The 57,671-nt window shown below is 43.8% G+C and carries 37 protein-coding genes and 1 tRNA gene (1 of these 38 running past the window's edge); 8 read left to right on the top strand and 30 right to left on the bottom strand.

Annotation, left to right across the window (positions count from 1 at the left end; all coding sequences use genetic code 11):
• Window positions 1-98: the 5' portion of an ABC transporter ATP-binding protein gene (locus tag KUA50_RS00190; protein ID WP_153084946.1), read on the bottom strand. It extends 70 nt beyond the left edge of the window; only the first 98 of its 168 coding nucleotides appear in the window; the start codon lies at window positions 96-98; its stop codon lies off the left edge, out of view.
• Window positions 99-719: 621 nt separating this feature from the next.
• A complete protein-coding gene (locus KUA50_RS00185) occupies window positions 720-1,622 on the bottom strand; it encodes a virulence RhuM family protein (protein ID WP_218457084.1) in 903 nt (300 codons plus the stop codon).
• A gap of 1,251 nt (window positions 1,623-2,873) precedes the next feature.
• Here KUA50_RS00185 and KUA50_RS00180 point away from each other — a divergent pair.
• Window positions 2,874-3,035: a hypothetical protein gene (locus tag KUA50_RS00180; RefSeq protein ID WP_218457085.1), complete on the top strand. Its 162-nt coding sequence runs from the start codon at window positions 2,874-2,876 to the stop codon at window positions 3,033-3,035.
• Window positions 3,036-3,039: 4 nt separating this feature from the next.
• Here the strand turns inward: KUA50_RS00180 and KUA50_RS00175 are convergent, their stop codons facing one another.
• From KUA50_RS00175 to KUA50_RS00160, 4 genes are all read right to left on the bottom strand, one after another.
• A complete protein-coding gene (locus KUA50_RS00175; RefSeq protein ID WP_218457086.1) occupies window positions 3,040-5,028 on the bottom strand; it encodes a hypothetical protein in 1,989 nt (662 codons plus the stop codon).
• A gap of 740 nt (window positions 5,029-5,768) precedes the next feature.
• Window positions 5,769-6,281, bottom strand: coding sequence for an Lrp/AsnC family transcriptional regulator (locus KUA50_RS00170; RefSeq protein ID WP_022110073.1), 513 nt, complete (start codon window positions 6,279-6,281; stop codon window positions 5,769-5,771).
• A gap of 81 nt (window positions 6,282-6,362) precedes the next feature.
• The gene (locus KUA50_RS00165; RefSeq protein ID WP_022110074.1) at window positions 6,363-6,830 is read right to left on the bottom strand and encodes an ExbD/TolR family protein; all 468 of its coding nucleotides are present in this window, start codon (window positions 6,828-6,830) and stop codon (window positions 6,363-6,365) included.
• Window positions 6,827-7,417, bottom strand: a complete 591-nt coding sequence (locus KUA50_RS00160; RefSeq protein ID WP_218457087.1) for an ExbD/TolR family protein — start codon at window positions 7,415-7,417, stop codon at window positions 6,827-6,829. The genes KUA50_RS00165 and KUA50_RS00160 overlap by 4 nt, the downstream gene beginning before the upstream one ends.
• A gap of 84 nt (window positions 7,418-7,501) precedes the next feature.
• Between KUA50_RS00160 and KUA50_RS00155 the strand changes: the two genes are divergently transcribed.
• Entirely contained in the window at window positions 7,502-7,885 is a 384-nt protein-coding gene (locus KUA50_RS00155; protein WP_302971738.1) for a hypothetical protein, read from the top strand.
• 45 nt (window positions 7,886-7,930) lie between these two features.
• Here KUA50_RS00155 and KUA50_RS00150 read toward each other — a convergent pair whose 3' ends face one another.
• The 6 genes from KUA50_RS00150 to KUA50_RS00125 form a co-directional block, all read right to left on the bottom strand.
• On the bottom strand, window positions 7,931-8,608 hold the full coding sequence (locus KUA50_RS00150) for a MotA/TolQ/ExbB proton channel family protein (RefSeq protein ID WP_413777471.1): 678 nt from the start codon (window positions 8,606-8,608) through the stop codon (window positions 7,931-7,933).
• 67 nt (window positions 8,609-8,675) lie between these two features.
• A tRNA-Ser gene (locus KUA50_RS00145) sits at window positions 8,676-8,763 on the bottom strand.
• 133 nt (window positions 8,764-8,896) lie between these two features.
• Window positions 8,897-9,730, bottom strand: a complete 834-nt coding sequence (locus tag KUA50_RS00140) for a TatD family hydrolase (protein WP_218457090.1) — start codon at window positions 9,728-9,730, stop codon at window positions 8,897-8,899.
• A 24-nt stretch (window positions 9,731-9,754) separates the two neighbouring features.
• Window positions 9,755-10,453 (bottom strand): hypothetical protein, encoded by a 699-nt coding sequence (locus tag KUA50_RS00135; RefSeq protein WP_218457091.1) that lies wholly within the window; start codon window positions 10,451-10,453, stop codon window positions 9,755-9,757.
• Window positions 10,454-10,516: 63 nt separating this feature from the next.
• Window positions 10,517-11,491, bottom strand: coding sequence for a polyprenyl synthetase family protein (locus KUA50_RS00130; RefSeq protein ID WP_218457092.1), 975 nt, complete (start codon window positions 11,489-11,491; stop codon window positions 10,517-10,519).
• Between the two features lie 52 nt (window positions 11,492-11,543).
• Window positions 11,544-12,278 carry an energy transducer TonB gene (locus tag KUA50_RS00125; protein WP_022110081.1) on the bottom strand — a complete coding sequence of 245 codons (735 nt, stop codon included), beginning with the start codon at window positions 12,276-12,278 and terminating at the stop codon, window positions 11,544-11,546.
• Window positions 12,279-12,412: 134 nt separating this feature from the next.
• Between KUA50_RS00125 and porQ the strand changes: the two genes are divergently transcribed.
• Together porQ and cmk are read left to right on the top strand one after the other, a co-directional pair.
• The gene (gene porQ, locus KUA50_RS00120) at window positions 12,413-13,363 is read left to right on the top strand and encodes a type IX secretion system protein PorQ (RefSeq protein WP_218457093.1); all 951 of its coding nucleotides are present in this window, start codon (window positions 12,413-12,415) and stop codon (window positions 13,361-13,363) included.
• Between the two features lie 38 nt (window positions 13,364-13,401).
• Window positions 13,402-14,097 carry a (d)CMP kinase gene (gene cmk / locus KUA50_RS00115; protein WP_118118368.1) on the top strand — a complete coding sequence of 232 codons (696 nt, stop codon included), beginning with the start codon at window positions 13,402-13,404 and terminating at the stop codon, window positions 14,095-14,097.
• A 217-nt stretch (window positions 14,098-14,314) separates the two neighbouring features.
• Here cmk and KUA50_RS00110 read toward each other — a convergent pair whose 3' ends face one another.
• From KUA50_RS00110 to KUA50_RS00100, 3 genes are read right to left on the bottom strand one after another with little or no spacing between them, the layout of a single operon-like run.
• Window positions 14,315-15,199, bottom strand: coding sequence for a 4-hydroxy-3-methylbut-2-enyl diphosphate reductase (locus tag KUA50_RS00110; RefSeq protein ID WP_218457094.1), 885 nt, complete (start codon window positions 15,197-15,199; stop codon window positions 14,315-14,317).
• A 12-nt stretch (window positions 15,200-15,211) separates the two neighbouring features.
• Window positions 15,212-16,297 (bottom strand): DUF1573 domain-containing protein, encoded by a 1,086-nt coding sequence (locus KUA50_RS00105; protein ID WP_218457095.1) that lies wholly within the window; start codon window positions 16,295-16,297, stop codon window positions 15,212-15,214.
• A gap of 47 nt (window positions 16,298-16,344) precedes the next feature.
• Entirely contained in the window at window positions 16,345-21,870 is a 5,526-nt protein-coding gene (locus KUA50_RS00100) for an alpha-2-macroglobulin family protein (RefSeq protein WP_218457096.1), read from the bottom strand.
• Between the two features lie 234 nt (window positions 21,871-22,104).
• Between KUA50_RS00100 and KUA50_RS00095 the strand changes: the two genes are divergently transcribed.
• A complete protein-coding gene (locus KUA50_RS00095; protein ID WP_218457097.1) occupies window positions 22,105-24,600 on the top strand; it encodes a GH36-type glycosyl hydrolase domain-containing protein in 2,496 nt (831 codons plus the stop codon).
• Window positions 24,601-24,710: 110 nt separating this feature from the next.
• A complete protein-coding gene (locus tag KUA50_RS00090) occupies window positions 24,711-25,130 on the top strand; it encodes a hypothetical protein (protein WP_218457098.1) in 420 nt (139 codons plus the stop codon).
• Here KUA50_RS00090 and KUA50_RS00085 read toward each other — a convergent pair.
• The 4 genes from KUA50_RS00085 to KUA50_RS00070 form a co-directional block, all read right to left on the bottom strand.
• Window positions 25,114-26,544, bottom strand: coding sequence for an AAA family ATPase (locus KUA50_RS00085; protein ID WP_218457099.1), 1,431 nt, complete (start codon window positions 26,542-26,544; stop codon window positions 25,114-25,116). The two genes, KUA50_RS00090 and KUA50_RS00085, sit on opposite strands and share 17 nt — an antisense overlap.
• Window positions 26,545-26,818: 274 nt before the next feature.
• Window positions 26,819-28,090 (bottom strand): mannonate dehydratase, encoded by a 1,272-nt coding sequence (uxuA, locus tag KUA50_RS00080; protein WP_218457100.1) that lies wholly within the window; start codon window positions 28,088-28,090, stop codon window positions 26,819-26,821.
• 31 nt (window positions 28,091-28,121) lie between these two features.
• Entirely contained in the window at window positions 28,122-29,711 is a 1,590-nt protein-coding gene (locus KUA50_RS00075; RefSeq protein WP_218457101.1) for a mannitol dehydrogenase family protein, read from the bottom strand.
• A gap of 317 nt (window positions 29,712-30,028) precedes the next feature.
• The gene (locus KUA50_RS00070; RefSeq protein WP_218457102.1) at window positions 30,029-31,375 is read right to left on the bottom strand and encodes a DNA recombination protein RmuC; all 1,347 of its coding nucleotides are present in this window, start codon (window positions 31,373-31,375) and stop codon (window positions 30,029-30,031) included.
• A gap of 298 nt (window positions 31,376-31,673) precedes the next feature.
• Here KUA50_RS00070 and KUA50_RS00065 point away from each other — a divergent pair, with 298 nt between their 5' ends.
• Window positions 31,674-33,170 carry a C69 family dipeptidase gene (locus KUA50_RS00065; protein ID WP_218457103.1) on the top strand — a complete coding sequence of 499 codons (1,497 nt, stop codon included), beginning with the start codon at window positions 31,674-31,676 and terminating at the stop codon, window positions 33,168-33,170.
• A gap of 162 nt (window positions 33,171-33,332) precedes the next feature.
• Here KUA50_RS00065 and KUA50_RS00060 read toward each other — a convergent pair whose 3' ends face one another.
• The 8 genes from KUA50_RS00060 to KUA50_RS00025 form a co-directional block, all read right to left on the bottom strand.
• Window positions 33,333-35,651 carry a hypothetical protein gene (locus tag KUA50_RS00060; RefSeq protein ID WP_218457104.1) on the bottom strand — a complete coding sequence of 773 codons (2,319 nt, stop codon included), beginning with the start codon at window positions 35,649-35,651 and terminating at the stop codon, window positions 33,333-33,335.
• Window positions 35,652-35,679: 28 nt separating this feature from the next.
• Window positions 35,680-35,880, bottom strand: a complete 201-nt coding sequence (locus KUA50_RS00055) for a hypothetical protein (protein ID WP_218457105.1) — start codon at window positions 35,878-35,880, stop codon at window positions 35,680-35,682.
• Window positions 35,881-35,998: 118 nt separating this feature from the next.
• Window positions 35,999-38,332 (bottom strand): glycoside hydrolase family 3 N-terminal domain-containing protein, encoded by a 2,334-nt coding sequence (locus KUA50_RS00050; RefSeq protein WP_218457106.1) that lies wholly within the window; start codon window positions 38,330-38,332, stop codon window positions 35,999-36,001.
• A gap of 52 nt (window positions 38,333-38,384) precedes the next feature.
• Window positions 38,385-39,371 carry a hypothetical protein gene (locus KUA50_RS00045; RefSeq protein WP_256624277.1) on the bottom strand — a complete coding sequence of 329 codons (987 nt, stop codon included), beginning with the start codon at window positions 39,369-39,371 and terminating at the stop codon, window positions 38,385-38,387.
• 72 nt (window positions 39,372-39,443) lie between these two features.
• The gene (locus KUA50_RS00040; RefSeq protein ID WP_218457108.1) at window positions 39,444-41,219 is read right to left on the bottom strand and encodes a SusD/RagB family nutrient-binding outer membrane lipoprotein; all 1,776 of its coding nucleotides are present in this window, start codon (window positions 41,217-41,219) and stop codon (window positions 39,444-39,446) included.
• A gap of 51 nt (window positions 41,220-41,270) precedes the next feature.
• On the bottom strand, window positions 41,271-44,447 hold the full coding sequence (locus tag KUA50_RS00035) for a SusC/RagA family TonB-linked outer membrane protein (RefSeq protein WP_218457109.1): 3,177 nt from the start codon (window positions 44,445-44,447) through the stop codon (window positions 41,271-41,273).
• A 27-nt stretch (window positions 44,448-44,474) separates the two neighbouring features.
• A complete protein-coding gene (locus tag KUA50_RS00030; protein WP_218457110.1) occupies window positions 44,475-45,701 on the bottom strand; it encodes a glycoside hydrolase family 5 protein in 1,227 nt (408 codons plus the stop codon).
• A gap of 180 nt (window positions 45,702-45,881) precedes the next feature.
• Window positions 45,882-49,970 carry a two-component regulator propeller domain-containing protein gene (locus tag KUA50_RS00025; protein ID WP_218457111.1) on the bottom strand — a complete coding sequence of 1,363 codons (4,089 nt, stop codon included), beginning with the start codon at window positions 49,968-49,970 and terminating at the stop codon, window positions 45,882-45,884.
• A gap of 207 nt (window positions 49,971-50,177) precedes the next feature.
• Here KUA50_RS00025 and KUA50_RS00020 point away from each other — a divergent pair, with 207 nt between their 5' ends.
• Window positions 50,178-51,488 carry a M18 family aminopeptidase gene (locus KUA50_RS00020; protein ID WP_118117087.1) on the top strand — a complete coding sequence of 437 codons (1,311 nt, stop codon included), beginning with the start codon at window positions 50,178-50,180 and terminating at the stop codon, window positions 51,486-51,488.
• Window positions 51,489-51,538: 50 nt separating this feature from the next.
• Here KUA50_RS00020 and KUA50_RS00015 read toward each other — a convergent pair whose 3' ends face one another.
• The 3 genes from KUA50_RS00015 to dnaA form a co-directional block, all read right to left on the bottom strand.
• Window positions 51,539-53,269, bottom strand: coding sequence for a RagB/SusD family nutrient uptake outer membrane protein (locus tag KUA50_RS00015; RefSeq protein ID WP_218457112.1), 1,731 nt, complete (start codon window positions 53,267-53,269; stop codon window positions 51,539-51,541).
• Between the two features lie 12 nt (window positions 53,270-53,281).
• On the bottom strand, window positions 53,282-55,978 hold the full coding sequence (locus tag KUA50_RS00010; RefSeq protein ID WP_218457113.1) for a SusC/RagA family TonB-linked outer membrane protein: 2,697 nt from the start codon (window positions 55,976-55,978) through the stop codon (window positions 53,282-53,284).
• A 274-nt stretch (window positions 55,979-56,252) separates the two neighbouring features.
• Window positions 56,253-57,671 (bottom strand): chromosomal replication initiator protein DnaA, encoded by a 1,419-nt coding sequence (gene dnaA, locus KUA50_RS00005; protein ID WP_022111633.1) that lies wholly within the window; start codon window positions 57,669-57,671, stop codon window positions 56,253-56,255.

The following is a 57,671-nucleotide window of genomic DNA, read 5'->3' as shown; positions in this document are numbered from 1 at the left end:
AACTCTGCCATACGCTTTCTTTTTCTTTCTTTTGATGCCATGAATCTTTTCATCGCAGCATCACGTTTCTCCCAAAATTCTTTATTCAATATTTCCATAAAACCTCCTATTTTTTTAATTCAGTGCAAATATAAGGGTATTCTGTGAAACTACCAAATTTTTAGAGGAGTTTTTACTTCATATGTAAGCGGTCACTTGTAACCATCTATATGTATATCACTAATACTGCGTCCAAACTATTTATCAATGGGTTAGGTATATAAGTATTTTTTCATTCAAGCTTGCTTTTGTATCTACTGTTACGACCGTATCAAATGATCCGGTCAGTAATGGTGGTTCTATCCTTGTTGTTATCATAAATTTTTCGACTCCCCTGTCCCCCTCTTGCGAAGAGGGGGTCCTTAACCCACTCCCAAGCCCTCGCCCTTTCCAAAAGGGCAAGGGATGTAACCGCTCCTCCTGTCGCTCTTAACCGCTACGCTTTAAGGTTGGCGGGGCATCAGAGCCCTCGCCAGTTTTTTGTGCGGGATGGGACCGCAGGGGGAAGACTTGCTAAAACAATTGGTTGTGCGGGATGGGACCGCATTGCTGAAAGTTTTGCTGAAAGCGGGGGCATCAGAGCCCTCGCCAGAATTGTTTTAGCGGGGATGAACCCGCAGGGGTGAAGACTTGCTAAAACAATTGGTTATGCGGGATGGGACCGCAGGGAGACTTAGTTGCTATTCGACTTTTGACAGGATTACATCTGGAGTTGTTCCCATCAGGGTTATAGCGGATATCTTGTGACCGCCATTGGCATTTAAGGAATGTCCACAGTGATAGAGGCTATCATCTATGATAAGCCAGCGGTCATGAGATTCGTTACGCCATTTTCTAATATCTATATGATTATCGGGGAATAGATGATCATGTTCTTCCATCAAGCGTTGCATTCCTTGTCCTACACCTACTGTGTAAATTGTGGCTGCTACATTTGGCTTACGAACATCAAGTACACTTAGGGTTAACGATGAAACATAGCCATCTATGATGATTACTCGACGATTGGCTGTACGAATCAAGTTCTCTAACGCAACACGTGCGGTATAAAAGTCTCCTTCAAAGAAGACCATCTCTGCTGGAGGGGTTGAGGTTCGAATGAAGAAGTCGAGCTGCTGTTGCTGCTTAGCTTGGACATCTTCAATATGGGTCATACGTTTATCCATATTCTCCTGTAAGGCTATCAAGTGACGATTTACGGAATAACCTTGGAGAAGGTATTGCTTTATAACAGCATTCGCCCACTGACGGAAACGGGTTCCTATTGGACTCTTTACTCTATAGCCTACAGAGATTATAACATCCAAATTATAAATTTTAGTACGATATCTTTTGCCGTCTGCGGCAGTATGTAAGGATTCCTTACATACTGATTTTTCGTCTAACTCTTTCTCCTTAAAGATGTTACGAATATGCATAGTTATATTGTTACGAGTTGTACGAAACAACTCTGTCATCTGTGCTTGGGTAAGCCAAACCGTATCTTGATCCAGTTTCACCTCCAACCTAATGCTATCATCTGGTTGATAAAGTACTATCTGTGAATCATCTGCCACAGGCTGTATATTATTGTCGTTTGCCATGATCATACATTTTTATTGCTAATATAGCGACAAAAGTACGATTATATTTCGTAATTACCAAGGAATTATGAGAAATTCTTTCGACTCCCCTGTCCCCCTCTTGCGAAGAGGGGGTCCTTAACCCACTCCCAAGCCCTCGCCCTTTCCAAAAGGGCAAGGGATGTAACCGCTCCTCCCCGTCGCTCTTAACCGCTGCGCTTTAAGGTTGGCGGGGCATCAGAGCCCTCGCCAGTTTTTTGGGCGGGATGGGAGCGCAGGGGAGCTATAGCTGATTTTCAAGTTCATCCACTACATCGGCTCTCAGGGTTTGAGGGACGGTGGCTGCACTCACCATGATGCGTAACAAGGAGTCTTTTAAGAGTTGCTCCTCTTCCTTTAGCTCGGTGCCCACAAATTTCAAATTCCGTAATAGTACGAGCCTCGTGTATATATTCGCAATGCTCTCCAAAGTTAATGTGCCATCGTGATGGGGTAACTTCGAAAGAGTACGGGGATTCATCTGTAGAAATTTGGAAAACTGACGGATGGAAGTGAAACCCCATCTCTTCTCTATCTGGCGAATTTCTTCGGCAGCGGTGGATATCCACCTATTCGCCCCTCCATTCGCCTGCTTTTCCATCTTCCATACCGTGAATTATCGAACATCGCGTCCTGACTAAAACAGAGGGTATGATTTTCCGATGGTTTTTGTTAAAAGCTTTTAAAAGCAGTAAGCAGAAGTTAAGAATGATGCACTCATAGGTGCATCACGTGATTTTCGAAGAAGTATATCTTTGCAGCATAATCAGTTGACTGATAAACATGTTTTACTATATAATATAATAAGGTATATGAAGCTAAAAGCAACTTATACTCGCCGTATCTTGGCGATAATGTATTTCCCCGACTGCGAACCAGCATGCTCTATTGAAGATGTGCTTTAATGAACTCTCATGATGCGCATCGTTAGGTGCTAATGATGCGCTTTTATAAGTGCTAATGATGCGCATCATTAAGGTGTATAAAAGCGCATCGTTAGGTTGCACTAAAGAGCGACATTCAACGACGCACTTCGACAGATGCCCCTGAGCTGATGTTGTATCTTTGCACCAGCTAAACGAAGAATGAAGAGTGAAGAGTGAAGAATTCGACATCTGGGTGCACTCAACTGTCCTTGTTCGGAATGAAGCAAATATATTTAGTATTAATTTTTTAAACAACTTCAAACTATGAGTAAATCTTACAAAGTGTTTCCTCGCACCTTTACCATGGGTGAGAAAAAGGGTCAAACTGTTTATTCTGTTCGTCCTGTCTGAACCTAAGAAGGCGAATGCCAACTTGGTGAAGAGCATCAGTCTCGTGAAGTACAGCGAAGATAACGACCCGAATGGCGACAACAACCCTACTGACAAACTTCGTGTCGGGTGCGATTAGTTGGTTATTTCACCGCCTTAGCAATCATCCTCGTTTGTTTGAGAAATGAGGGGAACTTGAAGTATGTCCAAGATTCCTGTTCCTGCAACTCAACCATTCCTTTGCACAGATGGCTTACCAACGAGGGACAGCTCTTCTTGCTGAGGTGATTAATGATTTCATCAAACAGCTCGGTGAAAGTGTAGTCAGGATTGAATGTTTCTGTGATATAATTATATAACTCGTCTTGAGCAAAATGGGAAGAAAAGACCAAGGAGGCGGAAAGGAACTTGAAAACGGCATCTGCCAGTTCTCCATTTTCTAAATACTCCTCGATGTTTTTTCTTGCCTTTGCCAAAGCTTCTGAAATATTGTTTATGTCGAGTTTGCCGTCAGCCTTTACAAAAGCCTCTTCCGTTTTTGAATCATGAGTGATTACGGATGGGAGGTCAATGACTGGCACCTTATGGAGCAGGACGTAACGCTGGAGCAACTGTCGCCAAACCAACATGCGTGCTCCTTGCCACATTTCCACAGCTGCTGCTACAAGAATGTTAAATGTTGAATATTGAATGTTGAATGCTTTGGCAACTGCCTTTGCCATTGCATCTATATCATTCGTATAGTCGATGTCTGTTTCTATCGAAAAGCCACCTATGCCATTGACCTTTTCAAACTTATACTCGCTTTGTGTGAGCAGGTATAATAAACGAGGATATTTCTTCGACTGCAAGTTTGCATGGAATATTTCTCGCTCTTCCTTATTTTGCGAAGCATAATAATCATAGAAACCTCCCCATGAACAGATAGCCTTTATCTTTCCACCATCCGTCTCTAACAGGGCGAAATGAGCATAATATTCATAGTCCTCATCGAAGACTGGAGCATATTTGTCTGCCTCATACTCCTTGCCTCTGAAAAAATCCCGAAGGTTACAACGGTGGACAAGCTCCGTGATACCATCATGATGCAAGACAGCGTAGTCCTGTCCTTGTGGGAGGGCGATTCCAGAAGTTGGGGTAAGGAACGGACGAAGAGTTGTATCTGGTATCAGTTCCTTCAACCCTTGCTCTACAGTTCCACCAGCAGCCTTGAAGTAATTAGCGAGGATACGGAAGTTACTGCGCATAGAATCATCGATATTGCTCAAAACCTCTTGTTGACGAGATGCTATCTTCTTAGTAACCTTTTTGTTATATGCTATATCTGAAGTATGGCGATTGCGATAGACAGTCAACTTTTTCAGATAATCCTTGAAATGATTGCGCAATGTTTCAGAAGCATTTTCCTTTGGATCTTTTGCCTGCAAATAACCTATCATCTGGTCAATGGCACGCCATGCGCCCACTGCCTCAGGCTTGGCACCCTCTGTTGCCTCATGCACTATCTGCATGTCGTATTGACGGACATTGGAGATATTGAGACAATGATTGTTTCCAAAGCGCACAAAAAGATGACGGTCTTTCTTGCCCTTATGCTTGACTTGCTTGACAACACCTTCCCAGCCAGCCATCGGACCACTGAGAATACGGATGGTATCATTCACCTTGACGAGGTCACTATATCGCTTGTCAACAATACTCAATCCCTCGATGCCATCGGCTATCTTGTCATTGTAATAGATGAAGCGTTCCATATCATCATCGGGTATCTTCGCTCGTTTAACGATTTCATCCAATGTTCGAGACTTGCTATCGGCACAAAGAATATGTGCCTTGGTGAAAAAGGTACGCTCTACCACCTCGGCACTTCTCGCACGATAATCAACACCCTTATACATGAAGTAGCCATATTGGGAAAGAATGCTCTCCAAACGTTCTTCACTCTGTACTCGGATGAAAAACAGTCCTTGCAAGACTGGGGTGAAACGTACTTTTTTCTCGCCCAGTTCATTTTTGTAGGTTCTTCTTCCCATAGGAAAGTAGAAGTCAACAATTGTATCTTTAAATTTCTCACCCAACAAATCTATTGATTTTTGCTCAGTGAAAACATCTGTCTTGACTATGTACCACATAAAACGTTAAACGCATTTGGTCGCAGAACACATCTCGGCTTCCCCTGAAAAGATTTCTCTTCCCGAGTTATTGGGGGTGTGATATGTATCACAGCATTGAAAAATCAATAGACTAACTTCCACTAATCTTCAATACTCCTATGTCTTTCAGCCTTCTGCATACATGATGCAAGCAAGCCCGTGTTTAGCAAATTGTGTGTCATACGCTCTGCTTATATGAAAGCCATATTTATAGTTTCTATTCATTTTCTGAATCTCTATGTAAGAGATACAGAATCAGACTGCAAAAATAAGAAAAATATTGTAAATAAGCGAATTACGCGTGTTAAAAAAATAATATCACACCACGAAATTCAACAATTATTCAGTAATGATTTTGGACAAGCCTTAATACCCTCAGATTATCAGGAAGTTACGAAGTTTTCAGTATCTTTCACATAGAGATTCAGAAAGAAGGTATAAAAATAACATATTTTGAGGTAATAATTCGTTTTTTCTACTTATAAATCAAAAATTACCCTTTATAAAAACAAATATTACCCCTATAAAATGTAAGTTTCATGTATCTTTGCATCAGAATTAAAACAAAAAGGCGTTGGGAAACGCTAAGAATCATCTTTTACTTATACAATATATATATTAGAGAATATATAAAAAGCCAGTTCCTTAGGAACTGGCTTTTTTATTTTTAATAGCATATCAATTTCACAAATAACATGCTGCTTTTATTATAATATAGATTAGTTGATAATTTCATCTTCCACATCTTCATCCTCTACTACTTCATCCTCCATATCAGCCAAAGGCAACTGACGATTAATCGCAGCATTAAAGGAAATGATAGTCTCGCTTCTAGACAAGCCTAAAGGCTGGAGCTTATCATGAATAATTTCCAGGAGATGATGATTGTTGGAAGCATATATCTTGATGAACATATCCATGCCACCAGTCGTATAATGACATTCCACCACTTCTGGAATCTTTTTCAACTCAGCTACAACCTTGTCGAAATTCTCCGGATTTTTCAAATACAATCCCACGTATGCGCAGGTCTCGTAACCTATCTTCTCTGGATCTATAATAAACTGAGAGCCTTTGATAATGCCTAAGTTTGTCAATTTAGCAACACGCTGATGAATGGCTGCACCACTTACATTACAAGCTCGTGCAACCTCCAAAAATGGAATACGTGCATCCTGAGAAATTAACTTCAGGATCTTTCTGTCTAATGAATCTAATACTTGTTTTGACATAATTATAATAATTTGAGTGCAAAGTTACTACTAAAATTTAATATTCGCAACTTTTTATACAACTTTAATTATAATTTTTAATTATTTTCCATTATCTTCAGCAGAATAATTGATTCTAAGGGCTTTTGATTGGCGTAAAGCTTGCTTAACGTCAATAATAACCCCCATTTTAGAATACTTATCCGCTTTGATTGAAACGACCATTGCCTGCAAGTCTTCAGGACTCATTCGCTTTTTCTCTGCACTCATATAATCAGAGATTTCAGAAGGAGTTATTAACTTATCGTTCATCTGAACACAAGCAGAATCATTCTGAGGCTGAGTAGCAGCAGAAATAGGCCTTCCTATATAAAGATAAGTAACAGCAGACTTCTTGGTTAATCTTGTCAGTTCCTTTCCCTGTGGTACTTGAAACTTAACCTTAACCGTTTCATGCCTCATATGAGTAACTATCATGAAGAAAAAAAGCACGGTAAATATCAAATCCGGCAATGAAGACGTATTCAAGCCAGGAACTTCATGAGAACGTCTTTTAAAACCCATACTCATTGCTTGCCTCCTTTCTCTTCAGAATGCTCTTGCTCTTCTGCCATTGCATCTACTCGCTTATCAGAACCAACCGATGCATTCGCATAAGACTCCGTCACGCGTTGCTGGCAGTTCTTTCTAACGCTCTCCTTTTGAGAGGAGCTCAGGGCATCAAATGCCTTTCCAAAATGCTTCATAGAATATTGATTGCGTAGTTCATTATACGCCATCATGATTTGGTTTTGCATTTGAAAGTACAAGTCATAATCTGCCTCTCTGTCGCTCTCTATAGAAATGAGATGACGATTGCCTAAACGATTGACAAACTGAATGATTTCACCTTTCAGTCGAGAAACCTCAATAGGCTTATCATTCAAGAGCAAACGATGATCGGCAGTAACATGCAAAGCCATCAAAGTTTTCTTATCTACTATCGTTTCAGTCTTCAACTGTTTCTGAGGTTCAGGAGAAGGTAATAGACGAAAAAGTCCCTTGTCAACATCCATTGAAGTCGTGACAAGAAAGAATATCAGCAACATAAAAGAAATATCTGCTGTTGAAGCGGTGTTCACTCCAGGAACTTGCCTTTTATTTCGTCTAACAAACATAATTACTTTTTAAATCTTTTACGGTCTTTTCTGATATAACGTGTAGCACCAAATAAAACTGCTCCTATAGCACACAATAACAATGTGGCAGAAGACCATATAAACATATCTGATAATTTAAGCCACAACCAATCAGTAAAAGCCTGTCCATTAATCAAAATCATTCCTGAGGAACCCAAGACGAACGTTAAAACCAACAATGCCAAAGTTCCTCCCCATGTAATCCAAACAATATTCCCTGCAGGAATACCATTCATCTTCATCTCACCCTTGGAGTTTCTTTTACTGGCCCTGACAAATGAATATATTGCCAGACATAAGGCTAAGAGGAAAAATATCCACATGGTAACCAATAAAAGATTAGTAAAAAATGGAGCATTAAAATCCGGGTTCTCCTCGAAAGGCATATCATATCCTACAAAGAAGAACAGGAGAAAAGTAATCACAGCAAAACCTACCAACACATAGAATATGGACTGTGACAACTTTTCTGTTGACCATTTCTTAATATTACTAATTTTCATCTTTATACTTTGCTATAATATCCATCAGAGAAATCGCAGATTCCTCCATCTGGCTGGTGATATGTTCGATCTTAGACAAGATATAATTATAGAAGACCTGTAAAATCAGAGCAACTATGATACCAAAAATAGTTGTCAACAAAGCGACTTTCATACCAGAAGCCACAATCGTAGGACTAATATCTCCAGCTTGCTGAATTTGATCAAAAGCCATAACCATACCAATGACGGTACCTAAAAAGCCTAAAGAAGGAGCCATTGCAATGAAAAGAGTAATCCACGAACATCCTTTTTCCAAATTAGCAACCTGCACAGAGCCATAACTTGAAACCGAACGCTCTATATCACCCATCGTATCCTTGATGCGCAGCAGACCCTGATAACAGATAGAGGCAACAGGTCCACGGGTATTACGACACAATTCTTTTGCGCCTTCAATATCACCCGCAGCTACTTTCACATCAAGATCAGCCATCAACTGCTTAGCGTTAATTTCAGAAAGACTCAGATAGACAATTCGCTCTATACAGAAAGCCAAGCCAATAATTAAAGCTATGGCAACAAGCGACATAAAGCCTGCATTTCCCTCAATAAACTTAGTCTTAAGTGCTTGATGGAATCCCATCGACTCTTCTTGTGCCCATATCGGTAAAGAAGAAGATATCATAAATATCAATATTGCGAAACGCGCAATAAATGTATATTTCTTCATATTATTTAAAAATAAGATACAGCGGAAAGAGGGGGATTCGAACCCCCGAACCGGTTTTGCCGGTTACACGCTTTCCAGGCGTGCCTCTTCAGCCACTCGAGCACCTTTCCTTCATCTGCCGTCATAGACGCTATTGAATACAGAATCTAACAATACCATGATAAACATAGCATCGCAATTCGGACTGCAAAATTATCGCTTTTCGGGCAAAATACCATAAATAACTATTCTTTTTATATTTCTTTAAGACAATTGTCCCGTTTTTACGCCAAAAACACGTTCTACGTTCTGATTAGTCACCTTTGCAACCTCTTCTTCACTGACACCATAAGCAGTTGCCAAGGTCTTCATGACTTGTACTATAAAGGCACTTTCATTACGCTTACCACGATATGGAACAGGAGCCATATAAGGACTATCTGTCTCTAAAACGATTCTTTCCAAAGGAACTGCTGCAGGAAGGTCTTCACGCAAATGACTGCTCTTAAACGTTGACACACCACCAATACCAAGCACAAAATTATCATACTCTAATAATTCTTTAGCCTCCTGCTGGTTGCCTGTAAAACAGTGAAAGACTCCACCTGGCAGTTTATCTTTCCATTTACGTAATATATGCAACATTTCATTCTGAGCTTTACGACAATGTATCATCAGAGGAAGTCCCGTCTCGCAAGCCCACTCAACTTGTTTTTCGAAAGCCTCAAGCTGTTCTTTTTCAAACTCACGGCTCCAATAGAAATCAAGTCCGATTTCCCCGATTGCAATGTAATCGCTTTTATACTTAACCCCGTTCAAACCATCCACAGCTGTAAGATGCGCATCCAAAATAGCCTCTATTTTTTTCAATTGTTCTTTCCAATCGGCTTTCACTTCCTCTGGATGAAGTCCTACCATAGGATATGCATAGCCAGGATATTCATGACTTAACTTCAATACTGCTTCTGATGTCTTCACATCAATAGCAGGGAGAAACACCATGCCGACCCCAGCCTCCTTCGCACGCAGAATAACTTCCGCGCGATCTTCATCAAACTCCTCACCATCAAGATGAGTATGTGTATCTACTATTTTCATATACATCAATATTTTAAATCCATATTAATAAATATGCGGTTCATGGCGCCGATAATAATATACGATGCCATATTCACGACAATGATTAAAACGGGTTTCAGGTGGTTCATTCACAAAATGATGTTCTATCTGATTCCATAAATCCAAAATCACCTCATCGACCGCAGGTCTCAACAACCTGAGTTTTTCTATCGAATCATTCACCCTATCTTGCAAAATGCGTTGCCTTTCAATGGCCTCACAATATATATCATAATGGGTAGAGACCATACCTATAGTAGGATTATAAATCGGTCTTCCACCTTGTTTGAGTCTGGCTTTCTCACCAGCAATAATTTTCTGTCCCCAGTCCAAAAGTCCATCTATCGTTTTGAGATGAGGAACAGCAGACGCTTCCTCGTCAAGTCCATACAGAGTAAGACAGCTTCGTTTGATTTCGCCGCGTTCCACAGCTAAAAATAAGACTTGCAGGAAATGGCTTAAATACATCATCGCATTTTTCTGCAATTTATCTATCTTCCCCGTAAATCTGGTCTGAGCCTTCAAGTTGACCTTATACTGCTCTGAAGCAGTCAACAACTTATCATACGCAGGTTGCGCTTTATTGATTGTCTTCCAATCAATAAAGCGTTCCCTAACCGTATAAGTATCATTATTGTCCAAAAGCGTTTTCAATGCTTTCAGCCTTGCAGTATCAGTTTTTGGCAGTCTCCTATATGGCACTTGAATATCTCCTCTACTATTTTAAAAAGTTACTTTCAATACAAACAATCCGACGAACACCTGTTAATATTGGCGTTTCATCATTTTTTGAGCATACTTGCGCAATTCCTCTTTTTTCTCTTCAGGTACATTGACAGCGTCAAGGAATTTCTTACTTTGTCCGAAATAATAAGCAATCTTATCTTGCGCCAATTGATCGATACCTATCTCATTATAAAGACGAGTCACAGCATCTACTTTCTCATTTCTGTCAAAATCACGAGCACTAACCCAGCAGGTTAATTCCTTACGCTGTGCATCATTGGCCTTGTTGAAAGCATTAATGAGCATATAAGTTTTTTTATTAGAAGTGATGTCACCTCCTATTTCTTTACCAAAGACCTTAGAGTCACCATAGACATCCAGATAATCATCCTGCAACTGGAACGCCAAACCAATTTGTTCTCCAAACTTATAAAGATTGTCTGCATCCTCAGCACTTGCATCTGCCAATATTGCACCTATTTTCAAAGCACAAGCCAAGAGAACACTCGTCTTGAGACGAATCATCTCAATATATTCTTCTTCCTTTACGTCATTGCGAGTTTCAAACTCCATATCATATTGCTGACCTTCACCAATTTCCAATGCAGTAACCGTAAAGAGATCCAAGATATCTTTTAAATGTTTTGTATCACACTGCATCATACGTTGAAAGGCAAGAACCAACATAGAGTCACCAGACAAGATGGCAGTATTATCATTCCATTTTTTATGGACCGTCAAATGACCACGACGCATATCGGCATTATCCATCAAATCATCATGCAACAAAGTATAATTATGATAGGTCTCCAAAGCGCAGGCATTCATGAGGATGTCTTCCGGATTTTCCTTATAGAGATTATAAGCCAAAAGCATTAACGTAGGGCGAATACGTTTTCCTCCCATTGAGAGGACATATTTAATCGGTTCGTAAAGAGACTCAGGTTTTCTGTCGTATGACAAATGGTCCAAGAACTCATTAACCATCTTTAAAATTTCATCAGCTGTCTTCATTATATATTAAATTTATTATTAATTAATCGAACATATCTTTTTAAGATTCACGTTACAATTGAAATACCACAGGAATAGCAATCATAGTACGACAAACCTTGTTCTTATCCATTCCTGGTTTCCATTTCGGCATCATTTTCAGCACACGCATAGCCTCATTATCCAAGATGGGATTTGCCGACTTGCTCACTTTCAGATTGGCCACACTACCATCCTTGTTGACGATAAAAGACACAACTACCGTTCCCTGTATTTTATTCTGTTGTGCAGAATGAGGATATCTTAAGTTTTTTGTAAGCCATTGCATAAAAACAGACCACCCCCCAGGAAATTGTGGTATTTTCTGTACAACCGTAAAATTGATTGGAGCCTCAGCCAATGCAGCTGAATTGGATTTATCTACCACATTTTCTGGCACAGCCTCTTTGATATCAGAGCCATCCACTTCCCCTTCACCATCACCAATCACCAGTTCACTTGTAGTACTGCTGATTTTTTGAGGAGCAGTTTCTGTTTTCTCTGCAGTTTTCACCTCCTGCGTAATGGATTTAGAAACGGGCGCAGAAGGAGCTTCTGCCGATACCATATCCTTTTGTTCTGCAGGCATATTCATCTCAAAATCCTGTGCTAAATCCTCCAGATCATCAGAGTCTAAATCGGAGTCTGAAGCATGATTTTGATATTGCAAGCCTACAAATACGAAAGATAAAGTCATAACCATACCCAGCAAGAAAAAAGTTCCCCGCTTATTATCCAGTCGTGCACTATTAGTCTTCTTTATTTCCACTTTTAAATCTCCTCTTTTGCAGAATCTTCTACAATAAATGAAGTGTACAATCGTTATATTAAACGAAATCAATGCAAATTTACGTCTTATTATTGAAAAAAAGTGTATCTTTGCAAAATAATTAGAGAATTTAAATGAAAAAAATAATTTTTTTCGCTCTCTTGACGCTTTTTGCATCAAAATTACTCGCACAAGAGAGCCAAACGGGATATAATTTCCTCCGCCTACCTGTTAGTGCTCATGCTGCTGCACTTGGTGGAGATAACGTCACCTTAATAGAAGATGACGAAGCTCTCATATTCCAAAATCCTGCCTTACTTTCATCGGTAAGCGACAAGACCATTAATCTCAATTATATGAATTATATGTCAGGAGTCAATACAGCTTCAGCTTCATTTAATCGTATCATCAAGGAAAAAGCTTCCTGGGCGGTTTCTGCCCAATATATGGATTATGGTAACATGAAGGAAACCGATGCCAACAATAACATCTTAGGCGATTTTTCTGCCAAGGACATTACCATAGCCGGTTACTTTTCATATATGTTGAGCGAAAAAATTGCTGGTGGTATTGCTGCCAAATTCATCACTTCATATATTGGCGACTACAATTCTATTGGAGTGGGTGTTGATCTCGGTATCAATTATTATGATCCCGAGCACGAATGGTCCATTTCTGCTACTGCCAAGAATTTGGGCGGACAGATAAAAGCATATCAGGATGAGTATGACAAAATGCCGATTGATTTACAAGTGGGAGTCAGCAAACGCTTTACGAACACTCCATTAAGAGTCTCCGCAACTTTGGTTAATCTCAACAATTGGGAGAAGAGTTTTATCTATCATGCCGTGATTGGAGCAGAACTTTTACTTTCCGATCAGATATGGATAGGTGGAGGCTATAATTTCAGAAGAGCAAAAGAGATGAAAATAGACAGCAACTCTGAGGAGAAAGGCAGTAGCCATGGAGCAGGACTTTCCTTTGGAGGAGGTATCAATCTCAACCGTTTCCATCTGAATATTGCTTACGGAAAATATCACGTCAGCAGTAGCAGCATCATTGCCAATTTAGCATATACATTATAAGATTATAATTCGAAACAATATCATAAATATCCAATAAAATGAAGAAAATTACTATAGCTATAGATGGTTACTCTTCTTGCGGTAAGAGTACGATGGCGAAAGACCTTGCTAAAGAAATAGGTTACATATATGTTGATACAGGAGCGATGTATCGTTCGGTGGCTCTCTATGCCATGCGTCATCATCTCTTTCTGGAAGATGGAAGTGTAGATACAGACAACTTAGAAAAAGAAATGCCAAACATCCATATTTCTTTTAAACTGAATCCTGACACACAAACTCCAGACTGCTATCTCAACGGCGAATTGGTAGAAAAAGAAATCAGAACTCTGGAAGTATCCAACCATGTCAGTCCTATTGCCGCAATACCTTTCGTCAGAAAAGCCTTGGTAGCACAACAGCAAAAAATGGGAGAAGCCAAAGGCATCGTAATGGATGGTAGAGACATCGGCACTACGGTGTTTCCTCATGCCGAACTGAAGGTTTTTGTTACTGCCAGTTCACAGGTTAGAGCACAGCGCCGCTATGATGAACTGAAAGCAAAAGGAATGGCAGCCGACTTTGATGCTATACTTAAAAATGTAGAAGAACGAGATTATATTGATACCCATAGAGAGGTATCCCCTCTCAAGAAAGCTGATGACGCCTTGATTCTGGACAATAGCAACATGACTATTCCTCAACAAAAAGAATGGTTGATGCAGCATTACCAGACCGCTATAACACAAAAATAGCGTTAGATTTGCAAAAATCTGTTAAACAGAAAGATTTCAGCTAAACAATCATAACTTTCATTGAAAAATAGTTGGAATTTATTTTTCTTTTTAATATATTTGCAATCAAATGACAAGGTAGTAATGATATAGATTATAAATTTTGAGTTAATTACTGTTTTTTGAAGGTGGTGGGTCTTCGTGAGAAGCCTTACCACCTGTTTTTATATATGCATATTTACTCAGATTGATCGATTGCATTTTTCAAATAATTCATGATTTCTTCCATCAACCATTTTGGTGTGCTTGTAGCACCACAAATACCAACCGTCTTCACATTCTTCACCCAATCCATATTGATTTCATCAGCACTCTCTATCTGATAACTATTCGGATTCACACTTTTACATTCATTGAATAATACCTTTCCATTAGAGCTTTTACGGCCACTGACAAAAAGTATCACATCATGTTTGCTGGCAAAGTTTGCAATATTAGGCATGCGATTTGCCACTTGTCTGCAGATGGTATCAAAACTTTTAAATGTAGCTCCATCTACAATATGCTTCTGACAATAATCTATAATGCGATGAAATTCATCCAAGCTCTTGGTCGTCTGCGAATAAAGATAGATATCTTTGGAGAAATCCAACTTACCCATTTCCTGCAGTTGTTTCACTTCATCAAACTTCTCTACAACAATAGCATGACTTTCCGTCTGACCCACCAATCCTAATACTTCAGCATGACCTTTCTTTCCAAAAATAACAATCTGAGCATCAGGATTGCTCACAAACTGCTTTTTGATACGTCTTTGAAGTTGAAGCACAACCGGACAAGTCGCATCAATAATCTCTATATCATTCTTTTCTGCAAGAGCATAAGTCTGAGGAGGTTCTCCATGCGCACGAAGAAGAACCTTTACATGATGAAGATTTTTCATTTCCTCATGATCGATGGTGAGAAGACCAGCTTCGTGAAGTCGCTCCACCTCCATACCATTATGTACGATGTCACCCAAACAATATAGTTTGACACCCTTTGCCAGTTCTTCCTCTGCTTTTTTAATGGCAGTAGTCACGCCAAAGCAAAAGCCACTGCCATTATCCATTTCTATCTGCATACCTGTTTCTTATTATTTTTTCACTTGTATTCTTACTACCACCTTCGCATGGTCAGGATCATTTGTAATCATCAGTACACGAGGAGTTCTTGAACGCAGCTTTTTGAGTATAGCTGCAATGGCAGTCACTTTCAGTTTCACAGATTCACCAGGTTTGATGGTTCGCTTTCCTAATGAAACCTGCAGTCCCTCAGTAAACATCTGCATACTTCTAATTTCCAGATTTGACTTTCCCTGATTTGTCAGGATGACTTCACCTTTCAGTTTTTTCTTGCCATTGAAACTGCCCAAGTCCAAAGTTGACGTTGACAGCGCAACCTTTGGAGCTTGCGCTTTCTGACTGGAAGTCATCTCTTCAAATCCAGGTAACAAAACTGCAGAAACAGAGATTTCTCTCTCAGAAGAGATTTTATCGCCAGGTCGCTCTCCCAAATAAATACTTGTCTGGTTCAAACCGAAATCATGCAATTTCTTAGAATCAAGCGTCAGTACAACTTCTCCAGAGCGATGAGGCCCCAAGCGTGAAGGGGATACCTGTGCGGTCAAATAACTTGGCAAATGCATCACAACAGGTTCCATGGCAGATTCTGTCGGATTAAAAATATGAATACGCTGAACAGGACGGTCTCCACGATTCACATCATCAAATTCCACATCTTGGGCATCAGACTTCACTGCACCTAACATATAATCATAGCTACCTGCAAAATCTGAAACTTTTTCAACAACTTTTCCCTGCATAGTCAAGAGACATGGTTCTTCTGAAGCGTTGGTATAAAGCAACAATTGCTTATTGAAAGTACCCATCTGTTTGGCATCATAAGTCATTTTGACTACGAAGCTATCACCTGCGGGAATACTTGTTTTAGGATAAGAGACATCAGTACAGCCACAACTTTTCTTCACATCATTGATAATCAAGGAACGATTACCATCATTCTTCATCTGAAACTCAGCAGTTACAGGATGCAGATAAACAATTTGTCCACAATCCACCTTTTCGTTTTGCGTTGTCAGTTTCTGTGCATTGGCTGCCATTGCCACCAATGTAGTACACAGCAAAACCCCTATTCTCTTATTTATATCAATCTTATTCATAATCAATTATTATATTTCTAATTTCAAAATTTCTAATTTCTCATTTCTCATTGATGTACGCTTAACTTATAAGCGATATCACGTCCACAGAACTCTGGACTATAAGTGCATCGGGCAGAACAAGAACCTGCTTGATATTCACCATTTTTATCAACATAATATTCCATTTCTACAACGTGCTTACCTTTAGATAAACGATCGAAATAGAAATTTGTTGTGTTGTCTCTTGGAGAAACATAGCAACCCATGCCCCATTGATAACCGCTCTGCTGGTTTACCGGTTCCAGACAGGCGGCACGCTTATCTTCGATTTCCACGAAATCATAATCACGGTCTGCGGTGATCATCAGCGTTACCTTTACCTTCTCGCCCACCTTAGCCAGAGACTTTTCCTTGCCCTGCGATTCGGCAGTAACAACGACACGGCGAACCTTGATGCCCGACTCGGAAGAAGCGATTTCGCTGAGCGGCTGTTTAAATTCTGCATAAACGGCACCCCAACTGGTATAGTCGCTCTTCTTGTTGATGCTCAAGGTTGATGCCTTGCCCACCTTCTCTGTCTTGATATAACCCAACATCGTAGAATCCTGCGGCATCGGAAGCTGCTTGCCATCCAGTTTCAAAACGGCATTTTCTGCCTTCTTGTTCCAGTTGCTTTCATTACCTTTCATAAAGGCATAGACAGCATCCACGGTATTTACTGGAGTATCCCAAACCTGAGTACGTTTCGACATCAGAAGCCAACGCTGCAGTTCCTCAATGGTCTGCTTGTCATTCGGCTTCAGCAGCTGCATCGCCTCTATCACAGATACCTGAGTAGGAATCTTATAGTTTCTCCAGCTATAGAGTGCCTTACGGGTATCATAATAGCGGCCCATCTCCTCACGATAAACGGCATATTCGTTCACGCTCTGCAGATATTCACCCGCTTTTTCGCGATAAGCAGCATTCTGCTGGCTGTTCTTGGCGAGCACCACAGCAGCACGTGCCTTACCATAGATGGTGAAATCACTGGTCATCTTCGACATTTTATCCAGCAGATAAGCCTGGTCCTGTTCGAAATTCTCCTTCATCTTTCTGCCATCCATTGAGAGAATGTAGAGATAATGCAGCGCCTGTTCACTTGGACTTACCTTGTGCTTCTTCTCCTCCATCTTCTTCATCTCTCTAACTTCACGAGCTGTCTGCCAGGAGAGATAATTGATGGCAGAAGTCAGCATTTTAGAGATTGACTTTTGCGTGCCGGCGATGGCATTCAGACGAACCATCATCTCGGCTACAGCCGTAGTCATATATCTGCTGCCCTTCATTCCCTTCCACCAGGAGAAGGAACCATCAACGTTCTGCAATTTCTTCAGTTTCTCCACCTGATTCTGCAGACGGCTGGTTTCCAAAGATAGATTTTTCTGGATATAAGTGGTGATGGTATTGGCATAGATGGCAGACATCAGCGAGATGGCGTCCTCATCATCCGGATTGCTGATGGCAGGCAACGCCTTGATCATCAGCCAACTTGGATTGTTGGTATATTCCACGGTGACCTTTGCCTCATCTGTTCCCTTTGCCTGCTTGCCCTCCTTGTCCAGGAAGAGTTTGCTCAGGTCGAAGCTCTGTTCGCCTTGCTGATGCAAGGTGATAGGCAGCGTATTCACTACGAGTTCACGATTACTCAAGACCGGCAGATAGTGCTGTTCGCCATCGCTGTATCCGTTTCCGGCAGCCACCACCTTATTAATATATACACCCTCTTTCAGACCTTGAACATCAAAAGAAACGGTAGCAGACCCCTCAGCATTGATGCTGTAGTTCTGCGTTTTCTGCCAAACCACCTTCTGGGTTTCAGCATCCAGAATCTGCATGCGGACATTGCCGCTCACCTTCTTGTCAGAGGTATTGGAGAGCTTAGCCACGATGGTAGCCTTGTCGCCCTCACGCAGGAAGCGAGGCATGTTAGGCTGCACCATCACGGTTTTCTGAGCCACAGCCTCATCCACCAGCAATCCGTTGCGCATCTCCTTGTCATGAGCCAATCCCATGAACTTCCAGGTAGTCACGCTCTCCGGCAGGGTAAATCTGATGGCTACGTTGCCATTGTTGTCGCTCTCCAAGGCAGGATAGAAGAAGGCAGTCTCGTTCAGGTTTTCACGCACCTGCACATTGTCAAGGTACTGTCCTACGTCTGAGCCAGAACCACCTACAAACTGCGGCATCTCCTCTACTACATCAAAAACCTTGTTGGCAGATGGAGCAGCCGCTGCAACACGGGTCATCTTAGAGCCATGAATCCTTATGACTTTCGCTTCTTCCTGAACCAGCTCGTCTTTCTGTATACGAACAGACTCAACGGTTCCGCCAGAAGAACGTTCCAACTTGCTCAGTTCCACCGCTTGCATATAAGCATAATAGCTAAAGAATTTGCCATCAAACTTATCTACATCCAGTTGCTTCTCGTCATAATACTTGGTAGGATAAACGCCATTCAAGTATAATGAACGGAAAGTGAGGTTGTCCTCCCAGTAGCAGTCTGGCAAACTCTGATAGAAGCCCAGGGAGAAATTCCAGGAATGCGGGGCTATCTGGTCGAGCGACTTGTCATAGAGTACGCTCATCAGCTGTGCCTTGGCTGGCTTGCCGTCAGGGGTGGTAATCTTCAGCGTCCACTCCTCCTTCTGTCCAGGGGTCAGACGGTTGCGGAAGGTTTTCCAGGCGATGTTCAGTTTCTTCTCAGGCAAAGGACGGGCGATGCTCATCATTCGGGTATAGCACTTGCCTTGCTTCACGAAACTATAGTTCAGTACGATGCCCGACGCATATTCCTCCTTGTAGGTGAAAGGCAGGGTCACGATACTGTCGCCCAACTCCCAGGCACCTTTCTCCAGCAGTTTGTTGCCGGCGATGATGGAATATACGATGTGCGCTCCGTTCTCCGAAGAGCCCACCTGGATATAGACAGGCTTGCCATCACGAGGGAAGGTCTTCGCCGTCTGATAATACCATTCGGTAGTTGGCTCCACCGGATGGGTATCCTTCATACTGAAGAGCGTGAACTTCTGCTGCAGGGTGTCCTGTCCGCAGATTGCCTCCAGCTGATGAACGCCAGATTTCCAAACAAAGGCAGAAGATGCTGAAGAAGCATATTCCTTGATAGAAACCGGTGCATTCGCCTCGGCATCCTTCCATTCGCCTTCATCAATGCGATATTTCAACCTGCTCGAAATCGGCATTCCACTGGCATTGCGGTAAGCGAAGGTCACCGTCTTCAGACTGTCTGCCTCGATACGCTTAGGAAGATTCACCGTGAGGATGGTTGGCTTGGTGCCCAGAGGCAGACTCATCACGCCCTCGTGGCTCTCGCCGCTGATGTCGGTAACGATGGCTGAGACCTCGAAGTTGAAGAAACGGGCGATGCGCATGAAATCGCTCATATCAGCCTCGTCTTTTCCTGGCAAGGAAGCCTCCAGCGGAATCTCTACGTCGAAGGTTCCGTCCTCACGAGTCACGCAACTGTCGGTCTTCACCAACTGTCCGGCAGATCCTGCGCCCCACCACCAAAGCTGGTTTCTGCGGGTCACCTGATACTCCACCTTGGCACCCTGCACAGGCACTCCAGCATAGGTCTTGGCAGTAGCCTTCACCACTACAGTATCGCCCCAGTTATATTTCTCGTTCACCTTCGGGAAGGTAATCTCGAAGGTAGGACGCTTATACTCCTCAACTCTGAAATATTCGCTTGCTGTACCATTCACGGAAATGGAATACAGTCCTGTTTTTCCCTCCTTCGGGAGTTCGAAATCTACCGAAGCCGTACCATATTCATCGGTCGTAACCTTCTGTTCTGCCACCTGCTTCCAGTTGGCATCACTCAGGACAAACTTCAGTTCCATACTCTTTCCTGGCACGCTGGCATCCAACCCCTTCTTGACAGTATAGAAAATGGCTGAGGCATGTACCTTCTGCCCCGGGCGATAGATGGCACGATCGGTATAAACCTGATATTTAGTCTCATTATCCTTCTTCTCATAATAGCGGGTACGGCTGAGATAGATGTACTTGGCTGGCGTAAATTTGTCATTGTTGGTAGAAATCAATACCTCTCCATCCACATTTTTGAAGTAAGCCTCACCGTTCTCATCTGTTGTCAAGCGGGCATGAACTATTCGCTTGTCCTTCTTCGTCTTGAAATCATACCGCTGGTCATAGAGTTCTATCTTCGCCCCAGCGATAGGCTGGCCATCTGTAGCATTCACCACTATATAGCGATGCTTATCATCCGGCAACTGCTGGATCATCACCGCCAGATTGCTGACATAGAAGAGTTCTCGCTGCGGAGCGATGCCGGTATTATCCGAAGTCACCTCCATCAGATAGGCACCCAGTGGCAGATTGCCACCGATTTCGATGGAATCCTTCACCTCTTCGTAATCCGGACGACCATAGTAGTTGCGGCTGAAATCCTTCTGATGCAGCTTCGTAGTCTTCTTCAGGAGCATCTTATAGATAGCCTCATCCTGCGCATTATAATCGTTATCTGCCGTAATATTGAGGCGGGAGATGCTGATTTTCAGATTCTGAAGATTGCGCACATTCAGATGCACCCACTTCTTTTCTGTAGGGCGCAGCACCAAAGGCATATCCTCCACAGAGAACATCGGTTCGGTGAGTCTTTTCTGTGCATTTCTAAGCACATTCATTCTCGACCATCCACCCCAGTGGCTCAAAGCATAGTTGATATAGTTGAGCTTATCCTGCGGTTTGGCATCGGTAGCACCTTCCATGAAGCGGAAATGCTCCACAGCAAGTTCACCAGCCTCCGGAATATCCTGATATACATGGATGAGCGAGTCGATGGTCTGCAGATACTTCGATTTCTTCACCTCTCTTACATCATCCTGACGGTATTTCTCGATAAGTTTGTAGGCACAGAGACAAGCCGCACCCCGATTTCCCACCTTATTATAATAGGTGTACAGCTGCAGATACGCCTCCTTGCTGTCTGCCTCGAATCCGATGAGATGCAGCAAATCATTCTTGAAGGAACTTCCGTCCACCCCTTTTAGAGTCAGCGGCACATACTCAGTAGAAGCATGCTTGGCAAGAAGCTCTGGGTGCGCCATCGCTTTCTTGAAGAACTCCCGGCTCTTCTTCAGGTTTACCTTTCGCTGACTTTGATAATAAGAAGCATCCTCCCTTTGTTCCAAAGAAGCCTCATCCACTTCTATTCCATACAGATTATCATGATATACCTTGCCGAGCACAGCATATCTCACCGCTTTCAGCATCGGGTCATTTGTCTTCAAAGCTTCAGCCTCCATCCGCTTCACATTCGGCGTCAGTGAGTCTGCAGAAATCTCTTTCCAGAGCATCACCTGCCTCATCTCAGCCGCCAGCAGCTGACCGTAGTCTTTAGCCGCAGAAGCCTTGGAGATGATTTTCTGCATCACCCCAATTTCGCTCTTCGGCTGGTCCTTCTGAGCGATGATGTCAGCTTGCTTCCACAAGTTGTCATAAGTTTGAGCCGTAGTTTGCATCATGGCAAACACAACTATGATAAGTGTTATAATGTTTCTTTTCATAAGCCAAGTGCACATTATGTTAACAATTGTCAGATTTCTAACCTATTCTAATTGCAAAAATACAAAAAATATCCGTTATCTAACCTTATAACTGAAAGTTTTTGCTATCTTTGCACCAAAATAATGTTATTTACCAAATTAAGCATTCATTATATAATACTAAATTAAGTAATTAGAATACAGAATCAACAATTCAAAACAAGAATAAATAACAATATAAATACTAAAAAGACAATGGCAGAGAAAAAGTATGGTCATTTTGATGACGCCAATCGCGAGTACGTGATTACCGACCCTAAGACCCCTTGGCCTTGGATCAACTATTTGGGTAATGAGGATTTCTTCTCATTGATCTCCAACACAGCAGGTGGCTACTCCTTCTACAAGGATGCCAAGTTCCGTCGCATCACACGCTATCGTTACAATGGCGTGCCTATGGACAACGGCGGTCGTTACTTCTATATCAAGGATGGTGACACCGTCTGGAACCCTGGTTGGAAACCTTGCAAGACCCCACTCGACTCCTACGAGTGCCGCCATGGCATGAACTACACACGCATCACCGGTAGCAAGAACGGCGTGGAGGCAAGCGTGCTCTTCTTCGTTCCTCTCCACACTTGGGCTGAGGTACAGAAGATGACGCTCAAAAATAATTCCAAAGAAGTGAAATCTCTCAAGGTATTCTCTTTTGCAGAATGGTGCTTGTGGAATGCAGCCACTGACATGGAAAACTTCCAGCGCAATTTCTCTACAGGAGAAGTTGAGGTAGAAGGCTCTACGATCTACCACAAGACGGAATACCGCGAACGTAGAAATCATTATGCTTTCTACACCGTGAATACCGACATTCAGGGCTACGATACCGACCGCGAAAGTTTTATCGGTCTCTATAATGAGTTTGCAGACCCAGAAGCAGTCATGGAAGGAAAACCTCGCAACAGTTTTGCTCACGGATGGAGTCCTATCGCTTCACATTATATCGAAGTTACCCTGCAACCGGGAGAAAGCCGCGACCTGATCTTCCTCTTGGGATACGTGGAGAACGAGCAGGACAAGAAATTCGTAGCTAAGAAAGTGATCAATAAGGAAAAGGCACACGAACTGATGGCTAAGTTCGATACCACTGAAAAGGTGGATGCAGCCTTTGCTGAACTCAACCAGTACTGGGATAACCTGCTGAACATCTTCACCGTAAAGAGCGGAAACGACAAGCTCGACCGCATGGTGAACATCTGGAACCAGTATCAGTGCATGATTACCTTCTGCATGTCCCGTTCAGCAAGCTTCTTTGAGAGTGGTATCGGCCGAGGCATGGGCTTCCGTGATTCCAATCAGGACCTGGTAGGCTTCGTTCATCAGATACCTACTCGTGCCCGTCAGCGCATCATCGATATCGCCAGCACCCAGTTCCCAGACGGTGGCTGCTATCACCAGTATCAGCCTTTGACCAAACGAGGCAACAATGATATCGGTGGTGGTTTCAACGACGATCCTTGCTGGCTGATTTTCGGTACAGTAGCATATATCAAGGAGACAGGTGATTTCTCTATTCTTTCAGAGCAGGTACCTTTCGACAACCAGCCTGGTAGCGAAGTAAGTCTCTTCGAACATCTGAAGATTTCGATGAATCACGTCATCAATAATCTCGGTCCTCACAAGTTGCCACTCATCGGAAGAGCTGACTGGAACGACTGTCTCAACCTCAACTGCTTCTCTTGGGATCCAAACGAGAGTTTCCAGACTACAGAGAATAAGGGTGAAGGTTCCAAGGCAGAGAGTCTGATGATAGCCGGACTCTTCGTAGTAACCGGAAAGGACTACGTGGCTCTGTGCAAGCAGCTTGCCAAGGAAGCAGCAAACTGTCATGAGGGCACGATAGCAGGACTCGCCGAGGAAGACTATCTCGTAGAAGCCGAGCGCATGCAGCAGGCGGTGGATGCGATGAACGAAGCCGTAAAGCAACATGGTTGGGATGGAGAATGGTTCCTCCGTGCCTATGATTTCTTCGGAAACAAGATAGGTAGCGATGAGAACGAGGAAGGCAAAATCTTCATCGAGAGCCAGGGCTGGTGTACGATGGCTGGTATCGGTCTGGAAGACGGACTCTGCGACAAAGCTTTGGATAGTGCCAAGGAGCGATTGGAATGCGAGCATGGTATGGTGCTCAACAACCCTGCCTATACAACCTATCATGTAGAAATGGGCGAGATTTCTTCTTACCCAGAGGGTTACAAGGAGAATGCCGGAATTTTCTGCCACAACAATCCATGGGTCATCATTGGTGAAACGGTAGCCGGACGTGGCAACGATGCTTGGAAGCACTACACCAAGATACTTCCAAGTTATGTAGAGGAGAAATATCAGACCTTACACAAGGTGGAACCATACGTAAACTGCCAGATGGTAGCAGGTAAGGATGCAGCCAAACCTGGCGAGGGCAAGAACTCTTGGTTGACGGGTACAGCCGCATGGATGTGGTACACCGTGAGCGAGTTCATCCTGGGCATCAAACCAGACTACGAGGGCTTGAATATCGACCCTTGCCTGCCAAGCACGGCCAAGGAGTATGAGGTAACCCGCAAGTTCCGTGGCGGTGAGTATCATATCACCGTGAAAAACCCAGAGGGCAAGGAGAAGGGAGTGAAGCAAATCATCGTAGATGGCAAACCTATTGAGGGTTGCGTCATCCCTTGTCAAGCAGGCAAACACGAGGTAATCGTAGAGATGTAAATTGCCCAAAACTCATAAATACATATAAAATCGGCAAAATAAGCAAACGTTTATTTTGCCGATTTTCTTATTTTTTATACCTTTGCGGCAAATTAGAAATAAAAAATGAGATGAAGAAGATTTTATACTTTGTAACAGTCCTAACTGCCACTGCCTTTATCACAACAACAAATACAAGTTGCAAGTATGCTCCCGACCAGCATGATGGCGACACGGTAGCTGCCAGCGAATTTTATCCAGAGGACACAACTGCCGCTCATGCCAAGAAGATGGCGAAGATAGCAGCCATAAAAGCAAGCAAGGATAGTGTAGGCATATATTATGTAGGAAGCGGTTCCACCAAAGACCAGATTCAGCTTGTCTCCTACCCTTCCCGTCGTGACACCTTATTATATAGTAAGACCCGGCACGTAAAAGTAAAGGGAAGTGCAGACATCGACCACGTGGTTCGTGTGGATTTCTATCTGCTTAATGGCAAGGATTCGCTTGTGAAATACGTGGAGGAAGTGGTGCTCAAAACAAATCATTGAGCACCACTTCGTTCTGGGCAATGCCCGAATACATGTTGCGCTGAAGACCATAACTGCTGATAAACGTCAGCTGTATGGACTTCCTAGTTTTCGTTTCTTCCATAAAACGGGCAATTTTGTTTCTCAAAATCTTATCATAATCCTTATTGATGGCAAACTCTCCTTCCGAGAATTTCATTTCACATAGATTGATGGTGTTGTCACCACGCTCTATCACCATATCTATCTGAGCGGCCCGCTCATCAGCCTCCCCACTACTCTTGCTCCGCCATGAATATAAATTGGTGGATACACCAGCAATACCCAACCGCTGCTTGACCTGAGAGATATGATTCATCGCCAATATCTCGAATGAAACTCCTGCCCAGGCATAGAAACGGGGCGTGCGCTGCAACTTGCTCCAATACAGAAGATTCCGGAACGAACTGTCTCGCAGAAAACGAAAATAAAACAAGGTGAAGAAATCCACCAACTGATAAAGAGATTTTCGGGTAGAACATCCGAAGTTGACATATTTTCTGATAAATCCGCACGATTCCAGATTGTCAAGAATCGTGGTCAATGTCTTGCCTGATTTCATCTGGGCTGCATTAGCTATTTCTGTGCGAGTCATTCCATATCCACGCTTATTCAGGCACTCTACTACCTTGACATATGCCTCAGAATCCTTGAACAGGGAGCGATAGAGTATCGAAAACTCATTATACAACTGACCGTTGGGATTGAACAGTATACGGTCTATATTCTGCGCTAAACTTAACCGCTCGTCCAAAAGATTAAGATAGTATGGGATGCCTCCCAATATCATGTAAAGCTCTGCCATCTCGTATCTTGACAGCATCATCCCCTTGGTCTTCAGAAACGTTTCCGATTCTCCAAGAGAAAAAGGTTGCAGGAATAGACGATGGGTAAGACGACCATAAAGTCCACCATGATTATTGATGAGTTTGTCCATCATCCAGGAAGTGGCAGAGCCACAGACTATCAGAACGATGTCGCGACGTGCCGAAGCCCATCCATTCCAGAAGTGCTCCAAGGCAGAGATAAAGTCAGAACCCACAGTATCCATCCAAGGCAGTTCGTCGAGAAAAACCACCTTGCGTTCTACTTGGGACAGAGAATCGAGATAAGAAATCAGCATCTCAAAGGCATCGAGCCAATCATGGGGCAGCGATGATACTTTCCGGTCATAACGACGAAGTGTATAAAAGAAGTTTTTCAACTGTTCCTGAGTGTTTCCTCCTGCCAGTCCGGATGCTTGAAAAACCATTTCCTGCTCAAAATATTCACGCACGAGAAACGTTTTCCCCACTCTGCGGCGTCCGCATATAGCCACAAATTCAGACTGCCTTGACTCATATATGCGAGCCAAGGTATCCAGTTCACTCTTTCTGCCTATGATATTGTTCTTCATTTCCTTTTCTCCTGCTTTAATTTCTAACCATTTGCAAAAATAGCAAGAAAAAAGCAATTATTGGCTATTTCTCACATAACTTTTAGCCAATAATACCTATTTTTAAGCATTATTGGCAAAAGCAAGCGGTACATTTAGCCAATAACCATAAAATTAGCATAAAAAAGCTAGCGCTTATCAGAAACGCTAGCCTTTTTCGTATTTTATCTAACCTGAATTTCAAATCGCTTAATAGCCTATCAACTATAAACTAAGCCTAAGCCTAAACTATCAACTAATCATAAAATCCTGGCTGTTTGTACTCAATACCGAGTTCATCATCCACGGTGGCGATGACGCCCTGAATCTGACCCATGGCAAACATACGACCCAGAAGGGTGTAACCGGCATTGTGTCCGTGGTTGCTCTCATCGAATACGCCGCCAGGCTCATCGGTGAAGGTCATACCATGGTCCACTCTCATAGGGAGACGACGACCAGAATTGCACTTGCCTTCCTGCTCTGCCTTCTCGAAGATACGGCAAAGTTCGATGAGATGACCACGACCACCTAAGTGAGAAGCCTCTGTGAAGTTGCCATTAGGGAAGATGTAGCAGGAACGAAGGTGAACGAAGTGAGTGCGATCGGCGAACTGCTTAGCCATTGCCACACAGTCGTTGTGCTCACCGGCAGAGAATGAACCAGCACAGAAAGTCAAACCATTGTGCTTATTTGGCACAGCATCCAACATCCACTGGATATCCTCTGCACGACCAATGATTCTTGGCAATCCGAATACTGGATAAGGAGGATCATCAGGGTGAACACACATATTGATATCGTACTCATCGCAGATAGGCATGATGGCCTCCAGCCAGTATTTCATGTTCTCCTGCAGCTTCTTCTTGTCAATGCCATCATAGAGTTTCAAGAGATCGCGGAACTTCTGTACAGGAGCAGCATCACCCTCGCTGAAATTACCGGATACAAAACCCTGGGTCTTGATGATGATGTTCTCTACCAAAGCATGATCCTGCTCTGGCGTAGAAGTCTTCTTGATTTCATCAGCCTCAGCCACGAGGTCTCTGCCCCACTTGTGTTCCTTAGAGAACTCTGCCCAATCCTCACGGGCGCCTTCACGCTGCAGGATATAGATATCGAAGTAGGCAAACTCGCCCCAGTTCATATAGAGGTTATTGGCTCCGTTAGGATTGTCGTGAGACAAATCGGTACGTGCCCAGTCCAAAACCGGCATAAAGTTGTAGCAGATGCACTTGATGCCTTCCTCACCTAAGTTGCGGAGACTCTCCTTATAAACCTCAATCTGATGATCACGGTCAGGACCGCCATATTTCAAGGTTTCAACCACAGGCAAAGACTCTACCACGCTCCATTTCATACCGTAAGATTCAATGTACTCCTTGAGTTCATGAATCTTCTCACGTGTCCAAACCTCGCCCAGAGGAACATCGTGCAATGCGGTAACGATGCCCTCAACACCTATCTGTTTCAACTGTGCAAGCGTAATCTTATCTTTCTTGCCAAACCAGCGCCATGTTCTTTCCATATATTATATAATGTATAAGTTTGAAAATGAATTATCTCGCAGAAACATACTTATGCAATGTCTGTCTTACTGCACCCTTGCCGGCAAAGAGTTCCTTCACCATGCCTTCTATCTGCTCTCCGAAACCTGCTTCGTAGAGATCGAGACCAAATACATCCTTACGGGTATAGAGATTCTTGAGACAAGAATAGTCCTGATCTGCCTTGCCTACTTCCAGAGGAGCTACAATAGCCTGAAGTTCAGCCAACAATGGGTCGGAAGAAGGCTCGAATGGTTTCAGATTGTCATCCAAAGCCTTGAGATAACGGGCATAACCAGCTAATACCAATGGAATCAATACGAGATTACTCTTGTCAAGACCGCGAGCGATATACTTTTTGATGGTTTCACCGAAGCGGATAGAGAGTTTCTGACTGGTATCGGTAGCGATACGCTGAGGAGCATCTGGCATGAATGGGTTTGGCAGACGCTTATTGATCACGGTACCGATAAACTCGTATGGATTCAAGACTCCTGGGTCTGTTACCACAGGCATCGCCTCGATATAACCCATCTTCTGGATGAAGGCACGCAGGTCCTCATCAGCCATCTCGGCAGAAATCAAAGTATAGTCGAGCATGCAACCATAGATAGACATGGCAGTATGCAGTGGGTTCAGACAGGTGGTTACCTTCATGGTCTCTACCTCATCTACCGTCTTGCGGGTGGTATAGAGTGCACCGCCCAACTCCAATGGTGGACGACCATTGGTATAAGTATCCTCACAAACGAGATACTGCACCTCCTCAGCATTCACAAAAGGAGCTGTAAAAGTATGTTTTTCGGTGATGATGGTTTCGTTGTCCTCAAAGCCATCCTCTGCCAGCATCGCCTGCACTTTCTCATGAGGACGTGGAGTGATCTTATCTATCATAGACCAAGGGTATGTAACCTTGCTGCTATCGTTGATATAATCCAGGAAACCAGCCTCTACGATGCCATCCTTTACCCAGCGCTCAGCATAAGCCTTCACACCAGCCTTTACATGATCGCCATTGTGAGAACAGTTGTCAGTAGATTGAAGGGTGATAGGTAACTTACCTGCCTTGTATCTTTCATAAAGGAGGGCAGTCAACTTACCCATAGCAAATACTGCATCGAGACCACGAGCCAAATCGGCATCATTGAAAGAATATCCCTTCTCGGTGATGGTGAAAGTTACCATCTGCAGACTTGGAGCCTGGAAGATCTGAACCAGACGAGCCCAGTCTTCACCAAACTGCTTGTCGGCTTTGAGACTCTCTGTGATAGAAGCGATGACCTTCTTCTCAATGGTTCCATTAGACTGGAGGCTTACGAGAAGAGAGAGGTTATTGTAAGGACGATAAGCCTTATCGATAATTTCATAGTCAAAACTTTCAACCACGATGACACCATGGTCATACTTACCCGTGTTAAGTGCATCGTTGAGGATAGCAGCAGGGAACGCACGGAAAATGTTACCTGCGCCAAAGTGAACCCAAGTAGGCTCATCATGAGTCTTCTTGGCTACAGCAGCGATGTCATACTGAGGAAGCTGATAACCTTTCGCCTCCCATTCTTCAGCATTAAAATTGTTAGAAAGAATGTCGTTTAGTTTCATATTGAAATCCTTTTGATATTGTTTTATGTATATTTACTCCTATATATTATGTACCATATATTACGTATATATGGATACATATACTCATCATTGATCGTCAAAGCAACACATTACATGTCGGATTGACTTGGGCAAAAGTACAAATTAAATCGGAAAATCATTTCTTTTTCTGAGATTATTTTCGAAGTTTGCACAATTTACCATACAAATTGAACAATTTGAAATGTTTCTGTTACATGAGATTATACGACAATGCCTCAAAAGGACAGCAAAACACCCCTTTATCGGAAGAAAAAACAGCCTACAAAAAGCACATTTTATTCCTCCAAAGCCTTCAGTTGCTTCTTCGGAGTTACACCGAGTCCTTTCAGACTTTCTACCCTTCGCATCACATTTCCGGCGCCATCATAAAGTTGCTTTTTAGCCTTATCAAAGGTTCCAGAGAGTCTGGTAATTAAATCACCTATACTGGTAAAAGTATCTTCAAAGACAGCAACTTTATCATATAAATCGGCAGCAGTCTTAACTATTTTCTCCACGTTCTTATTCTGGCGATCATATTGCCAGAGATTATAAGCGAGTTGTAGCGCCATCAAGAGGTTGCTTGGAGAGATAATAATGATTTTCTTCTGATAAGCATAGCGACTCAACTCCGGTTGTTGTCTCATAGCAGCGATATAACTGGTTTCATTCGGAATGAACATCAGCACAAAACCGATGGCATCCTCTACCAGTTTGGAATAATCCTTCTCAGACAATTCATCAATATGATTGCGAACACTCTGTGCATGTGCCTTCATCAATCTTTCTCTCTCAGCATCATCCTCAGCAGCAAGGGCATTTGTATAGGCAGTAAGCGAAACCTTAGAGTCGATGACCACACTTCTTCCTTCAGGGAATCGGACGATGACATCCGGACGGAAATTCTTGCCATTCTCGTCCTTGGTGTTTTCCTGGATAAAGAACTCCTCGTCTTTTCTCAATCCGCTATTCTCCAAGATGGTTTCCAAGACCATTTCTCCCCAGTCACCCTGCATCTTACTATCTCCCTTCAATGCCTTGGTGAGATTGGCTGCATCAGAACCAATCTTGGACGTTTGCTCTTTCAGACTCAATACAGCCTGCTGCTGTTCCTGCTGAAAGAGTTTCATCGTAGCCTCGAAGGTATTCTGCAATTCTTTCTTGTTTACTTCGTTCTGGGTCTTGCTCTCCTCCACCGATTTCTTGAAATCAGCAAACTGTTCCTTGATAGGTTTCAAGAGTTCATCCATCTGCAGACGGTTGTTTTCCTGCAAAGCCGATTGCTTGGCAACCAGTTGTTCCGCTGCCACCCGCTGCTGCTCGATATTCATCCGCTGCATCTCCTGCTTGAGGTTTTCGAGTTTCTGCGCCCACTGCTGGTCGCTCTCTGCCCGAAGTTTCGCAGCATACAATCGTTCATTCTCCATTTGAGCTTTCAAGGAATGAACCTCAGAAGCATGAGAATCCTTCAAACCTTTCATCTCAGAAGCATGATGTAGTTTATCCTGCTCAATGTTAGCCGCCAGTACCTGCACTTTTGCTATCAGTTGTGTTTTTTCCTCTCCACCAGTTTTAGCTTCCATCAGCTTGCCAACAACAAATCCGATGACAAGCCCTATGATGATTCCGATTACTATTTCCATTGTTTTTGAATTTTTCTAAAAATCTACAATTATTACGTTTTGCAAAAATAATGTTTTAAAAGCATAATGCCAAATTTCCAAGGAGATTCTTGTAGTTATTTAACTTATTCCTTACATCCACACTCACCTTGACTATATCCCCTGGAGCGAACTGATTTTGGTTTACTTTTTATGCCTTGAATATTCTCTGCTGCACACTGCGCAACAGAACTTAAAGTTTAATTTTGCTGAAAATATCTTGCACTTTAAAAGAAAAACTGTATTTTTGCAGCCATACAATTCATAAAACATAACGATTATGAAAAAAGAAATAAACAATTCTTTCGAGAATGTAGAGAAGAGAGCCAGCAAGCTGCCTTCTGAGTGTACCACCATCATCGTAGGCGAAGAGCAGAGTGCAGATGGCGCCAAATACCTTTGCCGTTCCAGCGACTTCGATGCGCTGATGGCCATCAACATCGAAGTACATGAGGATACAAAGTTTGGCTCTGAGGAATTTGTGGCAAAGGACAGCAAATTCCGCTGTCCACTGCCTAAGGAGGCTTTGGGATATACAGGATTGCCAGATTACCAATTCCCTGGCGAATGGGGAAGCGCAGGATTCAATACGGCTGGCGTGGGCATGAGTTCAACAGAGACCATCTTTTCAAGCGATAAAGCACTTGCCTTTGACCCATACGTGAAGAATGGACTTGCCGAGAACTGCACCTACAATATCGTTTTGCCATACGTTCACACCGCTCGTGAGGGAGCTGCACGCTTGGGCAAGCTCATCGAGCAATATGGTTCGGCAGAAGGATTCGGCATCGGATTCATCGACGACAAGGAGATATGGTATCTGGAGAATGCTTGCGGACATAAGTGGTTGGCTTGCCGTATGCCAAAGGACCAGTACTTCGTTACCGGTAACCAAAGCCGTTTCCGTGATTACGCACCAGAGGACAAGGAGAACTTCATGGCAGCACCCGACTTGATAGAGTTTGCCGAGAAGAATGGTCTTTACGATCCAAATGATGCCGAGGCAGAGAAAGACAAGCATGGTAAGGCGAAGTTCGATTTCCATAAGGCATACTCTCGTGATGAGGAACTCGACACCACCTATAACTATCCACGTGTATGGGGTTTACAGCAGATGTTCTCACCAGCCATCCAGAATGATGTCACCAAGAATACCTTCCCTGTCTTTGCCAAGGCTGCGCATAAGATCTCGCTCACCGACCTCCGCACCGCCTTCCGTTTCCATTATGACCATACCGATCATGATCCATATCTGCATGAGAATGGAAAAGAGCCTTATCGCCCAGTATCTATCTTCCGCACCACGCAGACCCACATCATCCAGGTAAGAGAGGATTTGCCTCATGCCATAGGTCACATCACCTACGTCGCATTCGGCATGGGCGACCTCAGCGTCTTCCTCCCACTCTACCAGGGAGTAAAAACCTTCCCTGAGCTTTACACCCATGTGGCTAATGGCAGATGCAAGGACGACAGTGCCTACTGGCGTTTCCGCAAGGTGATGACACTCGGCATGACCGACTATAAAGCCTTCGCTCCTATCATCAAGGATGCTTACGCCAAGTTGGAGGCTGAGAACGACCAACGTCAGAAGGAGATGGAAACAGAGTACTTGAAGCTTTACAAGGAGAGCCCGATAAAAGCCCAAGACCTCTTGCAGCACTTCTCAGATGAGGTTCTGAGCCACGCCATCGAAGTGGCAGATGAATTGGTGGAAGAACTCTTTACTCGACTCACGGAGAAGATTCAAAAGGAATACCTCTTCCACGGAGCATAAAGGAATACAAATGAGCATAAAAACGTAGTAAGCTTCATTCACCATCGAAACTTACTTCAATCAACAAAGAAGCCTGCTTCAACACGCATTGAAGCAGGCTTCATTATTTTCATATAAATATATTTTTCAATAATGCTCTTCTCATGATTTGACGTTCATACATTACTTAACAACAACCTTCTTACCAGCTACGATGTATATGCCAGAAGAAAGATTGCTCATATTATTACGGGTGCCCACGCGTTGCCCGCTCAGGTTATAAACAAACCCATCGTTTTGAACCGCAGCGTCCTCTTGTCTTGTCACGTTCTCTATGGCTGTCGTAGAAGAATCACCATCAAAGCTGAACGAGAGCGCCTTGGCATTGCCTTGTGCATCTGTTATGGTGATATACCAACTTGTACCCACAAAGCTGTTCCAGTCAGAACTAAGATGATACATATTACCGTTATTTACCACGTATGCATTACGAGGAGCTGCACCTGGGTCGTAATAGAAGCCATGGAACTGAACCTTATCACCAGCAGAAGTTTTATCTTCTATTGTCACACCATTACCTTTAAATGTAGGAGGAACAACACCCTTTACCTGATAGATAGGTCCATTTACCTTTACCGTGGTTTTGTTACCAAAAGGGAATGTGTATTCATCAGCCTTTGTCTTGATATCGGCCTCCTTGCCCACCTTGATGATATAAGGCTTGCCAGCAACGATACTATCCGTATCAAGATTAACAGTCTTGAAATAGACACAGTTTTTTTCCACCCTGTCAAAGACACTGAGTTGCACCCCCTGGTCGCCTCCGAATGTCTGTTTTACCTGGTCGCCCGTCAGTGTGCAAGGAAGAATAAGGCTTTCCCACTTGCCCACGTGGAAGTAGCGGCGTATATTGTAAGTAACGGGGAACTTATACTGGTCAGGACCCGCAGGATTGCGGTTGATGCCACTTGGAGTGTCGTAATCATCGGTGCTCTTGGTTGTGGTAAAGTCATCGGTGCTTGTGTTCGTAGCATCGAGATACCACTGCCTGTCTCCCATATAGAAAAGTTGGAAATTGTCAAAAAAGGCATAGCCTCCCTCGTTGGCTCTCTTGCCAGCACCGATGTAGAGAGTACCCGTCGTTGAGCCTTTATCCGCCTTTACGAGGACTGCTACACTGTTGTCGTACTTACGACTGTCCACATCCTTGTCTTCATAAGGATTGCTCTCTGCGAATATTTTACCGGCATTGACACAATGCTTGATAGAATAATCCACATAACCATTCTTGCCATCCGCTGTTACTTCGGCACCATGATAGGTCATATTCTGCATCGAATCCCAGTCATCGGATTCAATGGTCTTCAGTGCTGTCTGATTGCTTATATCCGTATAGTCTTGCGAGGCAAAAACAAAAGAAGTGTTGTCCTTGTCGTTCTTATCATTAGGATTAAAATAAAAACCTTGGCAATTGACACGATAAAGACCCGGCTTCAATTTTGTAATTTTCTGAATCAAATAATTGCCTTTTTGATTTTCAGAACTGCCTTCACAGCCTACCCAAGCCGTCATATACGCCAGGTCTTCCACATTATCCTGCTTATTTGGGAAAACATAGGTATCATAGTTTCTGTCGTAACGGAACTGCCAAACATTGTTCTTTGACTTTGTATTATAATCACCTTTCAAATCAAAAGTACCATCAATACCTTTGTTGTTTCGTTCGAAACGAGCATCCCGCACAAGACCAGATACATTGATATACTTTTTATTCTGGCTATTAATGACCTTACGGTAGTCCTCTTTCTTGATGAAATAGAACGTCTCAGCCTGACTTTTGTCCGTAGTAACCACCAGGAATTTCTTCTGTGAATTAGGATCTGCGTAATAACTCAGGTAATAATCTCGCACTGCATTATCGCTATATTTCTGATTGTCGCTCCACGTAGAATAGATTTGATAACCATTCTTGGTATCAACAGACTTAATATGCCATTTAATCCTCTCGGGAGAAGGATATGTACCATCATCATGGGTATTGTTAATTCCACGATCCACATACAAATAAATGGACTTCATAGATTCATTTTTCGGATCAGTAAGAAAGATGCGCTGATCAGTATCCATGAGAGGCTCTACACCAAGATAGTCGGCATTTCCAGTTCCTTGAGAAGTTGTAGGGTTATTCACCCATGAGTGGATGTAATAACGATCTTTAGTATCGTCGGCGACCTTCTCTACATAGAAGTACATACCCACTTCTGCCAGAATAGGCTGCGCTCCATAGCGGCCACCCACTGTCACAAACTTGTTGTGACCTTTTGCATACAAATATATTTTGTTCGGATCAGCCGAAGTGCTGACAATTGTCTTTAAACTCTCATTATTAGCAGACCAGTCTATTTTCTCTACACTAATTCTATCCTTCTTATCGTCAGCAAAAGACGACAAGGACATCAAGATGCACAAGACAAGCACCGAAATTCTGAAAAAGAGTTTCATCTTATAATTTTTTAATACATTATCAATACTAAATATCATCTTCCCACACATTAAAACCATGCCATTTGGCATAGGGATCAGGTTCAGGATCAGGATTACCTTCGACAATCGGCTCCCTATTGCCCCAGCCGTCAGACCATGACGCAGGATTGTCCATCAGATTCTCCTGACAAACCTCTACGATCCTCACCTCTGGGACAACATAAACTTTTCTTTTACTTATATTCATTTTACTTAAAATAATTGTATTACCTTAATTCCGCATCACTACAATTTAATATTTTTTATAAGCACCTGAGCAACAATAAGTTGCTCAGGATTTTGTCATGTCAGCCATCATGATTGGGTTATCGGTTAGCCGATTGCCACTGATAAGTTTTCTCACAATGGATATCGGCACTCTGGTCGGCAATCATCAACTTGAAATTGCCTTCTTCCAATACCCACTTGCCATCATAACCTACGAAAGCAAAATCATCGGTATTCAAATCGAAAGTAACAGTCTTGGTTTCACCCGGCTGAAGCTCTATTTTATCGAAAGCACGGAGGCGACGGCCATCAGGAACCATGCTGGCAATAAGGTCGCTGCTGAACAGAAGAACGCTCTCTTTGCCTGCCACCTTGCCCGTATTCTTCACATCCACGCTCACCTTGATGATGTCGCCATGGCGGAAGTCAGACTGAGAAACCTTCAGGTTGCTATATTGATAAGAGGTGTAACTCAAACCATATCCGAAGCCCCACTGCTGGGTAATCTTCGCATTGTAGTCGTAAGCACCTTCCATCGTACCCACTTCCTCACTCTTCTTGAAGTCATAGTTGGCGAGCGAATTGATTTCCTTAGGATAGGTGTAAGGCATCTTGCCACTGAAGTTTGACTTGCCCGATACCAAGCCAACCAAGGCATCTCCGCCCATGTTGCCAGGAATAAGGATGTCGATGATGCCCTGTGCCAATGGTTCGATGTCGGCGATGAGACGAGGGCGACCTTCATTCAATACCAGAACGACAGGCTTACCGGTCTTGGCGAGTTCCTTCACGAGATTACGTTGGTTCTCTGAAAGCCAAAGGTCGGTCAGATTGCCCGGAGTCTCTGTGTAAGAGTTCTCACCGATGCAGGCAACGATAACATCAACATTCTTTGCTGCATCAACTGCGCCCTGAATCTGAGGTTCGTTCTCCTCCCAGTATTTTCCCTTCTCATTATAGGTAACACCCTGGTTCAAGATGACATTCTCCTTGCCATACTCATTGCAGAAAGCCTCATAGATGGTATTGTACTTGCCGGCAAACTCATCGGCACGATGACCCTGCCAAGTATAGCTCCATCCACCGTCCAGGCAGCGCATCTGATTGGCATTAGGACCCGTGAGGAGAATCTTCTTGCCCTTGGCGAGAGGCAAGACAGAATTGCCATCCTGCAACTTCTCGTTCTTTAAGAGCACCATACTCTCGGTAGCTCCCTCCAAGGCGAGCTTGGCAAACTCCTCGCCACCAAACTTAGGATAATTCTTCAGTTTCTGGGTTGGGTTCTTGAAGAGGTCGAGACGGTACTTCATGCGAAGCACACGACGGCAGGCATCATCGATGCGACTCATCGGAATCTTACCTTCCTTCACCAGTTCTACAAGATAGCCACAAGCATCGCAAGAATAAGGTTCCATAATCATGTCGATACCGGCATTGATGGCGATGCGGAGCGCATCCTTCTTGTCCTTTGCCACCATCTCACGAGTATAGAGATTGTTGATGTCTGCCCAGTCGGTGATGAGCACACCATCCCATCCTGTCTCTTCCTTCAGCCATCCTGTCAGGATGTCCTTGTTGGCATGCATCGGCATACCGTTGACGGAAGCGGAATTCACCATCACGGTCAAGGCTCCAGCCTGCAGACCCGCCAGGAAAGGAGCGAAGTGCTTCTCTCGCAAGTCGGCTGGAGAGATATAGGCTGGCGTACGGTCTTTACCAGTCCAAGGCACACCATAGCCCATGAAGTGCTTCATTGAAGTGGCAATGTGATACTGGTCGATGTTGTTTGGGTCCTCACCCTGAAAACCATAGACCATCGCCTTGCCCATCTCTGAACTGAGGTAGCAATCCTCGCCAAAGTTCTCCCAGATGCGAGGCCAACGGGCATCACGACCGAGGTCAACGGTAGGACTGTAAGTCCAAGGTATGCTCACTGCACGAGTCTCATAAGCGGTAGCCTCAGCCGAACGGCGAGCTATCTCACGATTGAAGGTGGCAGCCACATTGATGTTCTGCGGGAAGAGGGTTCCGCCCTGTGTATAAGTAGAACCATGGTTCTGGTCGAGACCGAAGACACAAGGGATGCCGATGCGCTTCATCGAGATCTTCTGGATTTGCGCGATGTACTTCTCCCACTGCTTGGCGGTTGGTGCGCAGGTATTTGGAGCGTTGAGGATAGAGCCAATCTTATAGCGGGAAAGGATAGAATCGGTCTTGTGCTCGTCGATATAGAACACACCGTTCTTGTCGTTGGCACCAAAGAGGTCGGTCACCAATTCCATCATCTGACCTATCTTTTCCTCCAAGGTGAGTTTCTTCAGGGTTTGTTCTACCTGAGCCTCTATCTTAGGGTCGCTCTTGATAACTGGAACATTGGCACTGGCTGTATAAGCCAATGCCAACATTGAAATAGATAATAATATTTTCTTCATAAACAGTAAAGGTTTGACGTTTTATGATAAAAACGGAAATCTTTCTAATATGTTATTCAATAGTTACTTTCTTTACGGTGTAACCATCACCCACGAGGAGGAGACCTTGCTGCTCAGTCAAGAGTTGGATAGAGAGGTCGGTCAGTTCAAACTCCCATGTAGCAGGACCATTCACCATGATGTCGCCACGTTCTGGGTCGGCCTTACCTGTAAGGATGTTGTTCCACCAAGAGGTAACAGCGGTACCCTTACCATTTCCATCTACATAGACACGGAGGATAGTACCCGCCTTCACCTTTGAGAGGAAGGTATCCTTCAAGGCATCGAACGGTGTACTCCATGTTACAGAGAACTCACCTTCCCAGAGGGTATTCTCCATAGATGGACGTGGCTCTGTGGTTACCTTGATGGTACCGCAAGGGAACTGTACACCCTCACCATCTACCAAAGTGATATCATAGTCACCATTCTCCAAACCTGTAGGAGTTGTGAGCTTCAAGGCTGTGCCCTCTTCGAGAACCTCGAAGGCTACTTCCTTGCCACCTACCATTACTTTAGTAACTGTACCGAGATTCTTGCAATTATGGATAGTGGTCTCAGCACCTGGAGCTACCCAAAGCTCGCTGGCATTGGTACCCACGGCTGGGTCATCGGCAGCAGGAGTCACGGTAACGTTCAAGGTGCGGGATGTGCTCTTGCCCTTGGTGGTGGTTGCCACAATCTTCAGTTCATGATTACCTACAGGCAAAGTCTGGTCGATAGTATTACCTTCGGCAATCTGAGTGCCGTCGAGCAACCATGTCACAGTGGTGTAGTGAACAGGAGTCACCTTGATTTCCAACTTATAATTAGTCTTACGGTCTATCTTGGAATCAGCCAAGTCGGTGTTCAAGATACGTGGATCGTCATCTTCGCTGACAGTGAAGTATGGTTCATCGTCAGAAGAGCAAGAAGACAAGGTAGATGTACCAGCCAGTGCGAAACTCACGGCTAAGAGCATCATCATAGCCTTCAAGACTTTTCCCTTATATTGTTTCATTGTCTTATTCATAATTAATTATTCTATTCTATTGTCCTATAAGACTTAACATTTAACACTTAACATTAAACACTACTTGCTATATCCCTTTCCGAATGGAGGATTGAAGTCTGGCTGAAGTTTTACATCAGCCTTGTCCCACCAAAGCTTCTTGTGCCAATCATCAGTACCACCCATACGCTCGATGGCAGCCTTGTAGTTGGCATTGTTGTACTGAGCTTCCAACTCAGGATACTGCAAGCGGACAGGCATTGACCAATCGGGATCCGTATAAGTGAAACCATTCTTGGTCAAGAGATCACGATTCAAGATGGCAGGATAGTCAGAGCGGCGCATGTTAGCCCAACCCTCAGAAGGGTTCATCATGTGGAGAATCCAAGCCTGGGTGTTGATGGTCTCCTTAGGATTGTCACCCAACTTGTTGTTGGCAATGAACTCATTGATCTCATCCTCAGAAATCTTGTTGGATGTAAGATAGTAGTTGTTGAGCAACTCCATGCTGGCACGAACACCAGCCTCGTAGTGACTCTCAGCATCACCACCACCTACATTCCAACCCTTGGTTGCAGCCTCTGCCTTGAGGAACTCTACCTCGGCATAGCTCATCAGGTCGCCAGGACAAGAAGGCATCTCGAAGTCGATGTTCAGACAAGGACGACTAGCTCGGGCTATATAATCAGAGTTGGCATAAGTGTTCTCGTCTATCTCTGCATACTTCTTCAAAGTAGGAAGGTCATCCAACGTTGCTGGATTCATCCAGTCTGTGTACCAGGCTGCACCAGGGTTGCAAGGCTCCTCACCGAGGTTCTTGCTCTGGAAGTAAGCCAGGAAATCATCGGTCAAGTCGATGTTCTGCTCCTTATCTGGCTTCACCTGACTACGCTTGATATTGTAGTAGTGACGGCAGATGCGATAGAGACGAGGGTCGTTGGTATTCTGCAACTGATAGAACAAGGTAGAGCATACCATGGTAGGCGATGTGGCATCCTGACCATAGAGAGTCTCGCTCAATGCATTGGCACGGAAATCGTAATCGTTGGCTCCATCATAATAGGTAAATGGAGCATCAGCATACTTGATATAAGCATCATCTGCTGCACTGGCGATGGCACCGGCAGCTACAGCCTTCTCAAACTCCTCCTTTGCCTTCTGTGGATTAACATCGGAAATGCGCATGGCATAGCGCATACGGAGTGCATTGGCATACTTCTTCCACTGAGCTACATCACCACCCATGCTGGTGACATCACCAGAAATGTGGTCGGAACCTGTGCCAAGCTGCTTCTCGCAAGCGTCAAGTTCCTCGAAGAACCAGCTGTAGAGTTCCTCTACAGTATCATACTTAGGGTTGGAGATACCTGAGATATAACCCAGACCTGCCTCCGAACAAGGCACGTCACCGTAGGTATCTGCCAAAACTGCCGTGAGATAGACACGATGGATACGAAGTGCTGCATTCAAGTTTGCCTTGTCAGCAGAATTGTGGATGGCATCCACAAGGTTCTTGATACCGATTTCATAATAGCGGTCCCAAACTCGACGGGTCATATCATCTTCTCTGAAATTAGAACCAGCGTAATTGGTTACATTCCAACCACCAGCGAAATACTGTGGAAAACCAGTTATATAGTTACGATAGGTATCCATCAGACTGAAGTCACCGTAAGTCTGCAACAAAGCTGTTGTCAACTGTGCGTTAGGGTCGAGCTCGCTCACCTTGGTCTTGTCGGTATTGATGTTGCTCAAGGTATCATCTGAGCAAGAAGTCATCGCAGTGCCGGTTGCCATCAGGGCGAAAGCCATCATCAGGCTGCTCTTACCTATATATTTCTTGATTATATTGTTCATTTTCTTACCTTATTATATATTAGAACTCTTCTAAAGAATTTTTTTTCGAGATTAGAACTTCACGTTCACGTTCAAACCATAACTCTTGCGAGATGGCAGGGAACCATATTCGAGACCGAGACCTGAAGTATTGTAGCTGGAGTCTGGGTCGATGTTAGGAATGTTCTTCCAAACAATGAATGGGTTACGAGCCACGAAGGATACGGTCAAGCCCTTGACATACTTGCCCAGGATGCTCTCTGGGAAGGTATAGCCGAAAGTAATCTCACGACACTTCACGTAAGAGTTGTCGTAAACGAAGGCACTCTGCACGCCATTTGCCACATGCTTCCAGTAATCTTCAGGGTTCACGGCGATGTCGTTCTTGCGATAAGTACCATCACCATTGTCGATAACACCATCCACTACGAGTCCCTTGCAGTTACCTGCTGCACGCCATGCGGCAAGGTCCATACCCGAAGCCTTGCGAGCCTCCTCAGAAGTGTACCACTCCTCACGACCTGCCAATGTTCCCTTTGCCTTACCAGTCTGGTATGCAGAACGCATGGACATAGAGTAGATGTCGGCACCTACCTTCACATCGAATGCAGCAGAGAGGCGGAAGTTCTTGTAGCTGAAGGTTGAGTAGAAACCACCTGTCCAGTCCCAAGTAGAGTTGCCGATGGTCTTGACCTTCTGGTCAATCTTTGGAAGACCAGTAGCTGCATCGACAACCACCTGACCCTTGTCGTTGTAGAGGAAGTCGTGTCCACGGATAGCTCCATAGTTCTCGCCAACCTGAGCACCTACTGATACACCGCACCATGTGGCCTTGGCAAGCTCAAAATAGTCCATGCCATCGGTGAGCGACTTCACCTTGTTGGTATTCTTCGAGAAGTTGACACCCAAGTCCCAAGCGAAGTCCTTGATCTGCAAGGCACGGGCATTGAGGGAAATCTCGACACCCTGGTTCTGAATCTCACCGGCATTGATGAGGCGGTAAGCATAGCCAGAAGTGGTGGTTGAAGCCAAACTCAAAATCTGGTTCTTGGAGTTCTGGTTGTAATAGGTGGCATCCAAGCCCAAGCGTCCGTTGAGGAACTTCATCTCCAAACCTACCTCGTAAGAACCTGTCATTGTAGGCTTCAAATCCTTGTTTGGCTGTGTTGAGTTGGCTATCATACCGATGGTATAACCCGCGTAGCTGTACTTGCCCGTGGTATAGTTGAGTGCCAACAGGTATGGATCGGTATCGCTACCTACCTTTGCCCAAGATGCGCGAATCTTACCATAATTGATGAACTTCTTGTTCTTGATAAACTCGGAGAATACCAAGCTACCAGATACAGAAGGATATATATATGTATTATTGCCAGAAGGGAGCGTAGAAGACTTATCTCCACGGAGAGTTCCCTCCAGATAGTAAGTATGCTTGTAGCCGAGGCTTGCACTGGCATAGAGAGAGCTGATCTGTTTCTTGTACATGCTCTCGCGAGTGTTCTGTTCCTGATAGTTCATGATGTTCTGGACGCCATTCATCTGCTGGTTGAGACCGATGTTGGTAGTGGTCTTATTGTTCACCTTGAAGATGTTACCACCAGCGGTAGCGTTGACATCGAAGTCGCCCCATGAGTTGTTGTAGAGGGCGAGTATCTCGGCGTTGAGTGTGCGGTTGTTGAAGATTTGGTCGGTAAGCTTTCCGGCAGGAGTTCCTGGAGTTGTCTTGGCGATGAAGTCCTCGAAGTTCATGCTGTTGATGTCGGTACCGATAGTACCCTGCAACTTGAGGTGCTTGTTGATGTTCCAGATGGCCTTACCTGTAAAACGGAACACGTCCTTGTCGGATGTATTGCTGTTCTTATAGAGATCCCAGTATGGGTTCTTGTTATACTGATCGTTGCCATTCCAGTTGGAGTAGTTGCCGTCGGCATCCTCATAGTGCTTCAACCAAGCCTGGTCGTAGGTACCCACCAAGGTCATGAGGTTCTTACCCACGTTGCTTTGGGAGTCACCAAGGGCAGGACGGTTCTTTACCTTCTCACGAGTATAGTTGGCGGTGAAGTCGAAGTCAACAGGACCAGCTGAGGTATTCACACGGAGGTTGAAGTTGTCACGACTCATATTGGTGTTAGGCAGAATGTCCTTGTTGCGCATATCGGTAACAGAGAAACGCATACCCGTCTTACCAGAATTAACTGAGAGGATGGCAGAGTTCTGAGTGGTGAAACCTGTACGGAAGAAACCAGAAGCATTGTTAGGATGCATCATGAATGGACGTTCCTCGCCATCGAAATATTTGAACATGAAGTCATCGGCCTTAGGTCCCCAACTGGCATTGGTACCAGAAGTGCTCGAATTAGGAAGCTCACCATTGTAGCCAGCACCATATATCTCCTGGATGTCGTCCCATTTAGCCAACTGGGTATCGACAGTGAAAGAACCATTGTACTCCACGGAAATCTTATCCTTCTCCGCCTTCTTGGTCGTAATCAAGATAACACCATGGGAAGCACGGCTACCATAGAGAGCAGAAGCAGCAGGACCTTTCAATACGGTCATCGTCTCGATGTCGTCAGGATTGATGGCAGAGATACCATCACCGAGGTCATAACCACCAGCTTCACCAGCACTGCCAAAGTTGGTATTATCCAAAGGCACACCATCCACCACGTAGAGAGGCTGGTTATTGCCTGCCATTTCTGTATTACCACGAAGAAGCACGCGGGTAGAACCAGAAGCACCGCCAGCGGTGTTCTGTACCACAAGACCAGCCACCTTACCTGAAAGAGAGTTGATGACGTTGGTTTCCTTCGCCTTGGTGAGTTCCTCACCCTTCACTTCCTCCAAGCCATAGCCGAGGGCCTTGCGGTCTCGTTTGATACCGAGGGCGGTGACAACTACCTCATTCAAGGCCTTACCATCCTCTTGCATCGTGATTTTCATGCCATTAGCAGCTTTCACGGTCATCGTCTTGTAACCGATGTAGCTCACTTCGAGCGTTACTCCAGGCTTGCAGTTCAACGTAAAGTTACCATCTATATCGGTAACGGCACCGTTGGTTGTACCAGCCACCTTCACGCTTGCACCAATCAAGGTTTCGCCAGTGGCATCCACCACTGTACCCTTGATGCCTTGGTTCTGCTGAACGCTCATCGCAGCATTGTTCATCTGGGCAGCGAGGATGGCTGAAGCAGGCATCCACATCAAACCTGCACCGAGCAGGCCGAGAAACATAGTCTTCTTTCTCATAATTGATATTTTGTTTTTAGTTTAACATTATTCTTTCCCAAAGATTCCTTCGAGAATCCAAGGAGCATTCACCTTCATACTCTTGAAACGGTCGAAGATGCCATACTTCTCAGAGCCGTTGCCAAAGTGGTTGTTGTCCCAAACGAAAGTAGAGAAGCCTCGTTTGCGAGCCTCCGTAGTCAAGAACTTACAGTAGTAGGTCATGTTTTCATGCACTTTCTCTGAGTTTGACTTATAGTGATCGGTTACTCCCCATTCTCCTATTACGATACCCAGTCCTTTGTTGCTCCAGGTATTCACCGCCTTGTCGAAGAAATCCGTCATCGTCTTCTCGTTTTCAGCAGGTATCTTGCCAGCATCCTTGTAAGCATCACCCCAGTAATCGTAGGTGCAATCGCCGGCGTAGCTCCATGGCTGATAGTAGTGGAATTCCACACTCATATAGTTGTTGCCATTGCCTTCGGCATCCTTTGGAATGATGAAATCTCCATTCTCGACGCCAAACCAAGGGTTGCAAACGTAAGTCTGTAAGATGAGGTGGCGCTTGGCATTGTTGCCGCCTGTGGCACGAACCACATCCACGAATATCTGATTGTAAGCATTCTGCACTTCGAGGTTTTCAGCAGTAGGCTTGCCCCAGTTGTCCCTGATGTGAACCTCATTGGTACCGGCGAAAGCCAAGCGACTGTCATAATTGGCAAACTCAGAGGCGATATTCATCCAGAGGAGCGCAAGCTTCTGGCAGTTTTCTTCCTTATATTTATAGGTAGGACGACCTTCGAGCCATTTTTCATGATGTACATTGATGATAACCTTGAGGTCATTATCCAGACACCACCCCACTACCTCCTTGATACGAGCAATCCAAGCCTTGTCGATGCTCATTGCCTGAGCGTTAGTAATGTGGCACTGCCAACGGATTGGAATACGGATGGCATTAAAACCAGCCTTCTTCACGGCTTGTATCATCTTCTTGGTAACAACGGGATTGCCCCAGGCTGTCTCTGCATGGATGGAACCATCAGGGTTGCCAATCTGCATCGACTCACCATCCTGTCCAGGAGCTGAGCACTCGAATTGATTGCCGAGATTCCAACCTACTACATCCTTGTTCCATTGCTGGGCAGTAGGATAAGATTCGCCAATGCCATCAGAACCAGCAGAAGGTCTCTTTATTGATGTACTTGCATCACATGAAAAACAGGTGAAGGCGCTTGCTATAATCAAGCAAAATTTCAAAAAGTTCCTTTTCATTTTTAGGTGTACTATTATTATTAGTTTAGTTTAAAATAATCCGTTTGCAATAACGCAACAGTATCTGGCTGCAAAGATAGGTAAAAAGAACTGCAAGAGGGTTTGATAACAAACAAAAGAGGTTTCAATTCAGACATTTCGTCTAAATCAAAACCTCTTTTTATTAACTAAAGTCTTAATTTACAGATACTTACTTGGAGATACTCCAAAATATTTCTTAAACACAGTACTAAAGTACTTCACATTCACGAAACCTGCTTTCACTGAGACATCCAACACGCTGTCTCCCTGTTTCAAGAACATCGCAGCCTGTTCCAAACGGATGAGTCGCATGAAATCTTGCGGTCCTTGCCCTGTCAGTGTCTTCAACTTGCCATAAAAGAGCGTACGGCTCATCGCCATCTCCTGGCAAAGGCAGTCGATGGTGAAGTCGGTGTCGCTCAGGTTATCGAGAACGAGACGGGTTGCTTTCTCAACGAAAGCCTGGTCTTGTGGATTCAAAATAGCTTGCTCTTCTTTCTCATAAGAAGCTTGGATAGTTTCTATCGGTTCATCAGCAGCATTCAAATCCATCACCTGTTTGGATGAATTTGATTTAGCAGAAACCTCACCTCTAACAAGCGCAAGACTTCGTTCCATGTAATATTGGCTCAACCGGCGTCGATTCTTCAACATACTGTCTATCTTGCTGGCAAGAATAGCCGCGTCGAAAGGCTTGGCTATATAATCATCCGCCCCCAATCCAAGTCCTTCAATCATAAAATTGCGCCCTGCCTTAGCAGTAAGCAGGATGACAGGCAACCAGGAAGTATCCTTGTTTTCCTTGATGCGTTGGCAAAGTACATCACCCTGCATACCAGGCATCATCACATCCGAAACAACAATATCACATTCACCCCCCTCTTCTAAATATTTCAAGGCAGCATCGCCACTTTCTACATCCACCACCCGATAAGTATCACTAAATGTCATGCAGATGTATTGACGAAGATCTTCATTGTCATCAACAAAGAGAAGCGTATCCTTCGAAACTTCAGAATTCTGATCATTTGAAGAAACCACGGATTTCATTTCCTCATCATGAACATCTTGATGATTAGAAGATATGGTCTCTACATTTTGCGCCTCTTCTACAGGTTGAGTTGAAAATGCTGCAGAATTCCCCAAAGGTAACACTACGTGGAAGGTAGTACCCTTGCCTTCTTCACTAACAAAAGTAAGTTTTCCACCTAATTTCTCCACGAGTTGGCGGGTAAGCATCAGTCCCAATCCGCTTCCCATTTCTTGCGAATTCACGGCATTTGAAGCTCGGAAGAAACTCTTGAAGATATTCTTAATTTCTGCTTTCGGAATGCCAATACCCGTATCACTCACCAGAATCTGCGCAGTCTTCCCTTCGATGGAAGCCGATAATGTAACCTTTCCACCTTCAGGCGTATATTTGATAGCATTCGAAAGAAGATTTTCTAATATCAAATCCATCATCTTGACATCTGTATGAACCAGATGCTGCGGACAAGCTTCAAGACTCAGATGAATATGCTTCTCCTGAGCTGCCACTATAAATTTTTCCACCTGTAAGCGTAAGAACATAGGCAATTCTACATCTTGCAGACGAACCAGTTCGGCCGACTGCTCGACCTTTTGGAAGTCAAGCAATTCTGTTACCATCTTCAACAGTTTATTGCCGTTGCGCTGCGCCATATCCAAAAAAACACGACTCTTCTCACTCAAGTGAGAATCTTTAGACAGATCAACAAGAGGAGCCAACACCAGACTTAAAGGAGTACGGATGTTATGAGCTGTATTGACGAAGAAATTAATTTTCTCGTCATAATACCTGCGCTGCAAGCGTTCTTTATAATACTGCCATGCAAAATATAAGATGGCTGTCAGAATACAGAGATAGACAATCCATGCCCACCAGGTGTTCCACCAAGGTTGAGCGATAGATATTTTCAGCGATGTTTCCCCCAATTCCCTACCATTACTTCTGCAGATAGCCTTTACATGAAGCACATAGCTGCCCGAAGGCAAATTGACGAATCGTGCTAACTGATAAGAAGAAGGTTTACTCCAGTTACGATCATATCCTTCCAAATAATATTGATATTGGATGTCATGCTGATATTGATAATTGATGCTCTCGAAAGAAACAATCAGCGTATTCTCATGATGGTGAAGCTGCAAGGTGCCTTCCTGTAACATCTCAAAGAGGGTTTCATTCCATTGGTCTGTACGCTCTACGCCTTCCACCTCAACACGATGGATACGAAGCGGAGCGGCATAATTCAATCCTTTGGCAAACATCGGAGCCAAAGCCACTACGCCATCATTACTGCCAAAAAGCATCCTGCCATCTGAAGTACACGCCACAGACATACGATTATACTCACGTTCCAATCCCTTGAAGAAGTTGAGATTTACCACCTTCCCCTGATAGATGAAGGCCAACCCCTTATCAGTGCTCAGCCACAACTTGCCATTCTTTCCCTTGACAAGTCCATAAACCGCATTAGACGGTAATGACTCCTGGGTAGTATAGTTTCTAAACTTATTAGTCGTCAGGTCATAATCATAAAGTCCACCACCATCCGTACCTATCCAGACATGACTGGAATTCTGATAAACCATACTGTTGACAAACAAATTTATGTCTTTACCAAGATATTGTTCTGGATAAAAAAAACGGCGTGGGTGCATAGGATTCTGCTTATCTATCAGATAGCAGCCATGCGAAGTTCCTACTGCGATACTGCGCTTATCCTCTGATTCGGTAATGCATTGTACCTCGTTGACAGGCAGATAGAAAGCAGTCTTCCCCACTCCTCTGGAAATATTCTTTCCTGAGGGGAAACAGGCCATATCACCATCTAAACAGCCTATCCAGAGATTGCCTTCGCTATCAGTAAAAAGACTGAATACATAGTCACTCTTCAACTTTCCATTACTAACAGAATAAGCAGGCATACCAGTTCCATCACTGTTCACCTGATATACACCATTGCCATAAGTACCTACCAGAACCCTTCCATCAACAGTCTGACAAATCGTAAGTGCCACCTTATTATATAGTCCATGATGCCAGGAATAAGTCTGCGAATCATAAACACTTACTCCTTTATCTGTAGCATACCATATTTTTCCATCGCGGCTTTGGAATACATCGTTCACACAATTATCTAACAGCGATTGATTATTAAGAGACTCGTGCGTAATATACTCCAGAGTATGTTCCATCGGAATGGCTAAATCTACTCCTCCCGAATAAGAACCTGCCCATAAATCTCCAAAGCGGTCGCGGTACAAAGTATATAAACCATTACCCTTCAGTATGTTACCAGGACGTCCATCTGTATCCAGTAAGAGTTTGGTTTGTTTATTCAGCTTATCATAAGCATAGATTCCAGCTCCATCTACTGCCATCAGAATGGTTTGATGATCAAATGAAATAATAGAACGTACGGGAACCTGCGGAATGTTCTGTAAAGAATGGAAAGCTATAGAATTGATTGGCTTCCAAGTTCTATCATCCACCACCTTCACTCCTTCATGAAAAGTACCCAACCAAATAAGATGCCCCTCTACATCATGATAAGAAGAAACCACAGAGCTACCGCTTATTTTTTTTGCTATTTTCTGTGTTGCAACCGAATAGCAATATACATCTTTGGAAGTTCCTATCAAGAGTCTCTGACCAACAAACTGGATATGATTAATATAGGTATTTTTTAATATAAATCTACCTTTAGCTTTCTCGCGAACGATTTCCTTCCCGTCAGCAGAAGCTGACAAGCAGTAAAGACCTTTATCCATAGCCAACCAGAAGTTGCCCTTTTCATCTACCAACAGTTCGTTCAATACAATGCTTCCTCCAAGAATCTTCTGAAGATTACATCTCAAGACGAACGTATCTTTCACCTTATTATATATATATACTTTTCCCTTGTTGTCGTAAGCATATATCTGCCGATGATGATCTTGGGTCAATTTGATATTTCTGCCACTGGCATCACTATACTGCATTTCTGTAGCCAATGTGTAATTAGAAACCAATTGCCCGTTATATCGGTCAACCCCTCGTTTAGTACTTATCCACATAGCACCATCCTCTGCCTCAACAATAGAATAGACACGAGAACTGGACAGTCCATTATCAGTATTGAGGTTGGAAACCATGAACATATTTCTGGAAATATGCCCATGTGCCGGAAGAACTGTTGCCAACAGCAACAATATAAATAGTATATATGATTGTAATCTTTTCATTATATCATTAAAGTTTGGAACAAAGTTAATACAAAAAAATGAAAAACAAGTAGAATTATGAGATAAAATAAAATAAATGTTGTATTTTTGCATAAGATAAGCTGCACTCGGCAATTTGAAAACAAGTTTTCATTGCGCTCATTTGCATTATCTTTGCATAAGATAAGCTGCACTCGGCAATTTGAAAACAGAATAAAGACATAAAGTATGATTAAAAGATTATTATCCTTCCTTGACGCTTCTCCAGTAAACTTTCTGGCAGTGAAGAATATCTCTGAAGAATTGGAGAAGAATGGTTTCCATCGCATCAACCCACAGGAGCCTTTGGGTAAGGTTGAGGCTGGCGACAAGTTCTTTGTTACCAAGAACGATTCCTCTATCTATGCTTTCCAAATCGGTAAGAAGTCATTGGCAGATGGCGGTTTCCACATGATTTGTGCTCACTGCGATTCTCCTACCTTCCGCATCAAGCCAAATGCAGAGATGCTTTGTGAGGGTGGCATCGTGAAACTAAATACCGAGGTGTATGGTGGTCCTATCATGTCAACCTGGTTCGACCGCCCTTTGACTTTAGCGGGTAGAGTGATTGTAAAAGGTGAGAACGCCATGAATCCTCAGACACTCCTTCTTCATATCCAGCGCCCATTGCTGCAAATCAGCAATCTTGCCATCCACTTCAACCGCCAGGTGAATGATGGAGTAAAATTGAGCAAGCAAAAGGATGTTCTCCCTATCCTGGGCATCATCAATGATGAACTGGAGAAGGGAAATCTCCTGATGAATGTAATTACAGGCGAATTGAATATCAAGAAAGAAGACATTCTCGATTTCGACCTCTATCTGGCTGATGCCACTCCAGCCTGCACCTTCGGTGTGCATCAGGAATTCATCTCTTCAGGAAGACTTGACGATCTGTCTATGTGCTGGGCAGGTGTAGAGGCGATGATTGCAGCAGATGCCACTTCATCATCTGATACTTCGGCATTTGAAACAACTCGCGTTCTCGCCATCTTCGACAATGAGGAAACGGGATCTCAGACCAAGCAGGGTGCCGGAAGTCCATTCCTCTCTCATATGCTCCAGCGCATTGCCCTTGCTCAGAGCGGCACAGAGGAGGCTTACTACCAGGCAGTAGAGCGTGCTTTCATGATTTCTGCTGATAATGCCCACGCTTGGCATCCTAATTATAGTGAGAAGTTCGACCCGACCAATCACCCAATGCTTGGCGGCGGTCCGGTCATCAAGTTCAATGCAGCACAAAAGTATGCAAGCGATGCTGTATCAGCAGCCATCTTTGCCAGCATCTGCGATGCAGCCGGAGTACCATGCCAACGATTTGTAAACCACAGTGATGTAGCTGGTGGAAGTACGCTTGGTAACATCCTCGCTTCTTCTATTCCTTTGAAGGGTGTAGATATGGGTAATGCCATCCTCGCCATGCACAGTTGTCGAGAAACAGGTAGCGTAATCGACCACGAGTATTGCGTCAAGGCTTTCACGAAGTTTTATCAGTTATAACAAAAAATCATCGGATTCTGCGGAATCCGATGATTTTTGTATAAACCTCTTTATAATGATTTCTCATACCCCTTGTTCTGCACCAACTTTTTATTCAATTCCATACATTTCTTAGGAATTGGGAAAACGGTGGTATAACCCGATGACTCACCAGCTAAAGGAATACGAAGATCATAGGCTGCAGTAAACTTTCCGAAACGGATAAGATCCTGACGACGCCAACCTTCCCACACCAATTCTAATAATCGTTCTTCCAGGATATTGTCGAGCGTAGCCTGTCGGTTTGGCATACCTACACGGGAACGAACCCTATTCAGTTCCACATTACCCTCTCCTCCATTACGAACCTTGGCCTCCGCTTTCATCAATAATACGTCTGCATAGCGGAAAAGAACGATGTCATTGCTCTGCAACTTACCATCCATATACGAAGTTCTATCCACTTCATATTTTGCCATTCTCGCTCCAGCCGTCTTGATATACTTGCTGTTGGTCAGGTTCTGAGCCACTTCGAAAGGCTGATATTCCAATGGCTTACCATTATCCATCAGAAGTTTTTCACCATCTACTTCCACCACACCTGCCACAAAGTTCATCCTGCAACGGGTATCTTCATCAGCTTCGCCATAGCGGTTTGCTTTCATGGTAGAGATTGTGGCGCAAGTACCATTCTCACTACCCCATCCCAAGGCTCCGCCATGTGTATAGTGATAAGAGCGGAAGAGATAATGGAACTGATTGGTATAGATATTCTTATCCATCGGAATCGTGAAGATATTCTCCTTCGATGTCTCATTATGCGTAGAGAAATTGAAAGCATCATCTTCTTCCAAATCATAACCTTCGCTCGCCAGTTTATCACAATAATAAATGCAGGTTTCCCAGGCATTCAACTTCATGCTGCGATGCTCGCTTGCCTTACCGCCTTTCAGAGAATAAGCCCCATCGGCTGTTTGCACCATAAAATAAATATCCTTACCCTTCGGACGCTTAGCATACCCCTCGGTCCAATCATCAAACATATATATTTCTGCATTCAAAGCCAACTTTGCCAAAAGGAAATTGACTACAGGCTGCGTCATCCTGCCATAATAATTTCCTTCCTTATTACTATGTTCTTCCGACAGATAAGGAAGTACCTGCTGCAGTTCACTGAAGATAAACCGGAATGTTTCACTTCGCTCGCTCTGTGCCGACAGGTTCGTATCTGTCAAAGAGATATCTGGCATTTTCGAGGCAGTTTGATAGATTTCCGATTCTCCCGAAGACAAGACAACAGGAATCCTGCCAAACATATCCATCGCCTCATAATACATCAAAGCCCTGATAGCCCTAACCTCAGCCTTGAATTTGTCTTTCTGGCTGGCAGTAAGCATGGAAGACTTGGCATCAATGATGTCAAGCGACTTATTAGCCAGAACTATCACTTTATAGAGATACTTCCAGGTATCATAGAGTGAAGCATCATCTTCTGTCCACCGATGCTGATACATGGCATTCCACAAGCCACCATCATACCAGTCGCCGCCACGGATTGGAATGATAGCCTCATCAGTGGTCAGCGTATTATAATCGTAGATGCCGCGACAAGTTCCCTGAATACCTTCACTCTCGTTGGCTCCACCTATATAATTATAGAGTGAAGCTACGGCATTGGTATAAATCTCCGATGCAGAACCATAGATGGCATCCTCGTCGAGCTGATCTTTCGGATGCTCATTCAAACACGATGTCAATGCCAAGACTGCCATCAGAACAGATAATATTCTATATCGTTTCATACTCATCTATTATTAGAATTGAACACTTAGACCCAGCGAGAAGGTTCTGTAAAGAGGATAAGTCCGCTTATCATCTATACCCATCGTGCTGTTTACCACATAACTGTTGATCATCGGAGTCAATCCGCTGTAACTGGTGATTGTGGCAAGATTATTCACGCTCGCTGATACCCTGAGCGACTGTATCACCCCTTTCTTGATAGGAATGTCGTAGCCGAGGGTAAGATACTCGAAGTTGAGATAATCACCATTCTCCAGCCAATAATCAGAAACATTCTGATCTACGATATTCTTCTCTGGTGCCCCCTTCAGTACATTGTAATCCGGGAAACTCGACATATTGGTGTATGACAATCCTGTGCCGTTGAAAATCTTATGTCCGAAAGCACCATTCATCTGCAGAGAGAGATACCAGTCGCGATAACGGAAACTGATATTGGAGCCCAACGTTACTTTAGGAGTAGCCTGTCCGGCAATATATCTATCGCCGCCATCACTCAAATCAACGGTTCCATTCTGATCCAGGTCTTCGATGTCATAACGATAATGTCCGTTGCCATCTTCCACGAGTCCCTTGCAATGAGGCAGATAGAACACACCAAGCGGCTGCCCCACAATCTGATAGACCACATTATTATAACCGCCATGCTGCCCGGCACCCGACAAGGCGCCCATCGCCGTCACATCAGCTGCCGACATCTGCATACCAGCATATTCACCGCTCAACGACAGGAGTTTATTCTTCTGCCAAGAGAGATTCATATTGATGTTCAGTTCCATGTCCTTCTTCAGGATAGGAGTGAAAGAAAAGCCTATCTCTAAACCCTGATTGCTCATCGAACCGATATTCGCCAACAGTTTATCGTAGGCGAATGGAGGTACAGGCACGTCATAGGCATAAAGCATATCCGTAGTCTTGGAATAGTAATATTCAGCCGTCAGAACCAGCCGGTTATTCCACAAGCCGAGGTCAGCACCCAGGTTCCAGGTAGCACGTGTTTCCCATTTCAAATCAGGATTGTTGTTGCTGATCATCCCCATCGTCACCGTAGGCGAACTGTTCACCGAAACAATGCCGTTCTGTCTCACCGTGTTCATCGTGGTATAAGCAGATATGCCACCAAGATTACCCGACCTACCATAGCCCGTGCGGAATTTCAGCATCGTAATATCCTTGATATGACGGAGCCATTCTTCCTGTTTCATATCCCAGGAAAGAGAGATGGATGGGAAGAAGCCCCAAGTATGATCATCGCCCACCATCGAAGAACCATCACCACGCATGGAAACCGAAAGGCTATATTTATTTAATAAGGTGTAGTCGATATTCCCCATCACAGAAGCTAAGGCCAGATCTTCATAGTTGCTATCCGTTCCTCCATAAGGACGAGAGGCAGCAGCACCTATATTGTGATAATACATCCCGTTGTTGGTAATTCCCTTGGCAGAAGTCCAGAAACCAGTTCGGATATTTTTCTGATATTCTGCGCCAAGCATCGCCTTGAGATGATGAATACCCCAGGAATGCTGATAGTTTAAGGAAACATTACCAAGCCATTCCTCACTCTTGAATTCACCACGATAGAGATTGCCCTGCGCCCAAACCCATGTAGGACAGAACTGATTATTTTCATTGGAAGCATAGCCGTATGCTCCGAATGCAGTGACATTCAGATAATCACAGATATCATATTTCAGCTTCAGATGACCATTGAAGTTCATATTCTTACTATCATTTCGCTCCTGCAGCAAGATTCCTGGTGGATTCACCTGCGAAGCCGCTCCATTCTTTACCCAACTGCCATTCTCTCTATCGAATGGATAGGTAGGATTCATTGCATCGGCAGAATAGAAGAGCATCTGACTGTCAAAGATATCATTGTTCTTATATGAAGAACCAAATACACCGAAGTCGCCAGTCAGCCTATTATTAAATGCCTTCTGAGTGACATCAATCTTAGCCACTAAATTGCGATACCCCTTACTACGGATGATGGTATTATGATCAATATAACCAAAAGAAGCGCGATAGTTGCTCTGTGGATTTCCACCACTGAAAGCCAGATAATGGTTTTGGATATTTCCTGTTCGAGTGATAGCCTTTCGGAAGTTGGTATCATATCCCTTGTCATTATATTCCAATCCCAACTTCTGTGCAGCCGCAATATATTCAGCAGCATTGAGCATCTCCATACTTTTATACATAGCTTCGATGCCATAGCTACCCTCATAAGAGATCTGAAATCCCTTACCTGTACCCTTTTTGGTTTTCACCTGAATAACACCCGAAGCACCGCGCGAACCATAAAGTGCAGTTTCGCTGGCATTTTTCAGAACCGTAAAACTTTCTATATCCGCAGGATAAATTGTTGCAAGTGTAGCCACATCAGAGGTTACGCCATCAATAATAACAAGTGGTTCGTTACCTCCCATAATGGAAGTAGTACCTCTAACACGTACAGCGTTCAACATGGCGATACGGTCAAGTCCATTGGTTGTGACATTGACACCGGCTGTCTGTCCACTCAAGGCATCGAGGGCATTGTGAAGTACGCCTTTCTTCAGGAGTTCAGGTTCTACCACGCTCACCGATCCCGACAGGCGTAAAGAGTCCAACCCCTCCATATTTACAAATTGGGCATGAATGGATTGGGGCAATAAAATCAGCGCTTCTACACCATAAAATATGAGTTTAAATTTCTGTTTCATAACCATATCTGCACTTTTGTTTAGGTTAATTCCATATTGGTTGCAAATATAATCAAAAATAGTGATAAACGCACAAAATTTTATAAAAACTTACGAAAAATTTTCAGAAAATAGAATCTGACTGGGAACTTGCATTGAGAACGCTCATACCGCTTGTTCTCCCATCTTACATGCAGATGAGAGAAAGGCATTGACGAGCATGAATATGAAACATGCAAACTGAAAAAGATATAATGAATTCAAACGCTTCTTTGCAACTTAAAAATGCAAATCATTACGCTTTCAACTTAAACGAGTTTTCTATACTCATTATTTCATCGCTGAAAGTTGCATCGATTTTCAATCGCTCCTCCACTTTTGAACAACTGTGAATCACAGTACTATGATCTCTGTTTCCTACAAGCTTACCTATGCGTGAAGCAGGCATTTTGGTATATTTCTGTGCCAGATACATCGTCACCTGTCTTGCCACCACATAATCACGCTTACGGCTCTTACTGTTCACGGCAGCTGTAGTCACATTATAATGAGTACAAACCTTCTCTACGATATCATCTATCGTCAAAGGCTTGTCATCCACCTTCACGGCTCTCTTGATAACGCGTTCTGCCAAGCGGATATCAATATTGCTGTTATACACAATGCTATAAGCCAGCAAACCATTGATGGCACCCTGCAAATCACGCACACTACCATTACAGGTTTGAGCAATGAAACTAACAACCTCCTTGGAGATTTTCAAACCATCACGACGTATCTTATTGCTCAAGATATCCACACAGAGCTGCTCGTTCGGTTTTTCCAATTCACATACCAAACCACAAGAGAAACGCGTCAGAAGGCGATCTGGCACATCTTTCAAATCTACCGGAGGACGGTCACTTGCCAATATGATGCGCTTACCATTACGGAAGAGATGATTGAAGATATGGAAAAACGTATTCAATGTCTTTGCCTTGCCTGCCCAATCCTGAATATCATCAACGATCAGCATATCGATAGACTGATAGAAATTGATGAAATCATTGCTTGAATTGTGCAGAATAGCATCTGTATATTGCGTCTGAAAGAGACGGGCACTCACATAGAGCACGCGCTTTTGCGGATACATCTGCTTAGCCTTAACACCAATGGCATTGACCAAATGTGTCTTACCGCTACCAGACGGACCATAGATAAACATCGGATTAAACTGACTTGTATTAGGATGTTCTGCAATAGACAATCCCACAGAACGTGGAAGCTTATTACTTTCACCCTCCATGTAATTATTGAATGTCAACTTAGGATCAAGTTGGGTATCAATATCATCCATTTGAGATTCTCCTGCTGCAGCAGTCTCGCTTCCTGCCTGTGCCTGATGACTCTTAGGACTCAAGTCATTAGCATCATCAGGATCTAAAGGCAAAGGTGTAGTACCACCAGGAGCATCCTTGACTACCACAACACGATAAGTCAGACGAATACCTTCACCAAAATTCTGATGCAATACCTTGCTCAGTAAGTCCACGAAGTTTGCTTCCAAATACTCATAGAAGAAAGTACTCGGAACTCTAACCAGCAAAGTTTTCGTAGCCGGCTTATACGACTCGAAAACAATGGGTTTAAACCACGTATTGAAATGTTGCTCAGAGACATGCTGACGGATAAGCGTAAGACAATTGTCCCAAAGAGCTTTAGGACTTGCTAACAT

Origin of the sequence: Segatella hominis (genome assembly GCF_019249725.2) — a bacterium.
Lineage (GTDB): Bacteria > Bacteroidota > Bacteroidia > Bacteroidales > Bacteroidaceae > Prevotella.
The sequence above is the reverse complement of the archived record's forward strand: the minus strand, read 5'-3'. Positions and strand labels throughout refer to the sequence as shown.

Bases quoted from the DNA above. Each gene is read 5' to 3' on its own strand.
- KUA50_RS00020 (WP_118117087.1), top strand. From the start codon at position 50,178: ATGATTAAAAGATTATTATCCTTCCTTGACGCTTCTCCAGTAAACTTT.
- KUA50_RS00015 (WP_218457112.1), bottom strand. From the start codon at position 53,269: ATGAAACGATATAGAATATTATCTGTTCTGATGGCAGTCTTGGCATTG.
- uxuA (WP_218457100.1), bottom strand. From the start codon at position 28,090: ATGGAAAGAACATGGCGCTGGTTTGGCAAGAAAGATAAGATTACGCTT.
- KUA50_RS00140 (WP_218457090.1), bottom strand. From the start codon at position 9,730: ATGAAAATAGTAGATACACATACTCATCTTGATGGTGAGGAGTTTGAT.
- KUA50_RS00150 (WP_413777471.1), bottom strand. From the start codon at position 8,608: ATGATATCTTCTTCTTTACCGATATGGGCACAAGAAGAGTCGATGGGA.
- KUA50_RS00035 (WP_218457109.1), bottom strand. From the start codon at position 44,447: ATGAGAAAGAAGACTATGTTTCTCGGCCTGCTCGGTGCAGGTTTGATG.
- KUA50_RS00105 (WP_218457095.1), bottom strand. From the start codon at position 16,297: ATGAATAAGATTGATATAAATAAGAGAATAGGGGTTTTGCTGTGTACT.
- KUA50_RS00085 (WP_218457099.1), bottom strand. From the start codon at position 26,544: ATGAAGAACAATATCATAGGCAGAAAGAGTGAACTGGATACCTTGGCT.
- cmk (WP_118118368.1), top strand. From the start codon at position 13,402: ATGAAGAAAATTACTATAGCTATAGATGGTTACTCTTCTTGCGGTAAG.
- KUA50_RS00165 (WP_022110074.1), bottom strand. From the start codon at position 6,830: ATGAGTATGGGTTTTAAAAGACGTTCTCATGAAGTTCCTGGCTTGAAT.
- KUA50_RS00185 (WP_218457084.1), bottom strand. From the start codon at position 1,622: ATGGCAAACGACAATAATATACAGCCTGTGGCAGATGATTCACAGATA.
- KUA50_RS00070 (WP_218457102.1), bottom strand. From the start codon at position 31,375: ATGGAAATAGTAATCGGAATCATCATAGGGCTTGTCATCGGATTTGTT.
- KUA50_RS00050 (WP_218457106.1), bottom strand. From the start codon at position 38,332: ATGAAGAAAATATTATTATCTATTTCAATGTTGGCATTGGCTTATACA.
- KUA50_RS00170 (WP_022110073.1), bottom strand. From the start codon at position 6,281: ATGTCAAAACAAGTATTAGATTCATTAGACAGAAAGATCCTGAAGTTA.
- KUA50_RS00055 (WP_218457105.1), bottom strand. From the start codon at position 35,880: ATGAATATAAGTAAAAGAAAAGTTTATGTTGTCCCAGAGGTGAGGATC.
- KUA50_RS00160 (WP_218457087.1), bottom strand. From the start codon at position 7,417: ATGTTTGTTAGACGAAATAAAAGGCAAGTTCCTGGAGTGAACACCGCT.
- KUA50_RS00175 (WP_218457086.1), bottom strand. From the start codon at position 5,028: ATGTGGTACATAGTCAAGACAGATGTTTTCACTGAGCAAAAATCAATA.
- KUA50_RS00010 (WP_218457113.1), bottom strand. From the start codon at position 55,978: ATGAAACAGAAATTTAAACTCATATTTTATGGTGTAGAAGCGCTGATT.
- KUA50_RS00025 (WP_218457111.1), bottom strand. From the start codon at position 49,970: ATGAAAAGATTACAATCATATATACTATTTATATTGTTGCTGTTGGCA.
- KUA50_RS00100 (WP_218457096.1), bottom strand. From the start codon at position 21,870: ATGAAAAGAAACATTATAACACTTATCATAGTTGTGTTTGCCATGATG.
- KUA50_RS00030 (WP_218457110.1), bottom strand. From the start codon at position 45,701: ATGAAAAGGAACTTTTTGAAATTTTGCTTGATTATAGCAAGCGCCTTC.
- KUA50_RS00060 (WP_218457104.1), bottom strand. From the start codon at position 35,651: ATGAAACTCTTTTTCAGAATTTCGGTGCTTGTCTTGTGCATCTTGATG.
- KUA50_RS00130 (WP_218457092.1), bottom strand. From the start codon at position 11,491: ATGAAGACAGCTGATGAAATTTTAAAGATGGTTAATGAGTTCTTGGAC.
- KUA50_RS00110 (WP_218457094.1), bottom strand. From the start codon at position 15,199: ATGCAGATAGAAATGGATAATGGCAGTGGCTTTTGCTTTGGCGTGACT.
- porQ (WP_218457093.1), top strand. From the start codon at position 12,413: ATGAAAAAAATAATTTTTTTCGCTCTCTTGACGCTTTTTGCATCAAAA.
- KUA50_RS00090 (WP_218457098.1), top strand. From the start codon at position 24,711: ATGAAGAAGATTTTATACTTTGTAACAGTCCTAACTGCCACTGCCTTT.
- KUA50_RS00040 (WP_218457108.1), bottom strand. From the start codon at position 41,219: ATGAACAATATAATCAAGAAATATATAGGTAAGAGCAGCCTGATGATG.
- KUA50_RS00075 (WP_218457101.1), bottom strand. From the start codon at position 29,711: ATGAAACTAAACGACATTCTTTCTAACAATTTTAATGCTGAAGAATGG.
- KUA50_RS00095 (WP_218457097.1), top strand. From the start codon at position 22,105: ATGGCAGAGAAAAAGTATGGTCATTTTGATGACGCCAATCGCGAGTAC.
- KUA50_RS00065 (WP_218457103.1), top strand. From the start codon at position 31,674: ATGAAAAAAGAAATAAACAATTCTTTCGAGAATGTAGAGAAGAGAGCC.
- dnaA (WP_022111633.1), bottom strand. From the start codon at position 57,671: ATGTTAGCAAGTCCTAAAGCTCTTTGGGACAATTGTCTTACGCTTATC.
- KUA50_RS00045 (WP_256624277.1), bottom strand. From the start codon at position 39,371: ATGAAACAATATAAGGGAAAAGTCTTGAAGGCTATGATGATGCTCTTA.